The following is a 57,671-nucleotide window of genomic DNA, read 5'->3' as shown; positions in this document are numbered from 1 at the left end:
TGAAGAAGCCAGACAACTATTGTTAGCTGATGTAGAAAAACAAATTTCAAGGGAAACCGCATTACTTATTAAAAATAAGGAGTTGGAAGCAAAAGAAGAAGCTGATAAAAAGGCTATGGAAATCGTATCTTATGCTATACAAAGATGTGCGGCTGACCACGTTGCTGAAACTACGGTTTCTGTGGTAAACCTTCCTAATGATGAAATGAAGGGAAGGATTATCGGTAGGGAAGGCAGAAATATCAGGACTATTGAAACACTAACAGGTATTGATCTGATAATCGATGATACTCCGGAAGCTGTTATACTTTCCGGTTTTGACCCTGTTAGAAGAGAAATTGCAAGGATATCTCTTGAAAGACTTATTGTGGATGGAAGAATTCATCCTGCAAGAATTGAAGAAACGATCAAAAAAGCAGAAAAAGAAATTGACACTAAAATTAGAGAGATGGGTGAACAAGCATTATTCGATACGAATGTAATCAAGCTTCATCCTGATTTAACTAAGCTTATAGGTAGACTTCATTATCGTACAAGTTACGGACAGAATGTATTGAAACATTCAATAGAAGTTGCTAATTTAGCAGGTATTATGGCTGATGAGCTCGGTGCAAATGCAAAACTTGCCAGAAGAGCGGGAATGCTTCATGATATAGGAAAGGCTATCGACCACGAAGTGGAAGGAAGCCATGTAAGTATCGGTGTTGACATGCTTAAGAAGTATAAAGAAAATAAAGAAGTCATTCATGCGGTTGAAGCACACCACGGTGATGTTGAACCTCAAACCGTAGAAGCTGTTCTTGTTCAGGCAGCTGATGCAATTTCAGCAGCGAGACCGGGAGCAAGAAGAGAAACTTTACAAAGTTATACAAAACGTCTTGAAAAACTTGAACAAATTGCCAACTCATTTGAAGGAGTAGATAAGTCATTTGCTATTCAAGCGGGCAGAGAAATCAGAGTTATGGTTAAGCCTGAGCAAGTAGACGATTTACAAATGGTTCACGTAGCTAAAGAAATTGCTAATATGGTAGAAAATGACCTTGAATATCCTGGTCATATCAAAGTAAGCATGATCAGAGAAACAAGAGCTACGGAATATGCAAAATAGTTAAGAGGTATAAAATTGAAGATTTTAGTATTTGGTGATATTTTTGCCAAGTATGGAAGAAAGCTCATCGTTGATGAGCTTTCAAACATTAAGGCAGAATATAAAGCTGATTTTGTTATTGCAAACGGGGAAAACTCGGCAAACGGAAAAGGCATCACAAGAAAAGTTTACAATGAGCTTATAGGCTGTGGAATAGATGTGATAACCTCGGGAAATCATATTTGGGATAATAAGGATATATATAATTTTATTCAAGAAGAAGATAGGATCTTAAGACCTTCAAATTATCCTGCCCCTTGTCCCGGAAGAGGATATGAAATATATCGTGTGGGGAAAGTAAGGGTAGGGGTCGTCAATTTATCAGGTACGACATATCTAAATCCATTAGATAATCCTTTTGAAGAAGCCGAGAGGATTTATGAGGAAATAAAGAATATTACCGATATAATCATGCTCGATTTTCATGCGGAAGCTACAAGTGAGAAGATTGCAATGGGATATTTTGTTGATGGAAAGTTCTCAGGTGTTTACGGAACACATACACATGTTCAAACAGCCGATAATATGGTCCTTAGCGGAGGAACCGGATATCTTACCGATGTCGGTATGTGCGGCAGTGTAGACGGCGTTATAGGCGTTGACAGGGATTTTATAGTAAAGAAGTTTAAAGTACAGCGTCCTGCGGGTAAATATGCTTTAGCCGAAGGCAGAAGACAGATAAACGGTGCGGTGTTTACATTTGATGATAGTACTTTTAAATGTGTTGATGTAGAGAGAATTTATAAAATATATGATTAAGACAGTGAATAGCTGTATTTTTTTATTGAATATGTAAGAGGGCGCGGAATCTGACGAAGTCAGGCGTAGTACCCTCCTTATTAATATAAATTAATTTTGTAAGACATTTCCATTTTAATTTTAATTAAATTTCGTAATTTCTTTATAACCAATGAAATTTTTTAATACCATTAAATTATATTATAAAGATTATTTTATTTAAAATAAAAAACAGCCGAGAATTACCTTCGGCTGTTTTTTTATATTATGGCTAAATAATATTTATTTACATTTTTTTAAAAGATTTTCCCATCTTTTATCTACTTCTTTTTGGAACTGAACAATTAAATCTTCATTTCCTTTTTTAAACAGATGTTTAAATCTTCCCTGTGGTCTTAAGAAATCTTCGATAGGAAGTTTTCTTTTAGGTTCGTAGTTTAATATCCATTCTCCGTTGATTACTTCGAATAAAGGCCAGTAGCATGTTTCAACCGCAAGGTTGCATATTTCGATGATGTCAGGAGTATCATATCTCCAGCCTCTCGGACAAGGCGACATAACATTTAAAAACGAAGCTCCTTTAGTGTAAATTGCTTTTTCGGCTTTTATATGTAAATCTTTAAAGTTTTGTACAAACGTAGTCTGTGCAACATAAGGTGCATTGTGTGCTACCATTATTTCTGTAAGATCTTTTCTGTTTTGAAGCTTCCCATTGCTTTTCTTGCCTACGGGAGTAGTTGTAGTATCCGCATACATAGGAGTCGCAGACGAACGCTGAATTCCTGTATTCATATATGCTCCGTTATCGTAACATACATATGTAAAATCGTGATTACGTTCCATGGCTCCGGATAATGACTGAAATCCTATATCGTATGTACCGCCGTCACCTCCGAATGCAATAAATTTAAAGTCGGTATCATCTTTTAGTTTACCTTTTCTTTTAAGAGCATTGTATGCTCCTTCAACACCGCTTATTGTTGAGCCTGCATTTTCAAATGCATTATGTATATAACTGTCTTCCCATGAAGTATAAGGATACATATATGTTGAAACTTCCATACAGCTGGTGGCATTTACGATAACTGCTTTATCTTCCGCTTTAAGTCCTCTTAAAACGTTTCTTGCAGCTATTGTTCCTCCGCATCCCGCACACATTCTGTGTCCCGGTGCCAAACGTTCGGGTCTACTCATTATTTCTTTAAAATTATAACTCATATCGCACCTCTACTCTCTTACACCCATGAATCTATAAGTTTCGAAGTCTTCATCGGATTTATCTATTTCTTCAAGTGTTTCGAATACTTTTCTCATATCATCTACCGTTACATCTCTTCCGCCAAGACCATATACATAATTTATCGCTTTTGAAGTGCTTTTAGCTTTATATAAACTTGACATTACTTCTGCACCTAAAGGTCCGCCTTGAGAATTAAAACTTTCTGCTCTGTCCATAATAGCTACGGCTTTTACGTTTTTAAGTGCTTTTGCGATTTCTTCTCCGGGGAAAGGTCTGAAGACTCTTATTTTTAACAGCCCTGCTTTTTTCCCTTCTTTTCTCATTTCATCGATTGTATCTTTCGTAGTTCCTGCTGCAGAACCTATTATAACTACCGCGTAATCCGCATCTTCAAGTTTATATTCTTCAAATAAGCCATATTTTCTGCCTGATAATTTTTCAAATTTCTTAGCAACATCTAAAATTGCTTGTTTTGCACTCTTCATGGCATGAGCCTGAGCTACTTTTGCTTCCATATAATAGTCTGTAACCGAATAAGGACCTACCGCCAAAGGTTTTTTAGCATTAAGAAGATAATTTTCAGGTTCATATTCGCCCACAAATTTTTTAACTTTTTCATCTTCGAGCAACTCTATATTTTCAACTGCATGAGATGTGATAAATCCGTCCTGACATACCATTATAGGCAGTAATACATTTTTATTTTCGGCAATAGGATAAGCTTGTATCATATTATCGTATGCTTCTTGATTATTTTCAGAATATATCTGGATCCATCCGGAGTCTCTTGCACCCATACTGTCTGAATGGTCGCAGTTGATATTGATAGGACCGGATAAGGCTCTGTTTACAAGGGCAAGTAAAATGGGAAGCCTGTCAGACGCCGCAACGTATAACTCTTCCCACATGAAGGCAAGCCCGCATGAAGATGTTGCTGTAACACTTCTTGCTCCTGCTGCTTCTGCACCTATTGCCGCGCTCATGGAAGAGTGTTCGCTTTCTACAGGGATAAACTCACTGTTTACTTTACCGTCGGCTACAAAAGAAGCAAAATACTGCGGTATTTCTGTTGATGGTGTAATAGGAAAAGCGGGAAAAACATCGGGATCGATTTGTCTGAGTGCATATGCCGCCGCTTCATTTCCTGATAATCTATCTTTTTTTGCCATTATTTTACTCCTTTCATTTTTATTGCGCCGAAGGGGCAAATTTTTACACAGATACCGCACCCTTTACAATGGTTGGTATCTACTTTTACTCTTTCATTTTTTGTTACCGGAATTGCACTGTCGGGACAAGCCTGTGAACAGAGAAGACACTGTCTGCACTCCTCTTCTATTACTGTAGGTTTTTCACTTGACCATTCGCCGGTGTTAAAAAGCTTTGAAGTTCCGCCTTTATTGATTGTCATACCGGTAGTAAGTTCATGCCAGGCCGGCTTTCCGCTGAGTTTCTTTATATCTGACATATTACCTTACCTCCTTCAAAGCCATTTTTAATGCTTTCATATTTCCGTTGACCACTTCAGGTTTATTGGAAAATTTGTGTTCAAATGATGATTTCATTTCACTTAAGAATAATTTTTCGTCCATAATATTAGATACTTTTACGATAGCAGCTAACATAGGTGAGTTGGGAAAGTATTTTCCAAGGCACGCTATTGAAACTTTTTTAGCATCTATCGTGTAAATATCTCCTTTATATTCATTTAAAAGATGTTTTATATCTTCTTTTTCTTTTGTAGTATTTATAACAATCGCACCGTCTTCTCTAAGTCCTTTTGTTACATCAACGCTGGATAGCAAGCTTTCGTCTACCACTACCACGAACTGCGGTGTATAGATATTCGAATGTACTCTTACCGGTTTGTCACTGATACGATTATAAGCAGTTATAGGTGCACCCATACGTTCCGGTCCGTATTCAGGAAAACCCTGCACATATTTCCCTGTTTGAAAAGCAACATCAGCAAGTAACAACGCTGCTGTTTTGGCACCCTGACCGCCTCTTCCGTGCCATCTGATTTCTACACAGTCGTTCATTAATTTATCTCCTTTTTATATATCCAATTTTAAGTATACCAAAGCATTATATCAGAATTTTCTGAATATTGCAAACTATTATGTCAGAAATAGATAAATAATTTAGAAAATTGTTGAAATTTTATATTTTATTATATATTTTAATATTATTTATTCGACAAATTATACGAAAATTCTAAATTTCATTATGCTATCATATTTTTAGATTTTCAAAGTAAACTAAATAATAGAAAGTCATTTATGGATAAAATTAAATTAATTAAGTACATATTTATTGAATTAATACATATTAATTAATGACAGACTTATAAAAGGTCGCCCAGTTATCCATAACATACAAACCAGGAGGAAAACATTATGGAAGTATTAAAAGTATCATCAGGTTCAAACCCCAATTCAGTTGCTGGGGCATTAGCAGGTGTGATTAGAGAAAGTGATCAGGCAGAAGTTCAGGCAATAGGTGCTGGAGCATTAAATCAGGCTATAAAAGCTATAGCTATCGCTAGAGGATATGTTGCACCGGGAGGTCATGACCTTGTTTGTATTCCGGCTTTTACGGAAGTTGAAATAAACGGAAGTGACAGGACAGGAATTAAATTAATAGTTAAAAGCAGATAATTGCACCGCTTATGCGGTGCTTTTTTATTACTTACTATTCGTCAGAATAGATAAGTTTTGCTTTATTAAAGCTTATATAATCGTCAGATTGCTGAGTAATATGAGTGAATTTTAAAGGAAAGTTATTAATAGATTTAATTATTTATGATTCTAATTAATATTTAAATTATCAATTATGGTTTCAATAAACTAAAAATTTTCTTACATCATTTTTTCTATTTATAATAAGCTATTGTCTTGTTATAGTTATGAAGATAATTCTTTTTTTCGTTTAGCTTATTTGGGGCAACATTCCTTTCTTTACAATATTCCGCGACCTTTTACCTTTTGTTCATAATGCATAATATAATTCTTTCTTTTTGTTATTTCTATAAATTCTTTCTTTTGCTAATAATATATAATACCTTGATATAGTTATTAATGATTGGAGGATAGGATAATGAAAATAAAAAATTTAAAATATACTGGTAGTGAATATAACAATAATAGATTGCGTTTATTAGAAAATTTATTAGTATTCTAAGCCTTTAAAGATGAAAAAACGAATTGAATTTTGGAACTCTGAACTTATGTTGACATTACCTAAGCAAGTTACAGCGGCTACAGGATTGGATAAGAGGACATATGTAATAGAAAGCTATACATGTATTAGAAAAAATAAATTTAGCGGTATGTATTTAATCAAAGTAATTAAACTCATATCAAAGCTTTTGATTAAATATATAAAAAATTAAAAAAATATTGCTTTAAAAAAGTTCTCTCATCATACTTTTTAGAACGAAGTTTTAAGAACGTAAGGCTTGGGATAGTGTATTTATTGGTAGCGCATAAGTGCATTATCTCACACAAAGGTAAATGCACTTATGCTTATGTATAAAATTAAATATAACTTGAAGAATAATTCAGAAAAATTGAAGAATGCTATTGATCTTAACATTAACTTTAGAGAGCTTGACGTAATTAAATAAAATCTTAATGTATTTGCCAAATCAGCTTATAATGATGGAGGTATTTTGGATAATTCTATAAAAGCAAGTACAGATGACTTATATGTTTATATAATATAAAAAAGAAAAAAAGATAATGAAAATATCAAATGGAGTTGACGTGTAACTTGTGGAATCTACCGAAGTATGTGTATATCAAATGTTCACAAGGGATGTAGGATGCTGTGCGAAAGAAGGAATAGTACTTGTCAGGTTTAAGGAGAAAGCAAGAAGACTTGAAGTGAAATTATATGAAAATAAAATTAAATAGCTTTTTATGTCTATGGTTACAAGATACACAGCGGGAGTATTAGAATGTGAAGATTTCTTTATGGTAGATTATAATACTTTATTTAAGATTTTATAAAAGAACAGATAAATGAGGTTTGAGTGGATCTAGTATTATATAGAAGATTTGGTATATGATAAGAAACCGGTAAAAGTGTTAAAAGGAAAATATCTTCATTTGTATGTAGGTTTAAATATTATTGCTCCAAAAGTAGTAATGATGTGCAGCTAAATTACGATCAGAGGCATAGTGGGAAAATTCACCAAAATGGGATGGCATCATTAGAATTTCTCCTTAGGAAGCTTTCGAATATATCGCTTTATTATTTTCCCCATATTAAAAAGAAAGTTTTTTTAAGAAGTATATTTATTTTTACTTTAGGATGAAAAGCTGGAAAAACAATAAACCAATTTATAGCTGATACGATAAAGAATATTTCTTTTGAGTTTATCTAGTATAGTATTTAGCGATTCAGATTTTAAATTGGCTTTGTATTACGTCTTATATGTAATATTCTTTAATGCAGAACAGTTATATGCAACAGGTGCGAAGCTACTACTCTTTGAAGAAGATATTTACGATGAATTTATAAAAGAACTAAAGAAAAGAGAAGAAAATATAAAAGTCGAAAACGGAATCGAATGAGATACCGACATGGGATTTTTAGTCATTAAACAGCGTATGAATTAGGTATTGGGTTATATGAATATAGGTAAGGAAGATGGAACTTTGATATATATATTTGAAAACAGCGAACATAAAGTCTGATATTATATGGCTACTATAATATTTACAGATACAACATAAAATATGTGTTTAGTGTAAGAAGAATTAGTATTAATCGTTTAGAAGAAAAAAATGAAATAATAAAGATTGTAAATAACAGTGCCACGGGCTTGCCTTAGGAATATTTAAAATGATGGTTCAAAGGATATTAGGGTAAAAATAAGAGTATGTATAACATGAATAAATACCCATCATTCAGTTTATCTAAAGATTCTTGGGAAGCTTATAAAATTAGAGAGATAAAAAGAGATCTCGGTGAATTTAGTTGAAGGATACACCAAAGTAAAACAAATAAATATAAATCTTGTTTCCTCATGGAGTTTATTAAGTTTATTCAAATAATATAATAAAAAAAGAACATTGTTAAAATTTAAATGCTCTTTTTTATTATATTTAAAAATACAATGTATGTTTAGCCTCTAAGATCATCAAGAAGTTCAGTCTTTTCTTCTGTCTTATCGTCTTTGTTTTTTACGATTTTTGCTGGAGCTCCTGCAACTACAACACCTTCCGGTACGTTTTCGGTTACAACGCTTCCCGCGGCAACAACGCTGCCGTTACCTATCTCTACACCTTCAAGAACTACTACGTTTCCGCCTATCATACAGTCATCCCCTACGATAACTGGAGTCGCTGAAGGAGGTTCAAGAACACCTGCCAAAACAGAACCGGCACCGATATGACTTCTCTTACCTACGGTAGCTCTGGCACCTAAAACAGCGTTCATATCTATCATAGACTCTTCGCCTATGACCGCACCGATATTGATCGTTGCACCCATCATAATTACAGCATTCTTACCGATTTGAACTCCTTCTCTGATGTTTGCACCCGGTTCTATCCTTGCGTCAACATCATTCGTATCCATCATAGGTATTGCGGAATTCCTTCTGTCGTATTCCATTCTGTAGCTTTCGATCCTGTCTTTGTTGCATTCAACAAAATCAAATACTTCTTCTTTTTCTCCGAATACTATATATGAACCGTTGTTCCCGTAGTATTCAAGCCCCAGAAGTAAATTTTCTACCAAATCACCTTTAACATATAATTTTATAGGTGTGCTTTTTTCCGCCGCTTTGATATATTTTGCGATTTCATATGGGTTTGTTAAATCGAATTGTTCTTTTAGTTTACTGTTATCCATTCTTTTCTCCTTATACTATATCATTCATTTCAAAGTATCCATAGCCTTTATCGTAAATGTATCTGCCTGCCTTTACGGCACCCACAGCAAAGACCTTTCTCGATAAAGCAGTATGTTTTACTTCTATTATTTCATCTTCCCCGGCAAAAATAACTTCGTGTTCCCCTACTATAGTACCGCCTCTTACAGCATGAATGGTAAGGTCTTTCTTTTCTCTTTTCACATCTTTGCCGTATCTTGAAAATTTATATTCAAGTTCTTTATCAGCATTTTCTTTAATCACGTCAGCGAGCATATATGCTGTCCCGCTTGGGGCGTCAACTTTTCTGTTATGATGTTTTTCAATTATTTCCGTATCAAAATCTTCGCATAACATCTTCGCACCAAGTTCAAGCATTTTGCTAACTACGCTTATGCCGTAAGAAAAATTCCCTGTTTTGAATATAGGGATAGTCTTGCTGGCTTCTTCAAGATGTGCATTTGTACTGTCTTCAAGCCCTGTAGTAGCACATACAAGTGCGGTATTTGTTTTTACACAAAAATCTATCAAATCATCGACAAGGCTAAAATGTGAAAAATCTATCACCACATCTATCTCTTCTTTTATATCATCAAATGAAGAATAAATAGGATATCCTTCGTTTTCCTTTGATTGCTTATCAAATCCGCAGACTATCTTCATATCCTCATAGCCTTCGACGATATTCTTAACGTTTTGTCCCATGGCTCCGTTAAAGCCGCTAATCATTACTTTTATCATTTAATTTATCCTCTTTAAATCAAAGAATATTCTTTTAAAGTCTTTTCCAATAATTCCCTCTTTGCACCTGTCAGCTCAACCAAAGGAAGTCTCATATCTCCTGTTTTAAGCCCCATTATTTTCATAGCTGTTTTAACGGGGATAGGATTACATTCACAGAACAGTGCATCGCACATAGGTAAAATATCAAGCTGTTTTTGAATTGCAGTCTTGATGTCTCCGCTGAAAAATGCGTCTGTAAGCTCAACACAAGTTTTAGGTATTATATTTGAACAAGTTGAAATAACTCCGTCTCCGCCTAAAGAAAGTACAGGCATGATTTGGTCATCATTCCCTGAGTAAAGTTCAACATCTTCTGGAAGGTCTTTCATGATCCTTGCCACCTGAGATAAATCTCCGCTTGCTTCTTTGAAAGCTTTTACATTTTTTATCTTAGTAAGTTCTATTGCAAGAGAAGCGGAAATATTTTTCCCTGTCCTTGAAGGTACATTATATACAATGATAGGTACATCTACTCTGTCGCTTATATATTCATAGCTATTATAAATACCTTCGTCGCTGGATTTATTGTAGTACGGATTATTTATCAAAACAGAGTCCGCACCTCTTTTTGCGGCGATTTCCGTAAGTTCCAACACATGCTGAGTATTGTTTGTTCCCGTACCTGCAATGAAAGGAACTCTTCCCGCTATGACTTCGTTACTGACTCTGAATATTTCATCTTTTTCTTTATCCGTAACCGTTGGAGATTCTCCCGTGGTACCGCATATAACGAGACCGTTAATACCGCTTTCTATCTGGTCGTTTATAAGTGTTTCGAGAACATTTAAATCGACTCTATTATTTTCATCAAACGGCGTAACTAACGCCGTAGCAACACCTTTAAAAATTGACATATTAATTTTCCTTTCCGAAGAAGTTTTCTTTTATCAAGTACTCGGCAATCTGTACTGTGTTTGAAGCCGCACCTTTTCTGATATTATCTCCAACGCACCATAGGTTCATTCCGCTTTTAACAGAGAAATCTCTTCTTATCCTGCCTACATATACTTCGTCATTTCCCGCAGCATCCAAAACAGTAGGATATTCCGGAACGGATATATCATCTTTCACGATAACTCCCGGTGCATTTTTAAGAAGTTCTCTCGCTTCATCTACGTCAAACGGTTTTTCAAATTCAAGATTTATACTTTCGCTGTGACCTACGAATACAGGGACTCTTACTGTGGTAGCGGTAACTTTGATATCATAATCTCCGAGTATCTTATGAGTTTCATTTACCATTTTCAGTTCTTCTTTCGTATATCCGTTTTCGGTAAAATCATCAATATGAGGAAGACAGTTGTAGGCTATCTGCACAGGATAAAATTCATTTTTACCGCCTTTTACGCCTTCTTCCAAATCTTTTATACCTTTTATACCTGAACCGGCAACAGCCTGATATGTAGAATATATTACTCTTTTAATTTTATATGCATCATGAAGGGGTTTTAAAACAACCATCGCCTGAATAGTAGAACAATTAGGATTTGCTATGATACCTTTAGTTTTAAGCGCATCTTTCGGATTAACTTCGGGAACCACCAAAGGCACTTCATCATCCATTCTCCACTGAGATGAGTTATCGATAACGACAACATTGTTTTTTGCGGCTATAGGAGCAAACTTTTTACTTGTTCCTCCTCCCGCAGAAAATAATGCAAAATCTATATCTTTATCAAAAGAATGTTCATTCAATTCTTCAACGGTATATTCCTTACCTCTGAATGTGACTTTTTTACCTGCCGAACGGCTTGACGCCATAGGATAGAAATTATCTACGGCTATATTGCTCTCCTCTAAAACTTCAATCATTTTTTGTCCTACAACACCGGTTGCACCCGCAATCGCTACATTGTATTTTCCCATATTATTCCTCCTAAGTGTATTTTTTATAGTGTTATAAAAAATAAAAGCCGACAAAGCGACTCATAATACACAAAAAAATTAGTATTTGTGAATAGCACTCCATCTAAGCGATGACAGTCTCAATGCTCTTAACATTAAGCCCGGAAATCTAAACGGTAAAATATAAACTTCCTCGGCAGATTTTCCTTTCGACCATTCTTACCTGCATTTACCTGCATCAAATAATTTACTGATAAAATCCGCGCCTCTATCTTAACACTACTTATTAATTTTTAATCTTTCTTTATTATAGAGGGAAAAGGCTATTTATGCAAGTACTTTATAATACTTTTAATAACTTGATTAAAGCTAGGGGGATCAAAAGCAAAGAGCATGCTTTCCTTAATAAATCAAAAATTCCTTATGAATAAAGACTTTTTAGGTTAAAAGTTTTAAGAAATTGTCAAAAAAGGTATACATTGAGTAACAATAAAAAAGATTTAATTATTAGATAAATTAATACATATTATTATTTTTTTTGATATATTTCTAGTTTTTTTCATGAATATATCGCATTAATTTTAATATACCACATTTGTTACAAAAATTATACTTTGAGTAACTTGATTAAAGCTAGGGGAATCAAAAGCAATGAAAGAAAAATTATTAAGAAGAAAAGGTGTTATTTTCGTACTGATAGCATTTATTTTTATGGTTCCGAGTATCATAAACGCGGCAACTTTAAAAAACGAACCTTATGTTCAGTACAACTTCAATAACAATGTGACAGACCGAAAAGGGCACAGCGAACTTACTGTATTGAGTGCTGAAGGGGATGATAAGAACAGGAATAATTCTTCCACATCATACGGCTCCGACAGTTACGGCCCTTATTTTCAGTGGGAATCTTCAATGATCAATGGCGGCGGATTTTATATCGATATAGATAAAAATATCGGAGAAGAGTATACTATAGGTCTAAAATTTTCATTTAAAGAAACGGGACCCAGTTGGAGAAAAATCATAGATTATGGAGATGGGCTTTCAGATGTAGGGTTTTATTTTTACAGTAACGGTCATTTGAATTTTTTTAATTACGGAACTAACGGGAAAAGCATAACTCAAGCAAATGAAGTTATAGATATGATAGTCAGAAGAAATAAATCCGGGTCTTTTGAAGCTTATATCGTAAACGGCGGAACCAAAACATTAGATTTACAGATAACCGACAAAAATAAATGGGGTGTTCCGATCATAATCGACGGAAAAACTAGAATTGGATTCTTCTTTGATGATACAGATACACTTGATAGTAGTGATGCATACGACAAACCGGAAGCTGCAACCGGAGGAAAAGTATACGATATAAAAATATGGGATAAATATGTAGATCCTGACGAAGTAATCGAAGAACTGAAGCCTAAAGGATTTGTAAACGTACATTATGTAAATGAGGATGGAAATAAGATAAAAGACGATAAACAGATCGAAGGGGAAAAGGGAGAAAATTACAGCGTATCACCGGATGCTATAGAAGGATACAGATATGTAAAGACCGAAGGTAACGCTTCGGGTACATTCCCCGAGGGAAATACAAATGTTACTTTTGTGTATAAAAAGATAATAAAAGGTACCGTTACAGCCAAATTTGTGGATATTAACGGGAATAAAATAAAAGATGATAAAATATATGAGGGTGAAAAAGACGAGCCTTATAATATAAGTAAAGAAAATATATACGGATACGAATATGTAAGGACAGAGGGGAATTCTTCGGGAGTATTTCCTGAAGGGAATACAGATGTTACATTCGTATATAAAGTATCCATGCCTTGTACGGTGACTGCAATATATGTAGACGAAGACGGGAATAAGTTATGCGATAATATAGTATATAAGGGGTTTGAAAATAATGCTTATAAAACCAGCAAGCTTGAGATAAAGGGATATGAGTTTTTAAGAGTTGAAGGCAATGAGACGGGTAAATTCATGTATACTCCGCAAATAGTTACTTATGTCTATAAAAAGGAATCTCCTCCGCAACCTGTTAAAAAAGGCAGTGTGACCGCAAAATATGTAGACGAAGCGGGCAATGAGATACATATGGATTTGATATATAAAGGAAAAGTCGGGGATGACTACAAGACCTCACAGCTTGTTATCCCCGGATATGAATTCAAAGAAGTCATCGGAGATAGAAACGGTAAATTTACAGAGGGCAGTAAGGAAGTAAGATATATCTATACCAAAAAGAGTCCCGATAGTGTCACAGACGACAATAAGGGAGGAAGCGTCGTAATAAGGTATGAAGATAAAGATGGGAATGTCATAAAAGAAGATGTCGTTCATAACGGAAGCGTTGGCGACAATTATGAAGTCCCTAAGCCTAATATACCCGGATATGAAGTAGATAAAGTAGTAGGCGAAGAAAAGGGTAAGATCGAAGAAGATGTGAAAGTCGTAACGGTAGTTTACAGTCCTTTAAGCGTCGGCGATACCGCAAGCAGTGTCGTTGCCAGGTATGTTGATATAAACGGGAACACCATTCATCCGGATAATGTTTATGACGGTCAGATAGGTGATGATTATAAGACGAAAAAAGAGAATATCAAAGGCTTTGAGCTTGTAAAAGTGGAAGGCAGTGAAAGCGGGAAATTTGCCGAAGATGTAAAAGTCGTTACATATGTTTATAAAGAAGTCGGTAAGGTAACGGTAAAATTCGTTGATGAAAAGGGAAATATCATAAAGAAAGATATCGTATATACCGGAGGGTTGGAAGAAAGATATGATATAAAATATCCGAACATAAAAGGTTATGAATACGTAAAGACAGTTGGAGGTCAAAGCGGAGTATATTCGAGAGACGATCAGGAAATCATTTTTGTTTATAAAAAAGCGAAAAACGTAGATAGTATAAATAAGAACAATAATAATACAAATTCTTCGGGAACCGGCAGCGGAAGAGATGTATCAAATAGAAATACTCCTCCTTCAGGCTCGGTAAAAACATCCGATGAAAACAACCTTTATCTATACTTGTTCTTTGCGGTCATTTCCGCAGGCGGAGTTATGTATACGATAAAAAAATCAAAAGAAGCATAAAAAAGAAGGCAGGTAAAACCTGTCTTTTTTTATGGATTTATATAAATCTTTGATATAGGGGATATTGAATTTGTTATTCTTTTTTTATATTTTTGATTACCAGCTTCAAAGGATAAAAATTTGATTTATAAAATAAGTATTTGTATCTTATAAAAACAAATATTTTTTTATGGAATGTTTTGATTGTATTTGGTAAGTTGGTGATTTTGTATCATATATGTAAGGATAATACATAATACTCTCTTTTTATGTGTTATAACATAATAATAAAGGTAATGTATTCATATTAAATATTGAAAAACCAGCTTTTTTGGTATATAATTTTACTATCAATAGGGTATAACGATTTACTCACTGCGAAAGGGGAAAATAAAAATGAAATGTCCACACTGCGGTTATATAGAAAGTAAAGTAATAGATTCCAGACCTACCGATGATAATACTGCCATAAGAAGGAGAAGAGAGTGCTTATCCTGTGCACAGAGGTTCACCACATATGAAAAAGTGGAGACTATCCCGTTGATAGTGGTAAAGAAGAACGGTACAAGAGAGTCCTTCGACAGAAACAAACTGATGAACGGTATAATAAAATCATGTGAAAAGAGACCGGTCTCCATTGAGCAGATAGAGCATATGGTAAATGATATAGAAAGCGAGATACAAAAAATCGCTAAGAAGGAAGTTTCTTCGACTGTTATAGGGGAAGAGATAATGAAGAGACTGAAAGACGTCGATGAAGTTGCTTACGTAAGATTTGCTTCGGTTTACAGACAGTTCAAAGATGTGAACAGTTTTATGGATGAACTCAAGACTATGTTAAGTGACAGAGGAAATAAATAATGGAGATAGAAGAGAAGATAGTAAAAAAGGAAACTTTGTTCAAAGGAAATATATTTGATGTAAGGTGTGATACTGTCATACTTCCAAACGGCAGGAAAGCAACGAGAGATAATCTTGAACACTGTGGTTCATGTGCTGTTTTTGCAGTAACGAATGATAATAAGCTTGTACTCGTAAAGCAGTACAGAAGTGCGATATTTGATGTTACGACTGAACTTCCAGCCGGTAAGCTGGACAAAGGAAATGAAGGCAGGATGGAAGCCGCAGTGAGAGAGCTTGAGGAAGAGACGGGATATAAAGCGGGGAAAATGGTACATTATTTCGATATGCTCTCAGCCGTAGGGTACTGTGATGAAGTGATCTCGGTTTATCTTGCCACTAACTTAAAAAGGACAAAGCAGAATTTGGATGATGATGAGTTTTTGAATGTAGTGGAAATAGACATCAAAGAATTTAAAGAAAGTGTATTAAAAGGCGAGATACGCGATGCAAAGACGGTTGCGGGTGTAATGAGATACTGTTTGGAAAATAATATATAAAATTAATCATAAATCAGAGAATGGGACATACCCTTTAGTATCAGGGCATGTCTTTTTTATTGTTCTTATTAAATCAAAAGGTTGAATTTATGATTAGAGAATTTATTAATTATCATTTTAAAGAAAACAAAAATAAATATTTATTTTTCCTGTTCGTATTCATACTAGGTATTGCGATAGGGGGAGTTACGATATATTTTCTAAGCAGCGAACAGATAGAAGAACTGGTAAACTATATCAATTCTTTCTTTTCTCTTCTTACCAAAGATACTTCCACCATAAACAGCAAGGAAATATTCACATCGACGCTATTAAGAGATGCGAAGATATATGTGTTTCTATGGATACTGGGGCTTAGTGTTTTAAGTCTTATCTATTCAATAAGCATAGTGTTTTACAACGGATTTTTGCTGGGGTTTACGAATACGTTTTTCATATATAAATTCGGTCTTAAGGGGATACTTTTTGCACTGGCTGTTCTTATAGTTCAAAACCTTATAAAGACCGCCGCCCTATTATTTGCTTCCGTCACGGCTTCTTCCTTTAAATACATAATCCAGAAGAACAATAAGAGCCGTTACAAGCAGGTGAACAATTCCGCTTTTTATATAAGGTATACGATTTATATAGTTATGGCATTTTTGCTTAATGTCCTCGGTATATATATAGAAAGCTATGTCGTGCCGATGTTTATTGTAATATTTTCGTCTGCATTTTTATAAAAGAAATAATATTTTTTGATTTACATAATAATTATTTATTAGGAGGATAGATATGTTGAAAAAAATAGTTAGTTTAATTCTTTCATTTTCACTCATTTTCACATCTTCGTCTTTTGTATTCGCAAAGGAAGAGAGTAAGAATGAAGTTGATATGGATATTCAGAGTAAATCGGTCGTACTAATGGATGTGGGAACGGGGAAAGTTTTATATGAGAAGAACAAAGACGAAAAACTTCCTCTTGCCAGTGTCACCAAGGTAATGACGATACTTCTCATTTTGGAAGCGGTAAATAACAAGACCATAAATATGAGCGATATGGTGACGATTTCCGATTATGCGAGTAAAATGGGGGGAAGTCAGTTATTTATGGAAGAGGGGGAGATGAGAAGTGTGGATGAGCTTTTGAATGCCATAATCATCGAGAGCGCAAACGACGCATGTGCGGCTATGGGTGAATTCGTGGGAGGAAGCATAGAAAAATTCGTACTTATGATGAACGACAGAGCAAAGGAACTGGGGATGAAGAATTCTCACTTCGTAAATTCCAACGGACTGCCGGCAGATGACCATTACTCATCCGCTTATGACATTGCTCTTATGACCAAGGAAGTATGCAAGTATCCCGATATATTCAAGATAAGCTCCACTTGGCAGAAGACCATAAAAATAGGCAAGAAGAACGACAAGGAAAGGACCTTGAGTAATACAAATAAGCTCCTTAGGATGAACGACAAGGTAGACGGACTTAAAACAGGGTATACCGCAGATGCGGGGCACTGCATATCCGCAACGGGAAAAGAAGGGGACTTGAGGCTTATTGCCGTGATACTTCACGCTCCCGATTCAAAGACCAGATTTGCCGAAGCAAATAAGCTTTTAAATTACGGTTTCAGCACATATAAGGCGGAGAACGTAGTCGAAAAGGATAAGGCGGTGGCAGATGTAGAGGTCAACAAGGGAAATAAAGATAAAGTAAGTGCTGTAGCAAAAGATAACATATCTACCCTGATGAATAAGAACGAAAACAAAGAGTATAAATCCGATGTAAAGCTTGATAACAAGAAGATAAACGCTCCCGTCAAAAAAGGGGATAAGCTCGGGAGTGTTATCGTAAGCGACGGAGATAAGGTCATAGGCACTTCGGATTTGATAGCCAACGAAGATGTTGAAAGGGTAGGGGCGTTTGACTTTATCAGGAATACTTTCAGGCAGTTTGTTATGATGAAATAGGATACCAATAGGTATCCTTTTTTTTAGCATGTAATACTACTTCATCTTGTATAATCTTACTTTTGGGTATATAATGAATATATAGACAATTAGGATTTAAAGGGAATAGAAAATAAAGAAAAAAGGAATTTTGTTGTTATTCATCATTTTTTCGATATTATCGATAAGTACCTTCGCTTTTGCAGCGGAAAGTACAGAAGATGTAAGCAGTCCAGAGGACTTTACATATGTTGAAAATAGTGACGGGACCGTTGGGATAACCGAGTATCACGGGACATCCTTGAATGTCGTTATACCGGACACTTATAACGGAAAAAATGTAACTGTAGTTGCACAGGATACATTTTCGAATAAGAAAGATATCGAAAGCGTGGTATGGTCGAATAATGTTGACTGTGTCGACGGTTTTATGTTTGAAAATTGCATAAATTTGAAAAAGGTCGTACTTACACCGAGTGTCAATAATATATATACAGGGGCATTCAAAAATTGTACGAGCCTTGCGGATATAACTATCCCCGAAGGGCTTGTAAGTATTTATCCTCAGGCATTCTTTAAATGCACTACTTTAGAAAATATAAAGTTTCCTAATACTTTGTCGGAAATAAAAGATAATGCTTTTGCGGGGTGTTGGAAGCTAAAAGCACCGGATTTCGGAGAAAACTTATCATATATAGGTAAAGAAGCATTTGCATCGTGTTACGAATTTATAGATGTTAAACTACCTGATACGGTAATGGAGATAAGTGACAGTGCTTTTTTATCTTGTAATCAATTAAAAAGTATAAATATACCAATCGAATTAGAAATATTAGGGAAAGGAGTCTTTTTTAATACACGAATTGATAATATAATCATTCCTGAAAGTTGTAAATACTTTACACTTAAAGATAATATATTATTCAGTAAAGATATGAAAAATTTGGAGTTGGCACCTAGAAATATTTCTGGAGACTATGAAATTCCCCAAAGTGTAAGCGTTATAAAAGAAAGTTCTTTTGATGCCTGCTATAACTTAACAGGAATAAAGATACCAAGTAATGTATATAAAATAGAAAGTAACGCTTTTCACGCATGTAGTGGTTTAAAAACTTTGGATTTTTCAGGAGCTTCCGTAGATTTAGATTATGGCTGTTTTTACGGTTGTAATACATTAAATAATATTCTGGGCAGTGAAAATATTAAAACTTTGGGTGGATGTGCTTTTATGAACTGTATGAAAGTAACTGATTTTAATTTCGGAGATGCTTTAACTAAAATTGGTTATGAAGCTTTTAGGAATTGTTATGGTATAAAAGAGTTTGTGATTCCTAAAAATGTTACATCAATTGCAATTAACAGTTTTGAAGGATTGAAAGAGGGCAGTAAGATATATAATAAATCCTCAGCGGTTTTAAAATCAAGTGACACATTAACTACATACTCCATGCTATCCATTTCATTAAATGACGAAAAAAGAGGAAGTGCGGATATCGATAGAAGTGTGGCTGAGGGAATAATCGTAAAGTATAATTCCGAGGAATATATAAAGTGCGGAAGTGATATACCGCTTTTATTAAAATCAAATGATGGATACATAATTAGCGGTGTTGCGTACAGCATTAATAATGTTCCTAAGCCTTATATATTAAAAATGCCGTACAAATCTATTGATTTAAAAGTAGTTTTTTCCGAATGTACAAATCATGAATATTATGATTTGGAAATCATAAATGCTGCGACGTGTACCGAAGATGGTGAAAAAAAAGTCTCTTGTACGATTTGTAACGGGAAATATAACATGTCTATACCTAAACTGGGACATGATTATTCTACTGAATTCACAATAGATAAAGAACCTACATGTACTGTTCCGGGTGAGAAATCAAGACATTGTACGAGATGTGATGTCAAGACAGAAATCACAACGGTAGAGCCTTTAGGTCATGATTATTCAGCTGACTTTAAAGTAGATAAAGAACCGACATGTACTGTAGAGGGGGAAAAATCAAAATACTGCACAAGATGTAATGAAAGAGGTGAAGTGACGTCGATCCCTGCACTTGGTCACGATTATCCTACTGACTTCAAAGTAGATAAAGAACCGACATGTACTGTAAAGGGCGAAAAATCTAAACACTGTACAAGATGCGATGAAAGAAGTGAAATAACTTCCGTATCCGCATTGGGTCATAATTACTCCAAGGATTATACAATAGATAAAGAGGCTACATGTGTTGAAGAAGGGATTAAATCAAGGCACTGTACAAGATGTGATGCATATACGGATCAAATCAAAATAACCGCCACCGGGAACCATAAATATAACAGCGGGGTCATCACTACACCTTCGACATGTTCGAAAAAAGGAGTCAAAACTTATACATGTTCGGTATGTAAAAGAACAAAGACCGAAGAAATAGATACGACACCTCATGATTATGCCAAATACGAAGTCATAAATCCGACTTGTACAAGCAAGGGATATACTAAGTATAAGTGTAGAAACTGCGATAATATCAAGTATGATAATTATACCGATATGATTCCTCACAAATATGTTTTTAATCAAATTTTGTATTATCCTACTTGTACCGAAGACGGGGAAAGGTTATTTAACTGTTCAGAGTGTGGGACTGCAGGTTATCAAGATATCCCTGCATATGGACATGATTATGTGCTCTTTACAACCATAAAGCCTACGATATATCAGGAGGGGTTCGGTACTTATATTTGTAAACATGATGCAAGACATAGATTTGATTATGTCATACCTAAATTAAAAGCAGTTTCTCTTGTAAGATTAAATGCAGGAAGTAAGACTCTTGCTATGTGTGGAAGCTATTATCTTAAAGCAAGCGTTTATCCCGGCAATGCCGCTAATAAAAGCGTGAGCTGGAAGAGTTCCAATACGAAAGTCGCAACGGTAAATACTTCCGGAAAAGTGTACTTCAAGTCTCCTGGAAAAGCTTACATTTATGCGACCGCAAAAGATGGGAGCGGAAAGTCTGCAAAAGCGACCGTAAAGGTACTTCCTAAGAAAGTTGTAAAAATAAAACTATCTTCAAGTAAGAAGAAAGTTACGGTATCCATTGCAAAGGCAGGCGGAGCAAAGCACTATGAAATCTACCGTTCAACGAAGAAGAACAAAGGGTTTAAGAAGATAAAGAAAACTGCTTCGAGAAAGTATGTCAATAAGAAGCTTAAATCAAAGAAAACATATTATTATAAAGTCAGGGCAGTATATGGAAGTTATGCGGGAAGTTTCAGCAAAGTTTATAAAGTCAAAGTAAAATAGAATAATAAAAAAAACACCCTAAAGGGTGTTTTTTGTTTGTTTGATTTTGATTTGATTTAAATGTTACAGGGATAGGAGGTTTCGGGGCGCGGAATCTCGCGAAGCGAGGCGTAGTGCCCCGAAGCGGGGATATTTAAGATTACAAATTTCTTGAATATTTATATATCCCTTCTATTGCCTGCATATTATTATCCGTTTGGACACAGCCAAGCTTGTTTTTAGGTTTAAAGCTGCCGTGGAAGTCGCTTCCGCATGTATAAAACAGTCCGTTATCAATGGCATATTTCCTGTACATTTCGCTTTGTTTTTTCGTGTGTGAAGTGTAGTAGGCTTCTACACCTTTTATGCCATACACCTTCAGTTCATCAAGGATATGTGTTTCTTCTTTTATATCCACTCCCGGATGAGCTATGACGGGAACTCCTCCCGCATTTATTATCACTTTTATCAGATGTTCGCTTGAAGGCATATACGTCGGAGCATATAATTCTTTTCCCACTCCGAAGGCTTCTCTTGAAAGGGTGATTATGCTGTCGATATCATTTGTAAGACCGTGTACCAGTCTATGATCCCTGTTTTCTTCTTCGATTAGTATCGCATGGATATAAGCCGAAAGGAGAGGTATATCTCCCGTAGCGTAGTCGAATACTTCTTTTTCTTCTATTTTAAGCCCTTTGCTTCTTATTAAATCTATTTGTTTTTTTACTCCTTCTTTTCTGCCTTTCCATATCTTTGCTATTTCTTCATTAAGAGCAGCGTCTTTTATATCTATCCCATATCCAAGCATATGAAGGAGTTTTCCCTTATGGGAAACGAATATTTCCGCTGCGGGAATGACCGCTATATCCTTGTCTTTTGCATAATCGAGAGCATTCTGTACGTTATCTATGCTTTCATGGTCTGCAATGGCTATGTATTTAAGGTCTTCTTTTATTGACATATCTATTATGTCGCTGACGCTTACTTCTCCGTCCGAGCTGGCATTTGAATGAATGTGCAAATCTACTTTCATATTATCTCACCCCTTAAATGTGTTTGTGTCTTATCTGTTATTTTAACGTTCACTATCTGGTTAAATATATCTTTATCGCTTTTTACTTCAACGTATATGTAGTTTTCGCTGTAGCCTTCGTATATATTGTCTTCAAGTTTCTTTTCGATAAGGACTTTTTCTTTTTTCCCTATCATGTTATTGAGAAAGTCTTCTCTTTTATTTTCCATTACATCTTTAAGTTCTTTTGCCCTTTTTGTTTTTACTTCTTTTGGGATTTGATTTTCCATTTCGCTCGCGGGAGTCCCGTGCTTTGGAGAATAAGGGAAAATATGGACGTACGAAAAGCCGACTTTATCCGTAAAGTCTTTTGTTACTTCAAAATCTTCGTCTGTTTCATTTGGGAAGCCTACTATTATATCCGTGGTTATTCCCGGATTATCAAAGTATGTTCTTACCCTCTTTACTATTTCCATATATTCCTTTGTTGTATATTTTCTGTTCATTTCCTTTAAAGTCTTATCGCAGCCGCTTTGGAGAGATATATGAAAATGAGGACAGAAAGATTTAAGTTCACTGAGTCTTTTTAGGAATGTATCCGTAAGCAGTTTAGGCTCAAGGGAGCCTAGCCTTATCCTGTCTATTTTATTTTCCTTATCAATAAGTTCCAGCAGGTCTATTAAATTCTCTCCCGTATCCGCTTTATACGAGGCTACGTGGATACCCGTTATCACGACTTCTCTGTATCCCTTTTTGCTTAAAGCGTCGATTTGCGAGAGTACCTTTTCCACACTCGCATTCTTAAGTATACCTCTGGCATAAGGGATTATGCAGTAGGTACAAAACATATTACAGCCGTCCTGCACCTTTATGAATGCTCTGCTTTTTCCGTCGTATGTGGTGATACCGGCTTTATCGAATTCCCTGCTGTCTTCTTCCAGATTATATACTTTATTTTGTTTTGCTTTGAATTCGTTTATGTAGTCGATTATTTTTTCTCTTTTATGTGTACCGCAGACTATATCCGCACTGTCCACTTTCTTTGCTTCTTCGAAATTACTTTCCGCAAAGCAGCCGGTAAGGACCGTTACCGCATTTTCATTCTGCTTTTTGAGTCTCCTTACTATCTGTTTGCTTTTTCTCTCGCTTTCGTTTGTTACCGCACAGGTATTTATAACATAAACATCGGCCTTTTCGGCTGGGTCAACTATTTCGTATCCGTTAGTTTTAAATAATTCGATCATCGTCTGGGTGTCGTAGCTGTTTACTCTGCACCCCAGTGTATAAAACGCTGCTTTCAATTATTTTCTCCTTTTTTGCTTTTCTGTTTTACATTATAACATAAAATATTTTTAAACTTTAATTTGTGTTTTAAATAATATGTTTTTTATAGGAATTATTTGATTATTTTTAAATTTCGTTATAATATTTAGATAAAGGATAGAATGATTGGGGAGATGTTATAATGCAAATATTAAAAAAAGTTAAAGTTATTTTAATTATGATGCTAATATCTTTTATGATATTTGGATTCGATTCATTGGTTACAGTCAATGCAAGTGAAAATATTTCGAAAGATTATAGTGTAGCATCTAATAATGAAAAATCTGATATGCAAAATCAAGTTCCGGAAGAAAGCTTTACAGGGCTTGAAAAACAAAGCGATGGTTCATGGATTTATATTCAAAATGGTGTGTTTAAAGAGAATTTTAGCGGTCTTGTAAAACATACCGACGGCAAATATTATTATGTAAAAAACGGTAAGGTGGATTTTGGAAAAACTGGTATTGTAAAGCATACCAACGGAAACTGGCATTATGTAAAAAAAGGAATAATGCAGCCGAAATATAGCGGTCTTTCAAAACATACCAATAAGAAATATTATTATGTAAAAAACGGAAAAGTACAGTTTTATAAGTCTGGCTTGGTTAAACATACCAATAAAAAATATTATTACATTGAGGCCGGAGTAAAAAAGTCAAATTATAACGGAATTGCTAAACTTGGAACAAAATATTATAAAGTAAAAAAAGGTAAAAAAGTCGGACGCGGAAAATCAGCCGGTAAATTAACAAAAAAAGAATTGAAACTGGCGGCAACTACTACTGCAAGAGGAATTGCCGCTTGTGCAAAAAGATACAGTCCGAATAAATGGAAACAAGTAGAATATGCTAGCCAAAAAGTATATAAATATTGTAAAAAAAGTAAATACACATCAAAGGGAAGTGCCTATAGGGAAGCTTATGGACCTTTTGTAAAAAAACAATATACTTGTGCGGGTTCGACCCGAGCATTAGGGCTTGTTCTTGATTATTTAAAAGTACCATGGTCTCATGCTAATGAAAATAAATGGACACATCAATGGTGCAAGATAAAGATTGGCGGTAAAAAAGGATGGGCTGACGGTATGATAGGATTATCCGGTAAAGGTAAACACGCTTTTATATAGAATAAATGCAATTTGAAATAATAGAGCGCCTTTTGCTCTATTATTTTTATTTATTATATCATAAAATGACCTTGATTGTAATATATATTAATCACTTGTGTGTTACAAATGTAATATGTAATAGAAAAATATGATTACAAAAGTGTAGAAATATGTTGATTATTTGGATATTAGTGATATAATGAAATTAATCAATAAACGAATATGAAGGAGAAAAAAATGAGCAAAATGAAAAGAGCGGTTTTATACGACCCTGAAGACCTAAGAATCGAAGAAGCGGAAATCCCCGTACCGGGACCGGGCGATGTTGTAATCAAGAACGAAATATCTCTTACATGCGGGACTGACGTTAAGAGTTACAAGAGAGGTTATCCTCTTATGACACCTCCTTTCCCACTCGGTCACGAAGCAAGCGGTAAAGTTTATGCGGTAGGAGAAGGCGTAACAAAGTTTAAAGTAGGGGACAGAGTGGTATCTCATAACTCAGCACCATGCCATGAATGTTACTACTGTAAAAAAGGTCTTCACTCAATGTGTGAAGATTTGATAATCAACAACAGTAAAAACGGTGCTTTCGCACAGTATCAGCTTATACCTGCAAGGATAGTAAAACAAAATATGTTCCATATCCCCGATGATATGAGCTATAAACAAGCGGCACTCCTTGAACCATTCTCATGTGCAGTATACGGTACTGCAAATGTTCCTGTGGAACAAGGGGATTATGTAGTGGTAAACGGCTGCGGTCCTATAGGACTTATGTTCATAAGACTTCTTTATTTAAAGGGAGCGAGAGTTATCGCCTCCGATATGAGTGAAACCAGACTTGAAACGGCTAAGAAGCTTGGTGCATTCGATATAGTGGATATCAGCAAAGTGGACGACCAAATCGAGGCTGTAAAGGCTCTTACACCTGAAGGAAGAGGAGTTGACGTTGCTGTTGAAGCTACGGGTCTTGCAAAAGTTTGGGAACTTACGATACAAATGGCTAGACCGGGCGGATTTGTCCTTTGCTTCGGCGGAACAAAAGCCGGTGATACCGTTACTGTAGATACAAAATTACTTCACTACAGTCAAATCACGATAAAAGGTGTTTTCCATACTACACCTCTATATGTAAACCAAGCATTTGAACTATTAAAAATGCATGCCATAGATGAAAAAGACTTCGTTCAAAACGAATATAAACTTGATGATGTTGAAAAGGCTCTTATCGAGCATTCAAAAGGCGGAGTTATCAAAAACTTCATTACATATAATTAAAGCCTATTTGTTTCTTTTAAAAGACCTCGGGAATAACCGAGGTCTTTTTCTTATATTTGTTTTTTATATGAGAACATTCTTTCCAGTTCCTTGAGGGATTTTTTATGATGAGTATAAACTGTCTGGTAAGTCATGGACAAGTCTTCCGAAATTTTTGTCCATGATTCATAACTCAGGTAATGTTTTTTCATTATCAGCTTATCAAGTTCGTTTTCAAGGCTGTCTATCAAATCGCAAACGTCCAATTTGTGCTTATATAAAGTGTTGACTTCGTTTATCAGTCTTTCTCGATATATAAACAGGTTTATGATCTGGTCCTTATTCGTAAATTCTTTTTGGTTTTTATTTGTATTTTCGCAAAATAAAAATGGGGAAAGCCTATCAATATACATCTCGCATTCTTCGAGCTGATTTCTGGTGAAACTGATTTTTTCATTCATTAGATAAGGTTTTGATAGTTCTTTCTTTATATTCATGGTTTTCCTCCTTAATTTTGTATGGGTACGTATAACTAAAATTCAAATAAAAAGAACTTAGATTAAATCCTATTTAAACTTAAGTAAGTCCCGAAAAATTTAGTAAAATTTTCTAGAATATGGTAGCATATTTATAACCTAAAAATATATAAAGTTTAGAAAAAAAATGAATTTTGTCAATTTTTGTTTAAACTTTTATTAAAAAAATATTTGTTATTGTGAAATTATTTTTAAATAATATATTCATTTTGAAGTAAAGATTTTGTTTATGTGGATTGCGGTTTGAATAAGGCGGTGAGGATTATTATTTTTTAAAGTATCCAATCATATTTTTAAAAAGGATTTGGACAGTTAAGTATTAAGCGGGTTATTAAAGTGCGCAGTTTAAAGACAGATTGACTTGGCAGATGATGATAAGTATTATAAAGGAGTAGATAAGCTTGGAAATACTTGGCATTTAAAAAAAATTAGAAGACGGAAGTCAGATGTGGAGTGAGAGCATAAGCGGAAAACTAAATGATGGTGGAATTAATAAGTCTCCTCGAAATTGGGATCCTGAAACAGGTTATAAAAAAAATCTACCATTAAGAAGAAATAGAAAAAGAGGTAAGTAAAAATGAATACTTTTGAAATATATACTCAGATGTTTTATGCATTAAACGATGAATGGCATAATAATCATAATGAAGCGTTGGAAAATTATTTGGGTTTGCTAAATCCGTTTGCAAGAGATGAAGTGGATTCTTCCGACCCGTCATTATATTTTACCTTTAAAATGGCATATAGGGATTACGGAAACGATAAGGATTATGGATATTACTTTGTTAAGGAATTTTTAAAAAGATTTGGGAAACCATTTTTAATAAATGCGTTTAATAATATGGAAAAGGAAAATTGGATAGGATTTTTCGAAGATTATTTGAATGAAGAACATAAAGGGAGTGATATACCCGAGCATAGCATAAACAATATGCTGAAAAAAGAAAGCGAGATGAACAGTTTTGAAATGTTTGTTTTGATGTATTATTTTGTGGATTATATGACGATGGGCAGATACGACGATATTATTCTTGATTATTTGGGCGATTGTAATCCATATTTATTTTTGGATAACGGTTCTGCGGATCCCGCTGTATATAGTGATTTTAAAAAAGCATATGAAGGTTGTAAAGATAAGGGGCGGTTTGGATATAATGTGGTAATGTCATATGCTAATGATATAGAAGAATATTATCAAAATGACATAAAGCCTGTAATAAAGAGTATAAAAGAAGAAGACTGGATATACTGGGCTATAGATTATCTTTCTTTTCCGCATAAGGGAATGGAACTTACTTTAAATGATTTTAAAGAGGAAATCAATGAATAGCTTATGTAAGTTATATTGTCAGGCAGATAATATGGGAAAATATATTAAATGAAAACGCGGATACATGGGTAAAACACATTAAAATCAATGAGGGTTGATATTAAATATCCAAAATATAGACATAAATAGGAAATGTTTTATAAAAAAAGACCCGCCGAAAGGCGGGTCTTTAGTTTTGTTTTATTTTAGATTAAAATACTTTCTTTCTTGCTTTATCTTCCTGTACGAGTCTTAAAACTTCGCCGAAACGCTGAAAATGAACTACTTCTCTTTCTCTTAAAAATCTTAGAGTATTTTTAAGGAGAGGATCGTCTGTCATTTTGATAAGATTTTCGTAAGTTATCCTTGCTTTTTGTTCTGCGTCCATATCTTCATACATATCCACTTCGGCGTCTCCCTTTGAGCCGATATATGCAGCTGTCCAAGGAACACCGTCTACATTCAAATAGAATGGATTGCAGCCGTGTTCGATATTATAACCCGCAAGACCGCTTTCGATAAGTTCGTCTTTTGTTGCACCTTCTACAAGCTTAGAGAATATCGTGCCTATCATTTCAAGATGTCCAAGTTCTTCGCTTCCTATATCGGTTAGTATAGCTGTACCTTCTTTTAAAGGCATGTTAAATCTTTGAGTAAGATATCTCAGTGATGCACCGAGTTCTCCGTCCGGTCCGCCGTATTGAGTTAGGACATTTTTAGCCATTTTTAAGTCTTTTCCCGATACTTCAACGGGATGTTGTAACATTTTTTTATAAACCCACATTATTTATCTTCCTCCCAATCCATATTTTGAGCGGCCCAAGGACCTTCTATATAGTGCCAAAATCCGGTTGATATACCTGTGTTATCGATAGGATTGTTAAATTTTTCATAAGCTTCGTTAGCTTCTTTGAGCTTCTTTGAATATTCGTTGTGTCTGTCTAAAACCACGGTATCGTTTGGATGAGTATCCAAGTATAATGCGGTATCCTGTGTTGCAAAAGTATACATTTTTATATCGTGATAAATTTCCTGCATGGTTCTGTTGTCTACTGCATTGTTGTTATCTTCGATGTTATCGTTGATATTGCCGTCAGTAGGACCCGAACATCCGCATCCCATATTTATTTGCATATTACGTCACTCCCTTTTACATTTCCTTCAAATGGTGAATATAAAGCTTCAAACATTGTTCCGTGTCTCATTAGTCCTTCATGTGCAGAGTACATATCCGTATTCATTTGAAACGGTACGTATGCATTTGCTACCTTTGGAACTAAAGGCATGTATGGAACTAATGGTTTATAATTATTTGCCAATTAAATAAGCCTCCCTTGTTAGATTCTTTTCACTAATAATATATTCAAAAATCTAAAAAGGGTTACTGTTGGGTAAAAAAGTATAAAGATGGAGAAAAGTAAAATATGAGGTAAAATGATGTTATTTTATGTAAGTAAAAAATAAAATCAAGCTATTTATAGCGTTATTAAAATATTTATATCGAAGGTAAGTTTTATTGATCATATTATGAATGTTTTGTTTGTTAGGTCTTTTAAAAGGCTTTGATAAGAGAAAAATCTTAAATATAAGAATAAAGGGGTCGGTAAAATAAAAGATAAAAACTTTTTCTCGGGGAAATCTTGTTTAAAAAAGTATTTTCTGCTTTTTGTTAAGGTCGGGAGAAGAAGGCTTCGGTAATATACCAAGTTTAAGTTAGCGGTTTTATAAATAGCAGATATAAAGTCGGAGGATAACATGCGAGAGGATTTTTGTTATAAAGGGTATCGGTAATTATGATTTTTTGTATTAATTTTATTCTCTGCGTTTAGTTTATTATATGAAACGGGAAATAAAATAAGCTTTGGGGTAATCATATACTTATGAAATCATCATAAATCATAAATGATTTAAAATAAATATATCCGATACATATCGTTTACTTTGGTAGGTAAAGGGGATATTAATACTTAGAAATCCCTTTGTATAGATATATACTTCTAACATGCAGCACCGGTCGGAGGCGGAGAAAAAAAAGAAAATCACATGGGTTTTAAATTTTTATTCAGCCTTTCTATAATCCATGATAACCTTTTTTCTTTTCCCATATCTGTTTTTGCATCGAGATATGCACGGGTGTATGTTTTCTTTACGGACTTTGACATGTTCATAAAATTTATATATGCGGTTTCGTGGTCTTTTAATAGAGAAGAAAGGAATTCTATCTCTTCCTCGGTAATAGACGGAGCTTTCTTAGCTTCCCACTGTCCGTTTTTCTTTGCTTCTTCTATTTTCTTTCTTCCATAGTCGGTCATCAGTCCTTGTTTTTCGAGTTTTTCCGTAAGCTTTTTATTCTTTTCCGACCACTTGCTTTTTTCTCTTCTGCGAGAAAAATATTTTTTATAGGTCTTTTTGTCTATGCTTTTCATCTGTGAGTCTATCCACCCCCAGCAAAGGGCTTCCTCCAGTGCCTCAAAGGCTTTTATGGTTTTGGGATCGCCCGATTTACCGAATAACAGCCAAACTCCCATATCCGACATATGGTTGATGCTCAGCCATTTCCTGAATTCTTCTCTGTTTGAAAATTTAAGTATCTCACTCATTGTTTTTTCCTTGTACTATCCTTTCTGCTTCAAAGGCTTTTATGGTTTTGTGCTATCCTGACTTGTTAAATAACAGCCAACCGTTGTCACCAAAAAACAGTTTACGCTCTGCTATTTTTCGAATTTCTTACCGTTTGTAAGTTTAAGTATCTCACTCATTGTTTTCCCTTTCTTTCATGATTTTTTTAATCAAGGGGTAGCATGTATTTTATTCAATTTTAATATCCCTGTAAGGAAATGTCAAAAGTATTTGGTTTTTATATTTTAAAGGAAATCTGATATATAAAAGCTTTGGTTTTGTTTATTATAAAAATATCTTTTGTATTTTTTACTTGCATCTAAATATACGTATCCTTCTTATCAAATATCTAAAGACGGTATTATTTATATATTTGATTTAAAAGATGTAAATAAAAAAAGTAAACAAATAAAAATAAAATATTAACATGGCAGATAGAGTCAAAAAAGGTAATATATGGATATAGATAATGTTTGCAATAAATGTATAATAGTTATATAATTATATATATAATGTCGTTTTAATATAAAATTGTAACCATATACCAGCGGGGGAGGTATTTTTATGAAAGGTGTAAAAAAATCATTATCTTTATTTTTGTGTTTTTTCCTGATGATAGGCTATACGACGCCTATTTTTGCTGAGGAAAATATCGGCGGGAACATAAATGACTTGAAAAATAATACCGAGGTATCACAACAAGAAAATGTGACTTCGGAAAATGAAGGCTCAAAAGAAGAAGAGAAAGCCGATATGAAATCGGAAGAGGCAGATAAGAATGTCACGGAAGAGAAGAGCGGTGAAGAAAAGAGCGTTAAAAAACAAAAAAATATAAAAAGTACGGCGGATGTTTCTCAGAGTGCAAAAGTCGTTTTAAAATATTGGTACGACGAGGATAAAAGCAGTGCTTCTTCTTTGACCATGGCAGGTGGAAGTGGATATTTCGATAAAGGCAAGATTACTTTGGATACTTCAAAGAAAATAATAAACTTTGAAATAGAAAAGTATGCGGGGCTTAATTACAGTAATGAGCTATGCGAAGTGACCGATTTCTCGAATATTGAAATAAGCTTTCAAAATGCTATGGGAGTATTCGTTGTGGAACATACGTCCAATACGTTTTCCATACCTGTTGAATATCTAAATCAAAACAGGGATTCCTATGACAACATAAGGCTGGTGGATTCTAAGAGTTTTACCGGGTTTATCATGTCTGCTGCCATAGATGTGGGAGAAGAAAGTTCGAAGAGCGTTGATTATACTAAATATGCGGGTACATATAAAGATGACAAAGGCAACAAAATAGTGATAAATAATGACGGAAGGGCAGTCATTGACGGTACTCAGGCGGATAACAATCATATAGACCTTGAATTTTTGATAAAAGAAAACAAGCTTAGCCTTACAAGCTTAAAGATATATACATATACGGACAATATATCATTCGATTATGACGATACGAACAAGACCTTAAGCTACGACAGAATAACAAGCAACGGCGGAGCGGGGAAAAATGTACCTCAGTTTGTATACGACAGTAAAAATGCTCCGCTTAAAAAAGCTCAGGGAATAAAGGTATCTTCTCAAAACGGGGATTTTTATACCATATCCGAAGCGGTAAATGCGGCGAACAGAGGGGATACAATATCAATACCCGAAGAAACCTACGCAGAAACCATAACCTTAGATAAAAACATCACGCTTAAGGGAAGCGGAGAAGTGAACGCAAAAGTTAAGGGAAGAGCATTTATAAGCGAGAGCGTCACCATAGATGGTGTGGATTTTGAATACGAAAGCAGCAATGAAGAGGACAGAGGAGTCATAATCATTTCGGATAATGACGGTATAACTGTTGATATAAAAAATTCCGCTTTGACACAAAAGCGGGAGATAAAGGCATAGATACGGTCTTTATTGGTAATCTCAAAGATATCACTCTTAATATGGAAAATTGTGAGATTAGGAGTATCGGGGACGGTTCTCATGGGATAACTTTTGAAGCCGACCATTCCGCTTTGAATTTGAATAAGTGCAGTATAAGTGCCGACGATACTTTTTCATGTGCGGTGGCGGTGATGAAAGGCTACAATGACGTAAACATAAAAAATTGTGATATATCATCAAAAAAATACCATGCGGTAAGCCTTTTTGATACCAACAATACTCTTACCTTGGATAAATCGAATATCAAAGGCTATGGGGCAGTCGTTCTGTCTGCTTCAGACGGTTCGGGAAAAATCGCAGCCAAGAATACGGTGATAAACGTTAAAAACGGCAGCGTCCTTACGGGGATAAAAAATGCCGACGGGAAAGATTTCGGAGTAATATGTTCTAAGTTCGATAAAGACGGGGGAGATACGGCTGCCGCCGATAATGTCAAGATAACCGTAAGCGATAGCACCGTAAAAGCGGTGGACGCAAATGCTCCGGACGCGGGAAAAGAACATCTTATAATGCTAAACGGAAAGAACAACGAAATATATATCTTAAATTCTTCATTGCTTACAGGGGAGGGGGATTATATAAAAGCGGGTAGTATAAAAGACCCCGACAGTATTAAATTGAGCGATAATTACTGGGGAAGCGGAAATCCTGATTTTGCGGGCAAGATAGAAATAGCGAACCTGCAAAATCCCGATGTAGGCGGATATTACGTAGATGAAAATTTGAATATAAAATCTACGGATATAAATTCTATAAAGCTAAATAAAAATAAACTCACCCTAAAAGAGGGGGGAAGTGAAAAGCTTGAATACACTGTAGACGCAAATCAAGGGGCAGATTACAGTGTATCATTCGAAAGTTCTGATGAAAATATCGTAGGTGTGGACAGCGACGGCAATGTACTAGGGCTAAAAGAAGGGACCGCGAAGGTGACTGTCTGTGCTCTCAGCAATATAGATAACGATAGTAAATAAGCTTCATGCGAAGTGAGCGTCGTAAAAGACGACGGGAAATCGGTTCCGGAAATTTCGGGAAGCAGTTTGTATGCCAACGGCAACGATATAACTATAAGGCAGAAAGCCGGTTCCGACACCGGAGTAAGCATATACTACAATGACGGAAACGACAGCATAACATATGATAGAAACAATCTTACCGTTTACGGAGACGATAAAAATCACAGCGTGAAAAAAGCGTCGGTTTGTATGTACAGCGGTACGGTAAGCAAGATAGTAGGGCTTAATTCCACGGGAAACGATGCGGATGTAGATATAAACATATTGGGCGGAACGGTTTCTTCCGAGCTTAGAGGCGCATGGATACAGTATGCGGATAAAGATAAAGGACCCCTTAGTGTGGGCAACATTAATATAAAAGTAAGCGGAGGACAGATAGGCTCGGTTTATGCAATTCAGGGACAGGGAGAAAACAGAGAAATAACCGCAAAGAGCGTTAATGTCGACGTTAGGTATGCGGGGGTACTTACAAACGGTCAGTACGGGATATATAACGGAGGCATCGTTAAAGGCGACCTTACGCTGAATTTCTTAGGCTGTGCAATGAAGCCTACCAATTATCCTAAGATATACGGGATTTACAATCAAACCAATTCAAATAATAAATCTCAGTATGTGGGAGGAAATCTATCCGTAAACGTAAATAACTGTACGGGAATGGAAAATGCGGAGATTTACGGAGCAAGCGATCATGCTGATATAAACAATATGAGCGTTAATGTTACCAATACGGACGTAGCTAAGATATACGGAGGAATGAAGTACGTAAATGTAATCAATAATTCCGCAGTAAACGTAGTAAATACAAAATCTTCTATGATGAACGTCAGCGGAGAATGTATACTTGCAAACGGCGAATACAACTTCTTTAAAAAGGGAAGTTTGAACCTAAGGGGTAATATAACCTTCGGCGGATATGTTTACGGCGGCGGACAAGGGGGAACCGTCGACTATTACAGCGGGATGAAAGAAGAGAAGGGAAAAGTATATTTTATCTCCTCATCGGGGGCAAAAGACGAGATTTCCAAGATAGGTAATTTCGATAATATAGATATAAATATAGACGGACCGACCTTTGAAAACTTGGTGGTATTCGGAAGCGGAGGATACACAAGCGTAGGAAATATTAAAGGAGAAGTCAAAAATGCAAACTTTAACACCGGAGTCAATATAGGTTCTCAAAACGGATATACGAAGAAAATCGATGTGGATTTTTCGGATAATGTTTACTGCAGTGAAGAAGTCGCTTTCCTATGGAGAGGATTTTATGACGACGTTGATTTTGATATGTCAAAGACCTGCAATGTAAAAACATTGTACGTAGGTTCCGACTATCCTCCTAACGGTGACGCGGTCATAAGGAATAATATAAATGTGAATATCGAAAAGGGAGCTAAGGTTTACGACCCTGTTTTCGGACCTTATATAGACAAGGCGAAAAATGTAAATATCAATGCTTCGGGAACGGTATTCTCATTGAAAGACATACCTTTAAACAGCAGTGAAAATAAGAAATCTTACAATGTAAATAAAGACAGCATCTGGAAGTTATATGCGGGAATGAAGATAGACGAGGGGGTAAGCCTTAATGCAGAGGGAAAAGTCTATATAAATGAGAGACTGGATCTGGACGGGACTTTGACCGCTTCTAAAGATGTGGTAAATATCGAAGAAAGCGATAATGATTTAAAGACCATATTCGATATATCTTCCGATGGGATAGTTATGATAAAAAAGGCTGACTTAACGGGAATAAATAAAGAGGGACTTAGCCTTAACGATATGGGTAAGCTCCCTGTTATGAGTATTTCTACGGATACATATAACGGAAGCGTTTTCGGTCTTGATGAAGGTGAACTTCCGAATGGATACAGCGTTATATATTCGAATAAGGCGAGCACCGATCCGAAGGATTACTCATTGGATATAATGAAATTCAGAGATGTGGGTAAACATAACGTTTATTATATGCTCATGAACAAAAACGGCATAAGGGCGTTTAAAGTTTCGAGAGTGGACATCTTATCTGATATCGAAGAAGTATCTTTAAGCGGAGGAAAAGTTACTTATCTTTATGACATATATAGCGGTGATGTGACGGTAAAAGGAATAAAGGGAAGCTTTACTTCAAAGGGGGATCTGCCGATGAACGTGAATGTGGAATCTGTGGGAAGCAGGAGGATAACGAAGATAGGCAGAGAGGCATTTTATAAATGTTCGAGTTTGAGCGGTGTGGTACTTCCGTCTTCCGTAAGAGAAATCGAAGATTATGCATTCTTCGACTGCACCAAACTAAACGGTATATATATCCCTTCAAGCGTAAAAGTCATTGGGGAAAATGTCTTCGGAAATAAATCCTCAAGCTTTACCATCTATTCCTCGTCGGGTTCGTACGCCGAAAGCTATGCAAAAGAAAACGGATATAAGTTTGTGATATGTACGAAGCCTGTAATCACGGTAAATGCAGTATCAAGCACTTATTACAAAAATCAGTCTGCCAAGGCTTTGAGCGTAAAAGCCACAGGCGGGGATTTGAAATATCAGTGGTACAGCAATACCAAGAATTCACTTAGCGGTGCAAAAGCAATAAAAGGGGCTGTTTCTGCTTCTTATAAACCTTCCACGAATAAAGAAGGTACGACATATTACTTTGTAAAAGTACAAAATTACCTGGGAAATATTACCGGTAAAATAGCAAAAATCAGCGTAAAGCCGAATATAGCGTCGGCTAAGATAAGCGGTATCAAAACGAAAGTGTATACCGGAAAGAAGATAGGTCAAAAGCCTGTGATAAAGATAGGTAAAAAGACACTTAAGCTGAATAAGGACTATAAATTGAGCTATCGTGACAATCTAAAAGCGGGAAAGGCTTATGTTACGATTACCGGGATAAATACTTATGCGGGAAGCGTTAAAAAAGGATTTATAATAAAGCCTAAGAAAGGGACTATTTCAAAGGCTTCGACCAAGTCGAAATCCGTGACGCTTACGATAAAATCTCAAAAGAGTTCCGGAGTTTTAAAATATCATGTGGCTTATAAAGTAAAGGACAGCAACACCTATTACAAATATGTGACGACCGAGGATTTGAAATATACCATTAAGAAGCTTAAAAAGAATAAGATCTATTCATTCAGAGTAAGGGGAAGGATAGATGTGGGAAGCAAGGTATATTACGGAGATTGGAGCAAGATAAAAAATGTCAAGGTAAAATAAAAGGACGCTTAATGCGTCCTTTTTATTTATAGATTTACTGCCGTCCCGCTAGTTTCATCAGTCATCAGACGATGGTCTGTTATCGTCCATCTGCCTTCTTTAAAACTGTACTTCATCTTTGCACTTTCTTTGGTTTTGAAAGTGTCGTATACCAGTTTCTTTCCTCCAACACTTACGTAATCGGTAAACTCTCGTTCAAAGTAACAGTTTGCACCGATAAAGCTGTGAATTACTTTTATATCCGACAATTTGAATTCTCTGTTGATATCTTTCCCTTTGTTCTTTTCCTTATTTTCTGCCGTTAACATATTTGAAGGGGGAGTTTCTGTAGTCAGGGATATATCGTAAGAGTTTGTTTTGCCTTTATTTTCGTATGAAGAATATATAATGTCGGTAAGGGCAAGAGACGGTATCATAGAGAAAAGAAAGTAAACAGCTATCAGCATACAAACCGCACCTATGATTATATTGTTCCTTTTCATTTTTCTGTCTCCTTATATATACTTCCTTTCTTACTATCATTATATTTTTTTACATTTTTTATACAATATACTTTGGTTAGTCTTTACTAAAGTTTTACATCTATTTTACAAATGAAGGTATAATAGTTTCGCCCTAAAGGGCGACCCATTTTTGTCCGAAGCCACAAAAATGGGGAAAAAAGGCTTCCGCTCAATCGCCGCGGAATCTTTTAACGCGGTCGGATTTTCTAAAAATCTCTTCCCGAGATTTTTGAAACGACCGCTACCCCGACCCAATAAATAAAGATTTTATATTTTATTACCTTTAATAGAGTGTAAAAGTTTTATTTATAGAGGAAAAGCCGAAGGTTTTTAGATATATTTAATTGGGGGATTAAAAGATAAGTAATGACATCAATTTTTATATTTCCACTAAAGCAGTGGTCGTTTAGAGAAATTGCGGGAAGAAATTAAAAGTATCTTGTAAATATTATAAAAAATACGCTTGAATTTGCTATAAGTCTAAGGAACGGACGTATTTTATAAATAAAAATATTTGTTTCTTCGAGATATTAATCAGTAAAAGCCTTATTAGGGATTATTGAAAAGACTGTTATACTGCCGCAAAATATAAAAATGTGTGGGATAGCTTCTCTTCTAAGGAACGCGGGCGATATTAATCGATAATCCACAAATATCTATAAAGCGAAATTGTTCATGTTGTTTATTCCTCTATTGACCGAACATATTTTATAGATAAAAATATGTTTGTTTTTTTGAAGTATAAATCAGTTGAAATCTTATTCGAATTTTGAAATGACCGCTATCCCAACCTTTCACATAAAAGGTTTATCGTTTGTTAAAGTTAATGACTCTTTTGGGTAATATGCGGGTGAATAACTTAGGTAAGTTTAATATCACTCCCACGAGGGCTTAGGCACTACGAAGTGAAAGGATTTGACTTTTTTCCCATTTGAAAAACGGGACGGATTTTTAATCCGGATATACTTTGGAATATTAAACTACAGGATTTTTTAGTTTGTTGTGCAGGGGATTTGCATCAGCAAGATTTGCGAGTTTTATTAAGTTGTTTTTTTTCTTCATAAAAAAAACTTCACAGGGGCCATAGGGAACTGAGTCCCTTAACTGTATTGACAAAGAGGGTTTTTAGGTTCATAATTTATTTTATGATTACAAATATAAATTAGGTTTTAGGAGGAGAAATGAAAACTGATATTACAAGAGACGAAGCATTTGAGCTATTTAAGAAATATAACAAAGAGGCTTTTCATATAAGACATGCAATAACGTTGGAAAAGGTTTTGATGTGGTATGCAAATAAGCTGGGGTATGAGGGTGAGAGAGAGTACTGGGGAATAGTCGGTCTCCTTCACGATATAGACTTTGAGCTTTATCCCGATGAACACTGTAAAAAGGCAGTAGATCTGCTGAAAGAGGGCGGAGTGAACGAAAGCGTCATACGTTCGGTATGCTCTCACGGTTATGGGATATGTTCAGATATAAAGCCCGAGCATGAAATGGAGAAGGTGCTTTTTGCAGTCGATGAACTTACGGGACTTATAAATGCGGCGGCATTGATGAGACCGTCGAAGAGCACGAAAGATATGGAGCTTAAGAGCCTTAAAAAGAAATTCAAAAGCAAAGGGTTTGCGGCTGGGTGCGACAGGGACATAATCAAAAGGGGAGCGGAAATGCTTGGAATGGAACTTAATGATTTACTTAAAGATACTTTGGAAGCAATGAAAGACTGTGAAGATGAAATTGATGAAATGATGATAGGGTATGAGGGGTAGGGATATTTATTTGATTGGATATATATGCGGGGTATAAAATAAATATATCATTTTAATTATACTTTTGATGTATTTGATTTTTAGCGGTATGTATTTTAAGATAGATTTAAGAAGTTATTACTTGATAAGTGATGATTTTAACGGTATATAAAATCAAAAAGGAACTAAAAAACAGTAAATTTAAATGGGAATAATGTTTTTTTATCGGATACGGTCAAGGTGTTTTTATTTGATTTTGGGAGTTTATATGATAGGCTGTATATCAAAAAGGAAAAAATATGATATAATAAAAACAGTTTGATTGAAAGGAAGAGATAATATGAAAATAGTATCAACAAAAAAAGCACCTCAGGCAATAGGGCCTTATTCACAGGGAATAATCATAAAGGGTATGTTATATGCGTCGGGACAGATACCGATAATCCCCGAAAGCGGAGAAATAATCGAAGGTGATATAAAAGTACAGGCAAAGAGAGTATGCCAAAATATAGAACAGATATTAAAAGAAGCGGGAAGCGGTTTTGATAAAGTAATAAAGACTACATGCTTTTTAAGCGATATTGAAGATTTTGCGGATTTTAACGGAGTTTATGAAAAATACTTCGTTTCCAAACCTGCAAGGTCGTGTGTTGAAGTATCAAGACTTCCAAAAGACGTCCTCGTTGAAGTCGAAGTCATTGCCGCAGTTGAATGATCAGGATCGAAGCACCCAATAGGGTGCTTTTTATAATTATTATAAATTTGATTGTTTCAAATCTTTCTCAAGTTATGAACCATAGGCGTCTCTAATATTCCCCATTTGACAAAACCCATAAGCTCTGATATTATGAGCTTAGAAAAAAGGAGACGGTCATGAACTTTTACAAAACAGACAAAATCGTTAGAAAACTCGGCTCTGTGCAAATGAAACGATGAACGTTGTGCAGAGCATAAAATATTCATCGGGAATGTAAATAAAGTTTTAAAATAAACCTTTAAAGGTATTTATTTTCTTACTTTCTTCCCGATAAAAATTTAGGCTATGGACAGCGTTACGGTCCGTAGCCTTCTATTTTTCAAGAAGGCAGATACCGCCTTCTTTTTTATTTGATTGTTTTATTCATTGAAGAAGGTGAGATTAAATAAATATAAATCAGCGAGGAAAACAAAATGAGTTTATTATATATTAAAAATCTTTTTCATTCATATTCGGATACGGTCTTATTCAAGGATGCGGATATGACGCTAAATAAGGGCGAACATATTGGGATAGTAGGTCAGAACGGTGCGGGGAAAAGCACCTTTATAAAAATATGTACGGGACTTACCGTTCCCGACGAAGGAAGGGTAGTATGGGACAAAAAGATAAAAGTCGGATATCTTGATCAGTACGCCAAAATAGACGATGAAATCACCATAGAAGACTTCCTGAAATCTTCATTCATGGAATTATACACCACCGAAGAGAAAATGAACGAACTTTACATCAAATCCGCAGAGGGTGACTTAACGGCACTTGACAAGGCAGGTAAATATCAGGAAAGGCTGGAAATGGAAGGTTTTTACGAAATAGATACGAAAATCAAACAGATTTCCACCGGGCTTGGGCTTGATGCAATAGGTCTTGACAGAAAAGTAGTCCGTTTGAGCGGAGGTCAAAGGGCTAAAGTCATCCTTTCAAAACTACTTCTTCAAAAGCCGGACGTCCTCATTTTGGACGAACCCACCAACTTTCTTGACAAAGAGCACGTAGCATGGCTTAGCGAATACCTTAAAAATTCAGACAACGCATTTATGGTAGTCTCTCACGACCATACCTTTTTGGAAAACATATCCAACAGGATATGCGATATAGATAACGGTAAAATCAATAAATACTACGGGACTTACAGTGAGTTCCTCAAAAAGAAAGAAATGCTCAGAGAGGACTACATCAGAAAATACAACGCTCAGCAAAGAGAAATCAAAAAGACAGAGGAATTCATAAGAAGGAACATTGCGGGAAGAAAGACAAGGATGGCTAAGGGCAGACGTAAACAGCTGGAGAGGATGGATAAAATGGAAGCCTTGGATACAAGAGAAATAAAGCCCGTCTTCGACTTTAAGAGCCTTGTACTGAATAACACGGAACAGCTTAAAGTAAACCGCCTTAAAGTGGGATATGACTACCCTGTCTTAAGGGATATCATCTTATCCATTAAGGGAGGAGAAAAAGTCGTTATAACAGGATTTAACGGCATAGGTAAATCCACCTTATTAAAGACCCTTACGGGAAATATGGAAAAACTCGGCGGCTCATTTGAATTTTCTCCTCAGGTCATAATAGGATACTACGAACAGGACCTAATTTGGGAAGACGGTAAAATGACCCCGATCGAAATAGTTTCCGATAGCTTCACAAAGCTTTCGGAAAAAGAAGTCAGACGTCACCTTTCAAGGTGCGGAGTGAATTTCAAACATTCAAATCAGAAAATATCTTCCCTTAGCGGCGGAGAACAGGCAAAAATAAAAATGTGTCTTCTTACACTTAGCCCCTGCAATTTCCTTATAATGGACGAACCGACCAATCATCTCGACAAAAACGCAAAAGAAGCACTCAAAAAAGCACTGCGCCTCTTCAGAGGAAGCGTGATATTGGTCTCTCACGAAGAGGAGTTTTATAAAGATTTCTGTGACAGAGTGATTCACTTATAAGGGGTTTATTCATTAAATCCTGATATTTTTAAGGCAGAACGTTAATGAATACCGGGATTTATTTGTTCGGTTCGTAAATCTTGATAAAGCAAATTGGCTTATATTATTAAAAATTTCTAAAGAATATATGATCGTGCGAATCGCAGAAGCCAATATGAGCAGATTTGCTTACATGATATTTGTTATTTATAAACGACTTAAAATTTATAAGTATTTTTTACTTAAACCTGCTTGTTCTGGTTTTCTGTCTAAAATCTGTTAACATTTTATTTATAAAAATATTTATTATAAGAAATATTAATTAAATAAAATTTGTTCAATTTACATGAAGCTTTCTTTTAGTCATACATTTATAAATTTTAATAAAATAAGAGTCTTGATTTTTAGTCAAGACTCTTAAGATTGATCCATAGAAAAAATCTTCTATTTTTTTGTATATCTCTTTCTTTTCCTAACAAAAGTAGACGGATCCATATTTAAGCTTGCCGCTGCATCTCTTACGTTCTTATATTTTTTATATGCTTCATTTATATATTTAAGCTCTATACTTTCAACCAATTTTTTTAAATCATTGGTTTCCTTAAGTTCAATGTCTCCATAAGGGTTATTTTTAGGGTTGATGTTTAAAGGTAAATCTTTTGAATTTACTCTTTCGGTATTACTTATAATAAGACCTCTTTCCACAATATTTCTAAGTTCTCTGATATTTCCCGGCCAATCATAATTTTTTAATTTACTTAATGCACTTTCGCTGAACTTTTTATTAAATCCGTACTTATCATTAAAATTATTTATAAATAAGTTTGTTAGAGGGATTATGTCTTCTTTTCTTTCTCTTAGAGAAGGTATATAGATAGGAAATACCATAAGCCTGTAATAAAGATCTTTTCTAAATAATTTATTTTCGACCATATCTTCCATATCTGCATTTGTTGCAGCAATGATCCTCACATCTATTTTTATTGGTTTTGTTCCTCCTATCCTTTCAATTTCCTGTTCCTGTAAAACTCTTAATAATTTTACTTGCATATCAAGAGGAAGTTCACCGATTTCATCTAAAAATATAGTCCCTTTATCCGCAACTTCGAATAATCCGGCTTTCCCGTTTTTATTTGCTCCCGTAAAAGAACCTTTTTCGTAGCCGAAAAGTTCACTTTCAACAAGATTTGGAGATATTGCTCCGCAGTTTATTTTTATGAAGGGCTTATCTTTTCTGTTGCTGTTTTTATATATATGGTTTGCAAACAGTTCTTTTCCTACTCCCGTTTCTCCAAGTAACATTACCGTTGTATCAAGTCCTGCCACTTTATCCGCAATATTTAGTGCTTCTATGGATTTTTTATCGACACAGATTATATCATCTACAATAGTCGGATTATTATTTATCGGACTTAATTTATGTTCTTTATTCGTATCTATTATTTGTTTTCTTCCTATTTCTTCTTTTAAATTATATATTTCAGTCAAGTCTCTTACATTTGTTACTACCATGATAATATTTCCATTGTCATCTATGACCGGAGAGCTTGTTATCAAGGCTTTTTTCCCTGTTTTAAATTCCTGCTGAAGCGTAATAGGTTTCTTTTTTTGCATAGCAAGTAATGATCCTGATACGGAAATAACATTATTTTTTACTAAATCCAGCATATTTTTGCCGATGACTTCTTCTTTTTTAAGTCCTGTTATCATTTCATAAGATTTATTCGCTTTTATTGTATTTGCGTTTCCGTCAGTTATATATATACCGTCAAATGAATTTTCTATAATAGCATCTAATCTATCGTTTGCTTCCTGTAAATTGTTAAAAATACCAAAGTTATTTGTATCGTTCTTTTTCATTTTTTTACCTCTGTTTCATTTTACCTCTGTTGTTGCAATAATGCAACTATATTTTTGTTATAATATTGGTAATAAAAGTCATAATGATGTTTTTATATTTTTCACTTGATATTATTTCAATATGACTATATAATGTGGTTATATTATCACGGAGGCAGTATGATGATAGAAAAAATAGAAAAAGTACTTAATGAAAAAGTCAGACCTTCTCTGAACAGTCACGGGGGAGATGTAGTAATAAAGAGTTATGAGGATAATATACTTAGAATTAAATTAATAGGGAAGTGTTCGGGGTGTCCCGCTGCAAGAACTACCAATGAAGATTTAATTAAAATCAGTGTTATGGAAGAAATCCCCGAAGTAAAAGATGTTATCTTAATTGAAGAAGTAAGTGAAGAACTGTTGGATTTTGCTAAAAAGATTTTAAAACATTAAGGTTATTTATGAAAGTATTTATAAAATATTGCGGCGGATGTAATCCTAGGTATGACAGAGTAAAAGAAGTAGATAATTTTAAAAGTAAATATAAAGATATTGAGTTTACATATGATTATGATAATGATGTTGAAATTTGTTTAATCATATGCGGTTGCAATTCTGCTTGTGCGGATATAAGTTTTATAGATAAGAATAAAAAAACTTATATTATTAAAAGTAAATATGAATTAGAGAATATTAAATTATAATATAAAGCTGAGAGTATCGGCTTTTTTATTTTATTGTGATATAATATGTTTAGTTTGTTATTGGGGGATAAAAAATGGATAAATATATGCTTATAAAACTTATTTCTTTATGTGTATTCTTAATCATTTTAGTATATGCACCGGTATGGCTTACTTGGGTGTTTATAATATATTTACTTTTAAGGTTAATGGTTTTTATTATGCCTACGAAAAGTAAGGATACTTCTTTAATCGGAAAACAAAGTGCCTTACTTGTTTTGGATTTACAAAAGTGTAATTCTCAAAATAAAAATGATTTAATAAAGAAAGTCAATAAGGAAATCAGGCTGGCAAAGGACTTGGATTATAATATCGTTTATATTAAAAATGTATTTGAATATTATGACATACTGTTTTCTTTGTTTACAATGGGCGGTGGATTTCTCAAAGGGCAGGTGGGTTCAGAATTTACTGATAATTTAAATATAAAGAGCAATAATATATTTATCAAACATAATCAAGATGCATTTTCAAATAAGGAGTTATCTTCTTTTCTTCATGATAATGATATAGGCGATATTTATATCGTCGGTCAAGATGCAAGGGCTTGTGTATTAAAAACAGCTATCGGAGCAAAGAATAGAGGATATAATGTGAAAATTGTAAAAAATGCTATCGATCCCAATTATGATAATATTATAAATAAAATAAAAAGTAAGAATATCGAAGTAATAAATTCTTTAAAAGGTGATGGGTAAGTATATGAGTGAACTTAGAAAAATACCGGGTGTTGGAGTTGAAACGGAAAAAGATTTAATATCACTTGGTTATACCACGATAAGCTCATTAAAAGGTGCGGACCCGGAAGAAATATATTTAAGAGACTGTGAACGACAAGGTGTTGATATCGACAGATGTCAGCTATACGTATACAGATGTGCCGTTTATTATGCGAACGGCGGGGAAGACAGAGAAAATAAAAAGTGGTGGGATTTTAAAGATAAATAGCCATTAATCTTATTTGACTTTTATTTTATTAAATGTTAGAGTATCAGAGTAATTAAATAAACAAGCTAGGGGAGCCGTAAGGCTGAGAAAACAATTTGTTCACCCTTACTACTTGATCCGGATCATACCGGCGTAAGGAAGCTGAAGATTTCGTTAAACCCCTCCTGTTTATATAAAATAAGGAGGATTTTTTATGTCATTTTTCATAATGTCTACAGATAATGGATATGTTCTTAAGACTGCCGGATACATAGCGTTGACGGTTTTATTCATAGCTGTTTTATCTTCAGCGGTATTTTTATCAAATAAAAGAGAAAAGAAATCAGCAAATACTAAGCAACTTGTATTTTGTGCAATGATAGTGGCTTTGGGAACAGTAGCTTCATTCTTAAAAGTATACGAGTTTCCTTTCGGCGGGACTATTACTTTGTGCAGTATGTTATTTGTTTGCCTTGCGGGATATTTTTACGGACCTTCTACCGGTATTATCACAGGATGTGCGTACGGTATTTTACAGCTCATAACTCAGCCTTTTATAGTATATCCTCTTCAGGTAATTGTAGATTATATATTTGCTTTTTCTGCTCTCGGATTGTCTGGATTATTTTATAAAGCAAAAAATGGATTACTCAAGGGTTATCTACTCGGTGTATTCGGACGATATGTGTTTGCGGTAATTTCGGGATGGATTTTCTTTTCTGAATATGCTTGGCAAGGGTGGGCGGCTCTTCCTTATTCATTGGTATATAATGGTATTTATATTGCTGCGGAAGCCTTGTTGACGGTTATTATCATATCCGTTCCCTCCGTTAAAAAGGGACTTGAACGTATTAAAATCAATTCTTAGAAATAAATTTTTATACCATATCAGCTTAATTTAAATTGTATTTTGTTTTTATTCTTGTATAAAGCACCTGTAAGTTGCATTTAGAAACGTCAAGTTGGTTCAAATAAATTGTAAGAATGTTATAATTGAATAATAACGGAGGTGTTAAAATGAAAACAGGAGAAAAAATAGCAAAAGCCAGGAAAAATATTAGTTTGACACAAGATCAGCTGGCGGAGGTACTTGATGTTTCAAGGCAGACCATTTCCAAATGGGAATCGGATATTGCTTATCCAGAAGCAGGTAAACTTAAGCTTTTAGCCGATACTTTAAATGTCAGTATAGATTATTTATTAAAAGATGAGGTAGAGGAAACGAAAATACCTGAAATGAAGCAGACATCCAATGGATATGAAGTAGACTGGTCAAAGCTTTATCCTATTTTAAATAAATATGATAAAGAGATAGATATGGATTATTATTTTGATATCTTTGGTAATTTGATTAAAGAAGCGATGAAAAAGTATAATTATTCTTTGGAAGATGCAATGCTTGTTTTAAAAGATGTTTACTATAAAGTTTATCTTAAATTAAAGGAAGAAGAAAATGAATAAAAAAGAACCCATATGGGTTCTTTTTTATTCATAATCACTAATAGGTGTAATCATAGGTTGTCCTGATTTATTAAGTAATGGTGTTAATCCTCCTGCATTTCCGCTACAATGAAACATATAATTGACACCTGTTACTTTATCTACAAATATTTGAGTTACGTTTAGTGTACCTTCACTGTAAACTTTTATAAATCTTTCTTTTCCCATATTATTTATTTGATCTCCTCCAAATATTCATATTTTCAGCATCTTTTATAAGCTCATCTCTAAAGTTAGGATGTGCAATACTTATAAGTGCTTCCGCTTTTTGCCATGTAGAAAGTCCTTTTAAGTTGACTTTACCGTACTCTGTTACTACATAGTGAGTATTTGCTCTGGTATCCGTAACTACCGAACCCGGATGCAGTGTAGGAAGAATACGAGATTTTAGTTCGCCTTGTTTATTTTTAAATGTTGAAGATAAACAGATAAAGCTCTTTCCGCCTTTTGACAGATAAGCACCGAGAACGAAGTCAAGCTGTCCGCCCGCACCGCTTATTTGTTTTGTTCCTGATGTTTCTGAGCTAACCTGTCCGAATAAATCGATATCTACAGCGTTATTTATAGATATGAAATTATCATGTGCGGAGATAATTCTTACATCGTTCGTATAATCAACAGGCGCAGACATACATTCAGGGTTGTTGTCTAAGTAATCATATAATTTTTTAGTTCCCGCACCGAAAGCATATGTTTGACGGAATCTGTTTAAATTTTTCTTAGAGCCGTTGATTTTACCTGCATTGGCTATGTCAACAAAACCGTCTACAAACATTTCCGTATGAACACCTAAATCTTTTAAATCAGATTCAGCAATCAAAGAACCTACCGCATTCGGCATACCGCCAATACCAAGCTGTAAACAAGCTCCGTTTGGTATTTCTTCAACGATCAGTTCAGCAACTGTTTTATCAACTTCCGTTGCAGCTCCGCCGCCGCCCATTTCTGCCATTGGGGGATTATCTCCTTCAATTATCATGTCGACTTTTGAAATATGAATTGCTTCTTCATAACCGCCGAGACATCTAGGTACGTTTTCATTCACTTCAACAATAACTTTTTTTGCATTTTCACATGCTGCCATTAAATGTGAAGCACTTGGACCGAAACTGAAATATCCATGATTATCCATCGGTGCAACTTGCATAACCGCAATATCTGCTCCCGGTGTGTTTCCGTCTCTGTAATATCTTGGAAGTTCTGAGTAACGGATAGGTGCATAAAATGCAAATCCTTTGGCTATAGCTTTTCTTTCTATGCCTCCCATGTGCCATGAGTTCCAAGTAAAGTGGTCTTTTGCGTTTTCTAATTTAAAAATTTCAGGTTCCCACATTAAAATACCGCCCCTAATGTTTAAGTCTTTTAGGTTTGGCATGATTTTTGCAAGTTCCTTATCAAATGCTACGGGAGTGGTAGTTGTCCATCCGTAGTCAATCCAATCTCCAGATTTTACTGCTTTTACCGCCTCTGCTGCGGTAACTGATTTTTGTCCGTATTCTTGTTTAAAATCCATACTAACATCCTTTCAATTATTAAAATGTAAATATATTTTATCATTTATAAGCATTTTCGGTCAATAGTTTAATGGTGGAAAATCAGTAAAATTTTACTGATTTTTTATCATTTTGATAGTAACTCTTAAATCCGGACCAAAAAATTTCAATAAATTAAAATTACTGATTATTCTTGAATATATTCTTGATTTATATTTTTCTCTTATTTCATTTAAAGTTAAATTGGTTGTGATTATCATTTTTTTATTGTAAGTCATTTTATAATCGACTAATTTAAGTATTTCGTTATTTACATAATCACTTTGCGTTTCGATTCCAAGGTCATCTAAAATAAGAAGATCCACATCCAATATTTCTTTTTTCTTTTTTTCCAAATCGGGATCGTTAAAGCTTTTAATTATATCTTCGAATTCCTTTGCGGTAAGGCAAATTACACTATAACCTTTATTTAACAGTATTTTTCCCGTAGCTGCTGCCAAAAAGGTTTTTCCGCTGCCTGCTTTACCCGACATCAATAATCCTAGAGTGTTTTCTTCATCTTTGAATGTATTAATAAATTTAAGAGATTGTTCCTTGTTTTTTATTATATTTTCTCTTGGTGTAATTTTATATTTGCTTTTGTCATTGTCAAATAAGTTTTCATCAAAATTATCGAAATTTCCGTCTCTGAATAAAATGCTGTTTTTATTTTTTCTTTTTTTGAGATATCCTTTTAAGCATGTACACATTTCATTATTTACATAACCGCTGTCTTTACATTTATCGCAGTCGTATTTAATGCTTAAATAATCTTCATTAAATCCTAATGTTTTAAGTTCCCTTTTTAGTTTATTATTTAACTTTTTATTTTTTTCTTTCAAAAATCTCACTTGATACATTATTCATACATGCATAAATTCCATAAGTGTTTATTTCATCAATAATATCTTTTATCGACGGATAATCTTTACACATTTTATCTATTTTATTACTTAATTCTTTTTCTTTTGATTTTCTTTTTTTATTAAAATTACTTAAACTGGTTTCTTTATCTTCCATGATCATTCTCCGCTCATCATTCTTTCAATATCTTCTTCGCTGTAATATTCATAATCAAGGTCACTTTGAATAGTTTCTTTTTTAGTATTATTTTGTATTTTTGTGTATTTATCTTGTTTAGGTTTTGTATCTTTATCGGTATTTATGTACATATTATAGATTATTTTATCCACATATTTAAAGCTTGGACGATTTGTGGAGATCGTTTCGTCGCAGGCTTTTAAAATTTGTTCCATACTTAATTTGTACTCGTCCAACCATTTGTCCACCAAAGCTTCTTCCGGCTTTGTAATAAAAGAACCTCTTGTATTAAGACCCAGATATTTGAATATTTGCTGATATTCCTGATACCTTTTATCACTTTTGTTAAATTCCATTGCAGCTTCATCAAATGTTTTTATTCCCTTTGAATGAAAATCCATAGCGATTGCGTTCCAGTACTTTCTTTGCTTTATTTTTCTTTTGACAAGACATGTATTTACTATTAATTTAACAGTTTCCGCACTGAAAGAATATTCTTCCATCCAATCGGAAAACATCTCCATCTCCTGATGAGAAATGGGTCTTCCAAGCCCTCCTTCGTCCATCGGAGCTTCAAATTCCTGACTTAAGTCTTCGAATAGATTTTGCTTTTTAGCATTATATTCTATGGTTTCGGAGTATGAACCATTCTTTTTGAATTTTTCGGGAGTAAATATCATTGTGGAAATATTTTTGTATTGTATTACATAATTTCTCTTATCCGTATGCATAAATGTAATCACTTGTTTTTCGTGCCAGTATCTAAATGCTTTTACCACATCGGCTTCACTCATTCCCAAAGTATTGGCTATTTTTCTGTTTGAAGGCATATCTTCGATAGAGTTTTGAGTACATTTAAGTCCGTAAAGGTATACTTTAACATAATCACCTCTTGCCATTGGCATGAAGTGATTGATAAACATATTCTCTACTATTGTTACTCCGATATCATCGTTGTTATTTACAAGTTCAAATCTATTCATTAAAATTTCTCCAAAATAAAGTAAAACAATTATAGCATATTTTGTAACTTTAGTGTAGAATATATATTGTTATTGTATTTTATTTTTATGAGGTAGAAAATGATTAATGAACTTAAAGTTTCCGATAAAGTCTTAGATAATTTCCTATTAAAAAGTGTGACGCTTAGGAAGACAAGAACGGGAAAAGATTATTTGGATATAATACTTAAAGATAAAAGCGGAGAAATCCCGGCAAAATTATGGAATGTGGATACTACTATGAAAGATGCTTTTTCAGCAGGCGATACGGTGAAAGTTGGCGGGGAAGTAGACAGTTTCGGTTCAAATCCTCAGGTAAAGATAGAGAGTATAGAAAAAGTAAATCTCAATGATGAAGATATGTCTAAACTTGTTGAAACAGCTCCTTTGAATTCAGATAAAATGTACGATGATATTATCGATACGATAGAAAATATTAAAAACGAAGATATAAAGATAATCACTAAAACATTGGTGGAAAAGTACAAAGATAAATTCAAAAACTATCCTGCCGCAAAATCTTTTCATCATGCAATGAAAAGCGGACTTATGTATCATACATATACAATGCTTACAAATGCAAAGAAGCTGACGGATACATATAAGTTTTTAAATAAGGACTTGGTATTTGCGGGGGTGATATTACACGATATATGCAAAACTGAAGAGATGCAGTGTAATGATATAGGCGTTGTTGAATCATATAGTACTGACGGACAGTTACTTGGACATATAATTCAGTGTGTATGCGAAATAGACAATGTAAGCAGAACTCTTGGTATAAATAGTGAAGTTCCTTCACTTCTAAAGCACATGATACTGTCACATCACTATCATCCGGAATTCGGTTCTCCCAAATATCCTATGATACCCGAAGCTGAAATACTTCATTACTTGGATATTTTGGATTCGAGAATGAATCAAATGGAGACTGCGTTTAACAATACAAATGAAAATGAATTTTCAAACAGAGTAAGAATGCTCGATAATAGAAATATTTATCACTATACACTTGATAATAAGGAGGAAGATTAATAATGACTGTACAAATGACCGCACTTTTGATAGTATTCATGATTGGATATTTCGGAATGCTTGCGATTAAACTCGGAGGGTTTGTTAAAAATAATAAAAAACTCGGAGAAATGATTTATGCGGCACCGAAAGGACTTCAAAATACCGATTTCGCATGGCAATTATTATATTTGGGTTTGATAATTGCTGGTATATTGATTTTGGATTTTATGCATTTTTTAAATGAAACAATATTTTTCTATTTAATAGGTTTGATTGGAGTATATTTTGGTTTTGCTACATATTCGCTGTTCATGTGTGTCTTAGGCGGAAGAGGAATGTACGAATGGGGAGTTCGTACGATGACCGGTGCTTTAACATATGATAAAATGGAATCTTATGAAATAGAACAAAGAAAAAAACAAAAGGGTCTTAGTGTAAAATATAAACCTAAATCTGGATTTTTAAATGCAACTCAGATTATGTTTATAGATTATGAAGATAATGATGAAATAAACAGGATATCAAGACTCAATGTAGGAAAAGAAAAAGGTAAATCCGCATATGCGTATGCACCAAAGCCTAACAAGAAAAAAAGAGGAAAACGTAAAAAATAAAGACTGCTAGGCAGTCTTTTTTATTTGTTTAACGGGTATTATACCTTTTGTAAGGAGATTTCACATAAAATAAACAATTTTATACTTTAAAGAACTTTGGATTAAATTAAAGTTTTTTATATACTACATTAAGCTTTACTTTATTTTTTATATGCTCAATTTAATAATAATATAATATGTCTTTATTCTTCTTATTTATATAAAAGTACATTATAAAAATAAGTAATAATTTTTATAAGAAATTTAGGGCGCGGAATCTGCGAAGTAGGCGTAGTGCCCTAAAAATATATATAGAATAGTTATATTCAAAATATTGTATAGGCATATCAAACTTTTATAAATATTGACAATCATTTTCTTTAAATAGAATATAGCAATTTAATATTCATTATGATATAATTTAAAAGTTAATCGGGAAATATTTATAAATTTCAGGAAATATTTGTTTTAGGAGTAAAAAATGTTTAAAGAAGATACAATCGCTGCAATAGCAACACCATCGGGGTATGGTGGTATTTCTATTATTAGGATCAGCGGAAGTGAAGCATTTGAAGTATGTGATAGAGTCTTTAAGATGAAAAAAGGTTCTATTTTTGATGTTCCTAAAAATACCATAAACTACGGTCATATTGTAAATAAAGATACAAATGAGATAATAGATGAAGTTCTTGTTTCCAAGATGTGCGAACCACATTCTTTTACTGCTGAAGATGTCATTGAAATCAACTGCCATGGAGGTATGAGTGTCACAAAGGATGTACTTACATTGGTGCTTAAAAACGGAGCGAGACTTGCCGAAGCGGGAGAATTTACAAAAAGAGCTTTTTTAAACGGCAGGATAGACTTGGTTCAGGCTGAGGCTATCAGCGATATCATCACAGCAAAAACATCCAATTTTGCAAAGAGTGCTATGAGTTCTCTAAAAGGCGATTTGTCAAGTAAGATAGATGAAATAAAAGCTGATATTACCAACATGCTCGCAAGGCTTGAAGTTACTATTCAGTATCCGGAATATGATGAAGAAGATTTAACAAATAATGAAATAGTGGAATTAATAAATTCCATGAAATATAAGCTTAATAAAATTATTTCTACCTTTGAAAAAGGAGAGATTTTAAAAGACGGGATAAAAGTTGCCATTATAGGTAAGCCCAATGTTGGGAAGTCCCAGCTTTTAAATGCACTTATAAATGAAAATAAGGCTATCGTAACAGAAGAAGCCGGTACTACGAGAGACATTGTAGACGAAGTGGTGAACATAAAAGGTGTTCCTGTCAAATTTATAGACACTGCGGGAATTAGAAATGCAGACAGTAAAGTCGAAAAGATAGGTATAGATAAATCAATTGAAATGCTTGAAGAAAGTAATATCATATTATTTTGTATAGATACATCAAGAGCTCTTGACACTGAGGATATGGATATAATAAAAATGCTTCCGGATAATAAAGAAGTGTTGGTTGTACTTAATAAGATGGATCTAAATACAAATGTAGATACAGTAAAAGCATTCGATAATTATAAAACAGTTGAAATTTCCGCTCTTAAAAAAGAGGGTATAGAGAAAATAGAAAATAAGATATATGAGCTTGCCGGGTTAAGTGAAGATGATGGCGTAGGAAATACTTTGGTAAGTAATATAAGACATAAAAATCTTTTAATTGGTGCAAGAGATGATTTTGATAATGCAATAAAAATGATAAATGAAGGACTTGAGGTAGATCTTGTTGAAATAGATATAAATGCCGCTTTATATAAACTTGGAGGCATAACGGGAGAAACTACAAGCGAAGATATAATAGATGAAATATTTAAGAATTTCTGTTTAGGAAAGTAGAGGAAATAATGAGTTTTTTAGCAGGTGAATACGATGTTATAGTAATAGGTGCGGGACATGCGGGCTGTGAAGCTGCGCTTGCAAGTGCGAGAAAAGGAAGCAGTACTCTCCTTTTAACTCTTAATTTAGATGCTCTTGCAATGATGCCTTGTAATCCTTCAATAGGAGGAACGGGAAAGGGGCACCTTGTAAGAGAAATAGATGCACTTGGCGGAGAAATGGGTAAAAACATAGATAAGACATTCATTCAAACCAAGACTTTGAATACCGCAAAGGGGGTTGCCGTTCAGTCTCTTAGAGCACAGGCGGATAAGAAAAAGTATCAGGAAGAGATGAAGTTTGTTATCGAAAATACCGATAATCTCGATTTGAAACAGCAAGAAGCTGTGGAGATACTTACCGAAGACGGAAAAGTTAGCGGTGTAATCACTCATACCGGAGCAATGTATAAAACTAAGGCTATAGTTATCTGCTCGGGAACATATCTAAAAGGAAGGATAATCATAGGTGATGTAAGCTATTCAGGCGGTCCCAACGGGATTTTCCCGGCAAATAAGCTAAGTGACAGCCTAAAAAAACTTGGATTTAAGCTTCTAAGATTAAAGACCGGAACTCCTGCAAGGGTAAATAAAAGAAGTATTGATTTTTCAAAAATGGAAATTCAGTTCGGAGATAAAGAAATAACTCCTTTTTCTTTTGAAAATGAGGATAAGGATTTGGAATATGATGAACAGCCTTGTTATCTTGCTTATACAAATGAAAAAACTCATGAGGTAATAAACGATAATCTTCATCGTTCTCCTTTATACAGCGGTAATATAACGGGTATAGGTCCGAGATATTGTCCGAGTATAGAAGATAAAATAGTCAGATTTGCCGATAAAGAAAGACATCAGCTATTCGTTGAACCTGAAGGCCTGAATACGAATGAGATGTACCTTCAGGGGATGAGTTCTTCTCTTCCCGAAGATGTTCAGGTCAAATTTTTAAGGACTATTAAGGGACTTGAAAATGTAGAAATAATGAGAGTAGCTTATGCTATTGAATATGATGCAGTTGAACCGACTCAAATAGAGTTATCTTTGGAAAGTAAAATAGTTAAAGGATTATTTACTGCCGGACAGATAAACGGCACCAGCGGATATGAGGAAGCTGCCGCACAGGGATTGATTGCAGGAATTAATGCCGCAAATTACGTTCAAAACAGAGAGCCTTTGATACTGGACAGGTCAAGCAGTTATATAGGTGTCCTTATTGACGATATTACTACAAAAGGCACGAAAGAGCCTTACAGGATGTTCACTTCCAGAGTTGAATACAGACTTCTTTTAAGACAGGACAATGCGGATTTAAGGCTTACTCCTTACGGTTTTGAGCAGGGGCTTATAAGTAAAGAAAGATATGAACGTCTTCTTGGATATGAAGAAACTGTTAATAAAGAAAAGGCGAGACTTAAAGAGATAAAAATCACTCCAAGCAATGAAAATAATATCAAGCTGGAAAGCATAGGGACAACACCTCTTAAAAATACAATAACGGTATATGACCTCATAAAAAGACCAAAAATCAGTTATGATGATACAAAAATATTTGATGAAAACAGGCCTGAACTTTCAAGGAGAGTCAAGCAGCAAGTGGAAATTCAAATAAAATATCATGATTATATTATAAAGCAGCAGGCGAGTATAGATAAATTTAAGTCCATGGAGAAGAAAGTACTTCCCGAGGATATAAATTATAATGAAATAAAGAATTTGAGATTGGAAGCAAGACAAAAACTTGAAGATATAAGACCAAAAAATTTAGGACAGGCTTCAAGGATATCCGGGGTCTCTCCGTCGGATATTAATGTACTATTAATAGAACTTGCAAAGAATAAACAGTAGGGGGATAGAAGTGGCAAACGTAAAAAAAGTTAAAGAACTGGATATATCACTGATTTCAGCAAACAAAGATCAACCAAGGAAATATTTTGATGAAGAAAGCATTAAAGAACTTTCCGAATCGATAAGAAGTCTTGGTATAATTCAGCCCATCACGGTTAGACAAAAAGGATATAATTCTTATGAAGTAGTCAGCGGTGAAAGAAGATTAAGAGCAAGTAAGCTTGCCGGTTTAGATAAAATCCCTTGTATTATCGTTTCTATCAACAGTGAAGAAAATGATTTGATAGCTCTGATAGAAAATATTCAAAGGGAAAATTTGAATTTTTATGAAGAAGCTTTAAGTTATAAGAAAATAATGAGCGAATATGGTATGAGTCAGGAAGAACTTGCAAGCAGGATAGGTAAAAAACAATCTACCATTTCTAATTTGGTTAGGCTTTTAAATCTTGATGAAGAAGTTTTACATATAATCATAGAAAACAATCTTACTCAGCGTCATGCAAGGTGTCTTCTCTCTCTGCCGGACAGTAATATGAGATTAAAAGCCGCAAAGGAAATTGCGAAGAAAGATTTAAATGTAAAAAATTCCGAGCTTTTGGTTGAACGATTAAAGCAGGAAATCGTCATAAATTCTTCTAAAACCAATGTTAAAAATATTTTTAATTATAAAATTTATACGAATACCATAAAACAGGCATATAAGAGTATTTTTAACACGGGACTTGAGTGTGACTATAAGGAAAAAGACTTTGATGACAGGATAGAAGTCGTAATAACAATACCTAAAAAATAAAATAACAAGTTATAAAAAGCGTATAGAATTAGTCTGTATGCTTTTTTTGTAACTTAATAAAAACTTAATATTTGATTTACTTTATCTTCATTGCTAAGTTTGTCGAAATTTGTTATAATCTCATCATTACATGGATATATAAGAGGCTTAGTAAATGAAAATAGATTTAAAAAATTTAGATATAAAGAAAATAGATAAAAGAGTTTTTATAGCTTTTGGGATAGCTATCGTATGCTTGATTTTTTTACTTAAAATAATAATTTCACCGATAGTATTTGCAAATTCTTCGATAGATTTGGAAATAAATAATAAATTGAATTCTAAGGATAATATAAAGTATACATTCTTCGGCTCCAAAGATGCTGTAGTTATTGATGACAGTAAGGTAAATATAAATAAGCTCGGTACATATACTATTATTTATAAATATCATGGCAAGGAATACCCCATTAAAGTAAATGTAAAAGACACGACACCTCCTTCATTCGATACAGTGCCTGTGACTATTGAAGCTGGAATAAAGATCAAACCCGATAAGCTGGTTAAAAACATTAAAGACGCTACAAATACTACCGTACGATTTAAGGAAGATTATGATTTCCGCGATAAGGGAGAATATGACGTTGGGGTCATAGTTGCCGATGCAGGTGGGAATGAGACAGAAAAAAATGTCGTTGTTAAGGTAGTTAAAGACGAAGTACCTCCAAAAATTTCAAACTTGCAGCCTTTGGATATTGTAGAGGGCGGTAAACTTAGTTTAAAAAAGGGAGTTTTGGTTGAAGACGATCACGACCCTTCTCCAAAATTATCGGTAAATTCATCAAACGTGGATGTTAATAAACCGGGAAGTTATAAGGTTTCATATACAGCTACGGATAGATCCGGCAATACCGTAACATTGCAGAGGACTGTAAATATAGTAAAACCTATTGGTACAACTAAGGAAAATAAAAAGAAAATTGTATATTTGACATTTGATGACGGACCTTCGGCAAATACAAAAAAAATACTTGATATCCTAGATAAATATAATGTTAAAGCGACATTTTTTGTTACGGGTAACGGGAAAAAATATAATCATTTAATCAAAGTCGCACATGATAAAGGACATACCATTGCCCTTCATACATATACTCATGATTATGAAAAAGTTTATAAATCCGAAAAAGCTTATTTTGAAGATTTAAACAAGCTTGAAAATATGGTAAAGGGTATAATCGGATATTCTCCTAAATATATCAGATTTCCCGGCGGATCTTCAAATACCGTAAGCAGAGCCTATAAAAAGGGTTTGATGACAAAACTTACAAAGGAAGTTTTAAACAGGGGGTACCAGTATTA

General features: G+C 34.4%; 55 protein-coding genes and 2 riboswitches (2 of these 57 running past the window's edge). Of the genes, 33 read left to right on the top strand and 22 right to left on the bottom strand.

What is annotated here, in order from left to right; genetic code table 11:
* On the top strand, positions 1-1,108 hold the 3' portion of the coding sequence (gene rny, locus ANASTE_RS04620; RefSeq protein ID WP_007049805.1) for a ribonuclease Y. Its footprint begins 440 nt before the window's first position; 1,108 of the gene's 1,548 nt are visible here — the last part of the coding sequence; its start codon lies off the left edge, out of view; the stop codon is at positions 1,106-1,108.
* A gap of 15 nt (positions 1,109-1,123) precedes the next feature.
* The gene (locus tag ANASTE_RS04615; protein WP_007049804.1) at positions 1,124-1,906 is read left to right on the top strand and encodes a TIGR00282 family metallophosphoesterase; all 783 of its coding nucleotides are present in this window, start codon (positions 1,124-1,126) and stop codon (positions 1,904-1,906) included.
* 261 nt (positions 1,907-2,167) lie between these two features.
* Here the strand turns inward: ANASTE_RS04615 and ANASTE_RS04610 are convergent, their stop codons facing one another.
* The 4 genes from ANASTE_RS04610 to ANASTE_RS04595 are packed head-to-tail and all read right to left on the bottom strand — an operon-like array spanning position 2,168 to position 5,167.
* Positions 2,168-3,103 carry a thiamine pyrophosphate-dependent enzyme gene (locus tag ANASTE_RS04610; RefSeq protein ID WP_007049803.1) on the bottom strand — a complete coding sequence of 312 codons (936 nt, stop codon included), beginning with the start codon at positions 3,101-3,103 and terminating at the stop codon, positions 2,168-2,170.
* A gap of 9 nt (positions 3,104-3,112) precedes the next feature.
* Positions 3,113-4,294 carry a 2-ketoisovalerate ferredoxin oxidoreductase subunit alpha gene (porA, locus tag ANASTE_RS04605; RefSeq protein WP_007049802.1) on the bottom strand — a complete coding sequence of 394 codons (1,182 nt, stop codon included), beginning with the start codon at positions 4,292-4,294 and terminating at the stop codon, positions 3,113-3,115.
* Entirely contained in the window at positions 4,294-4,593 is a 300-nt protein-coding gene (locus ANASTE_RS04600) for a 4Fe-4S binding protein (RefSeq protein ID WP_007049801.1), read from the bottom strand. The genes porA and ANASTE_RS04600 overlap by 1 nt, the downstream gene beginning before the upstream one ends.
* 1 nt (position 4,594) lies before the next feature.
* Positions 4,595-5,167, bottom strand: a complete 573-nt coding sequence (locus tag ANASTE_RS04595; RefSeq protein ID WP_007049800.1) for a 2-oxoacid:acceptor oxidoreductase family protein — start codon at positions 5,165-5,167, stop codon at positions 4,595-4,597.
* A gap of 357 nt (positions 5,168-5,524) precedes the next feature.
* On the opposite strand from ANASTE_RS04595, the gene ANASTE_RS04590 reads away from it, so the two are divergent.
* From ANASTE_RS04590 to ANASTE_RS04585, 4 genes are all read left to right on the top strand, one after another.
* Positions 5,525-5,785: a stage V sporulation protein S gene (locus tag ANASTE_RS04590; RefSeq protein ID WP_007049799.1), complete on the top strand. Its 261-nt coding sequence runs from the start codon at positions 5,525-5,527 to the stop codon at positions 5,783-5,785.
* Positions 5,786-6,318: 533 nt separating this feature from the next.
* Entirely contained in the window at positions 6,319-6,519 is a 201-nt protein-coding gene (locus tag ANASTE_RS11700) for an iron-containing alcohol dehydrogenase (RefSeq protein ID WP_007049798.1), read from the top strand.
* 382 nt (positions 6,520-6,901) lie between these two features.
* The gene (locus ANASTE_RS11930; protein ID WP_007049797.1) at positions 6,902-7,042 is read left to right on the top strand and encodes a hypothetical protein; all 141 of its coding nucleotides are present in this window, start codon (positions 6,902-6,904) and stop codon (positions 7,040-7,042) included.
* A 459-nt stretch (positions 7,043-7,501) separates the two neighbouring features.
* The gene (locus ANASTE_RS04585) at positions 7,502-7,705 is read left to right on the top strand and encodes an aldehyde dehydrogenase family protein (RefSeq protein WP_007049796.1); all 204 of its coding nucleotides are present in this window, start codon (positions 7,502-7,504) and stop codon (positions 7,703-7,705) included.
* A 553-nt stretch (positions 7,706-8,258) separates the two neighbouring features.
* Here ANASTE_RS04585 and dapD read toward each other — a convergent pair.
* The 4 genes from dapD to ANASTE_RS04565 are packed head-to-tail and all read right to left on the bottom strand — an operon-like array spanning position 8,259 to position 11,658.
* Complete coding sequence (gene dapD / locus ANASTE_RS04580; protein ID WP_007049795.1) at positions 8,259-8,990, bottom strand: 2,3,4,5-tetrahydropyridine-2,6-dicarboxylate N-acetyltransferase; 732 nt, start codon at positions 8,988-8,990, stop codon at positions 8,259-8,261.
* A gap of 10 nt (positions 8,991-9,000) precedes the next feature.
* Positions 9,001-9,750 carry a 4-hydroxy-tetrahydrodipicolinate reductase gene (gene dapB, locus ANASTE_RS04575; RefSeq protein ID WP_007049794.1) on the bottom strand — a complete coding sequence of 250 codons (750 nt, stop codon included), beginning with the start codon at positions 9,748-9,750 and terminating at the stop codon, positions 9,001-9,003.
* Between the two features lie 14 nt (positions 9,751-9,764).
* Complete coding sequence (gene dapA, locus ANASTE_RS04570) at positions 9,765-10,646, bottom strand: 4-hydroxy-tetrahydrodipicolinate synthase (protein WP_007049793.1); 882 nt, start codon at positions 10,644-10,646, stop codon at positions 9,765-9,767.
* Position 10,647: 1 nt separating this feature from the next.
* A complete protein-coding gene (locus ANASTE_RS04565; RefSeq protein WP_007049792.1) occupies positions 10,648-11,658 on the bottom strand; it encodes an aspartate-semialdehyde dehydrogenase in 1,011 nt (336 codons plus the stop codon).
* A gap of 84 nt (positions 11,659-11,742) precedes the next feature.
* A riboswitch (Lysine riboswitch) is annotated at positions 11,743-11,916 on the bottom strand.
* 372 nt (positions 11,917-12,288) lie between these two features.
* Here ANASTE_RS04565 and ANASTE_RS04560 point away from each other — a divergent pair.
* The 6 genes from ANASTE_RS04560 (at position 12,289) to ANASTE_RS11330 (ending at position 21,348) form a co-directional block, all read left to right on the top strand.
* Positions 12,289-14,739, top strand: coding sequence for a MucBP domain-containing protein (locus ANASTE_RS04560; RefSeq protein ID WP_007049791.1), 2,451 nt, complete (start codon positions 12,289-12,291; stop codon positions 14,737-14,739).
* Between the two features lie 375 nt (positions 14,740-15,114).
* A complete protein-coding gene (gene nrdR, locus ANASTE_RS04555) occupies positions 15,115-15,579 on the top strand; it encodes a transcriptional regulator NrdR (protein WP_007049790.1) in 465 nt (154 codons plus the stop codon).
* Positions 15,579-16,118, top strand: coding sequence for an NUDIX hydrolase (locus tag ANASTE_RS04550; RefSeq protein WP_007049789.1), 540 nt, complete (start codon positions 15,579-15,581; stop codon positions 16,116-16,118). Before nrdR ends, ANASTE_RS04550 begins: the two co-directional genes overlap by 1 nt.
* 89 nt (positions 16,119-16,207) lie before the next feature.
* Positions 16,208-16,840 carry a stage II sporulation protein M gene (gene spoIIM / locus ANASTE_RS04545; RefSeq protein WP_039945052.1) on the top strand — a complete coding sequence of 211 codons (633 nt, stop codon included), beginning with the start codon at positions 16,208-16,210 and terminating at the stop codon, positions 16,838-16,840.
* Between the two features lie 52 nt (positions 16,841-16,892).
* On the top strand, positions 16,893-18,071 hold the full coding sequence (locus ANASTE_RS04540; protein ID WP_007049787.1) for a D-alanyl-D-alanine carboxypeptidase family protein: 1,179 nt from the start codon (positions 16,893-16,895) through the stop codon (positions 18,069-18,071).
* Between the two features lie 133 nt (positions 18,072-18,204).
* Entirely contained in the window at positions 18,205-21,348 is a 3,144-nt protein-coding gene (locus ANASTE_RS11330) for a leucine-rich repeat protein (protein WP_007049786.1), read from the top strand.
* Positions 21,349-21,487: 139 nt separating this feature from the next.
* Here ANASTE_RS11330 and ANASTE_RS04530 read toward each other — a convergent pair whose 3' ends face one another.
* Complete coding sequence (locus ANASTE_RS04530; RefSeq protein WP_007049785.1) at positions 21,488-22,360, bottom strand: PHP domain-containing protein; 873 nt, start codon at positions 22,358-22,360, stop codon at positions 21,488-21,490.
* Positions 22,357-23,640, bottom strand: coding sequence for a tRNA (N(6)-L-threonylcarbamoyladenosine(37)-C(2))-methylthiotransferase MtaB (mtaB, locus tag ANASTE_RS04525; protein ID WP_039945050.1), 1,284 nt, complete (start codon positions 23,638-23,640; stop codon positions 22,357-22,359). The genes ANASTE_RS04530 and mtaB overlap by 4 nt, the downstream gene beginning before the upstream one ends.
* A gap of 164 nt (positions 23,641-23,804) precedes the next feature.
* On the opposite strand from mtaB, the gene ANASTE_RS11325 reads away from it, so the two are divergent.
* Both ANASTE_RS11325 and ANASTE_RS04515 read left to right on the top strand, forming a co-directional pair.
* Entirely contained in the window at positions 23,805-24,788 is a 984-nt protein-coding gene (locus ANASTE_RS11325; protein WP_007049783.1) for a hypothetical protein, read from the top strand.
* A gap of 228 nt (positions 24,789-25,016) precedes the next feature.
* Positions 25,017-26,051: an alcohol dehydrogenase catalytic domain-containing protein gene (locus ANASTE_RS04515; RefSeq protein WP_039945097.1), complete on the top strand. Its 1,035-nt coding sequence runs from the start codon at positions 25,017-25,019 to the stop codon at positions 26,049-26,051.
* A 50-nt stretch (positions 26,052-26,101) separates the two neighbouring features.
* Here ANASTE_RS04515 and ANASTE_RS04510 read toward each other — a convergent pair whose 3' ends face one another.
* Positions 26,102-26,527 (bottom strand): hypothetical protein, encoded by a 426-nt coding sequence (locus tag ANASTE_RS04510; RefSeq protein ID WP_007049781.1) that lies wholly within the window; start codon positions 26,525-26,527, stop codon positions 26,102-26,104.
* A 616-nt stretch (positions 26,528-27,143) separates the two neighbouring features.
* Between ANASTE_RS04510 and ANASTE_RS04505 the strand changes: the two genes are divergently transcribed.
* A complete protein-coding gene (locus ANASTE_RS04505; protein WP_007049779.1) occupies positions 27,144-27,896 on the top strand; it encodes a hypothetical protein in 753 nt (250 codons plus the stop codon).
* A gap of 190 nt (positions 27,897-28,086) precedes the next feature.
* On the opposite strand, the gene ANASTE_RS04500 is transcribed toward ANASTE_RS04505, so the two are convergent.
* From ANASTE_RS04500 to ANASTE_RS04485, 4 genes are all read right to left on the bottom strand, one after another.
* Positions 28,087-28,659 (bottom strand): manganese catalase family protein, encoded by a 573-nt coding sequence (locus tag ANASTE_RS04500; RefSeq protein ID WP_007049778.1) that lies wholly within the window; start codon positions 28,657-28,659, stop codon positions 28,087-28,089.
* Positions 28,659-29,009, bottom strand: coding sequence for a spore coat protein CotJB (locus ANASTE_RS04495; RefSeq protein ID WP_007049777.1), 351 nt, complete (start codon positions 29,007-29,009; stop codon positions 28,659-28,661). The genes ANASTE_RS04500 and ANASTE_RS04495 overlap by 1 nt, the downstream gene beginning before the upstream one ends.
* A complete protein-coding gene (locus tag ANASTE_RS04490; RefSeq protein WP_007049776.1) occupies positions 29,000-29,161 on the bottom strand; it encodes a spore coat associated protein CotJA in 162 nt (53 codons plus the stop codon). Before ANASTE_RS04490 ends, ANASTE_RS04495 begins: the two co-directional genes overlap by 10 nt.
* A 753-nt stretch (positions 29,162-29,914) precedes the next feature.
* On the bottom strand, positions 29,915-30,475 hold the full coding sequence (locus ANASTE_RS04485; protein WP_007049774.1) for a YdeI/OmpD-associated family protein: 561 nt from the start codon (positions 30,473-30,475) through the stop codon (positions 29,915-29,917).
* A 583-nt stretch (positions 30,476-31,058) separates the two neighbouring features.
* Here ANASTE_RS04485 and ANASTE_RS04480 point away from each other — a divergent pair.
* Genes ANASTE_RS04480 through ANASTE_RS04470 form a run of 3 tightly spaced genes read left to right on the top strand, consistent with a single transcriptional unit; the run spans position 31,059 to position 36,670 of the window.
* Positions 31,059-32,396, top strand: a complete 1,338-nt coding sequence (locus ANASTE_RS04480) for a hypothetical protein (RefSeq protein WP_007049772.1) — start codon at positions 31,059-31,061, stop codon at positions 32,394-32,396.
* 41 nt (positions 32,397-32,437) lie between these two features.
* Entirely contained in the window at positions 32,438-33,412 is a 975-nt protein-coding gene (locus tag ANASTE_RS04475) for an Ig-like domain-containing protein (RefSeq protein ID WP_007049771.1), read from the top strand.
* A 12-nt stretch (positions 33,413-33,424) separates the two neighbouring features.
* Complete coding sequence (locus ANASTE_RS04470) at positions 33,425-36,670, top strand: fibronectin type III domain-containing protein (RefSeq protein WP_007049770.1); 3,246 nt, start codon at positions 33,425-33,427, stop codon at positions 36,668-36,670.
* 26 nt (positions 36,671-36,696) lie between these two features.
* Here the strand turns inward: ANASTE_RS04470 and ANASTE_RS04465 are convergent, their stop codons facing one another.
* Positions 36,697-37,152, bottom strand: coding sequence for a hypothetical protein (locus ANASTE_RS04465; RefSeq protein WP_007049769.1), 456 nt, complete (start codon positions 37,150-37,152; stop codon positions 36,697-36,699).
* Positions 37,153-38,354: 1,202 nt separating this feature from the next.
* On the opposite strand from ANASTE_RS04465, the gene ANASTE_RS04460 reads away from it, so the two are divergent.
* The 3 genes from ANASTE_RS04460 to ANASTE_RS04450 all read left to right on the top strand — a co-directional run bounded on the left by ANASTE_RS04460 (position 38,355) and on the right by ANASTE_RS04450 (position 41,618).
* Positions 38,355-38,945 (top strand): hypothetical protein, encoded by a 591-nt coding sequence (locus ANASTE_RS04460; RefSeq protein ID WP_007049767.1) that lies wholly within the window; start codon positions 38,355-38,357, stop codon positions 38,943-38,945.
* Between the two features lie 319 nt (positions 38,946-39,264).
* Positions 39,265-39,639: a RidA family protein gene (locus ANASTE_RS04455; RefSeq protein ID WP_007049766.1), complete on the top strand. Its 375-nt coding sequence runs from the start codon at positions 39,265-39,267 to the stop codon at positions 39,637-39,639.
* A gap of 524 nt (positions 39,640-40,163) precedes the next feature.
* Positions 40,164-41,618 (top strand): ABC-F family ATP-binding cassette domain-containing protein, encoded by a 1,455-nt coding sequence (locus ANASTE_RS04450; protein WP_341271224.1) that lies wholly within the window; start codon positions 40,164-40,166, stop codon positions 41,616-41,618.
* 423 nt (positions 41,619-42,041) lie between these two features.
* On the opposite strand, the gene ANASTE_RS04445 is transcribed toward ANASTE_RS04450, so the two are convergent.
* Positions 42,042-43,457: a sigma-54 interaction domain-containing protein gene (locus tag ANASTE_RS04445; RefSeq protein ID WP_007049764.1), complete on the bottom strand. Its 1,416-nt coding sequence runs from the start codon at positions 43,455-43,457 to the stop codon at positions 42,042-42,044.
* 159 nt (positions 43,458-43,616) lie between these two features.
* Between ANASTE_RS04445 and ANASTE_RS04440 the strand changes: the two genes are divergently transcribed.
* The 6 genes from ANASTE_RS04440 (at position 43,617) to ANASTE_RS04415 (ending at position 46,570) form a co-directional block, all read left to right on the top strand.
* Positions 43,617-43,892: a NifU family protein gene (locus ANASTE_RS04440; protein ID WP_242648102.1), complete on the top strand. Its 276-nt coding sequence runs from the start codon at positions 43,617-43,619 to the stop codon at positions 43,890-43,892.
* A gap of 8 nt (positions 43,893-43,900) precedes the next feature.
* Entirely contained in the window at positions 43,901-44,143 is a 243-nt protein-coding gene (locus tag ANASTE_RS04435; protein ID WP_007049762.1) for a hypothetical protein, read from the top strand.
* Positions 44,144-44,217: 74 nt separating this feature from the next.
* Positions 44,218-44,880, top strand: coding sequence for a cysteine hydrolase family protein (locus ANASTE_RS04430; RefSeq protein WP_007049761.1), 663 nt, complete (start codon positions 44,218-44,220; stop codon positions 44,878-44,880).
* Positions 44,873-45,130 (top strand): helix-hairpin-helix domain-containing protein, encoded by a 258-nt coding sequence (locus ANASTE_RS04425; RefSeq protein ID WP_007049760.1) that lies wholly within the window; start codon positions 44,873-44,875, stop codon positions 45,128-45,130. The genes ANASTE_RS04430 and ANASTE_RS04425 overlap by 8 nt, the downstream gene beginning before the upstream one ends.
* A 57-nt stretch (positions 45,131-45,187) precedes the next feature.
* Positions 45,188-45,286, top strand: a riboswitch (TPP riboswitch).
* 37 nt (positions 45,287-45,323) lie between these two features.
* Positions 45,324-45,977: an energy-coupled thiamine transporter ThiT gene (gene thiT / locus ANASTE_RS04420; RefSeq protein WP_039945035.1), complete on the top strand. Its 654-nt coding sequence runs from the start codon at positions 45,324-45,326 to the stop codon at positions 45,975-45,977.
* A 149-nt stretch (positions 45,978-46,126) separates the two neighbouring features.
* Complete coding sequence (locus tag ANASTE_RS04415) at positions 46,127-46,570, top strand: helix-turn-helix domain-containing protein (protein ID WP_039945032.1); 444 nt, start codon at positions 46,127-46,129, stop codon at positions 46,568-46,570.
* A gap of 24 nt (positions 46,571-46,594) precedes the next feature.
* Here the strand turns inward: ANASTE_RS04415 and ANASTE_RS04410 are convergent, their stop codons facing one another.
* The 5 genes from ANASTE_RS04410 to ANASTE_RS04390 all read right to left on the bottom strand — a co-directional run bounded on the left by ANASTE_RS04410 (position 46,595) and on the right by ANASTE_RS04390 (position 50,165).
* Positions 46,595-46,777 carry a DUF6440 family protein gene (locus tag ANASTE_RS04410; protein WP_007049757.1) on the bottom strand — a complete coding sequence of 61 codons (183 nt, stop codon included), beginning with the start codon at positions 46,775-46,777 and terminating at the stop codon, positions 46,595-46,597.
* Position 46,778: 1 nt separating this feature from the next.
* Positions 46,779-48,122 (bottom strand): butyryl-CoA:acetate CoA-transferase, encoded by a 1,344-nt coding sequence (locus ANASTE_RS04405; protein WP_007049756.1) that lies wholly within the window; start codon positions 48,120-48,122, stop codon positions 46,779-46,781.
* A 93-nt stretch (positions 48,123-48,215) separates the two neighbouring features.
* Positions 48,216-48,983, bottom strand: a complete 768-nt coding sequence (locus tag ANASTE_RS04400; protein ID WP_052294592.1) for an ATP-binding protein — start codon at positions 48,981-48,983, stop codon at positions 48,216-48,218.
* Positions 48,967-49,161 (bottom strand): hypothetical protein, encoded by a 195-nt coding sequence (locus ANASTE_RS04395; protein WP_039945029.1) that lies wholly within the window; start codon positions 49,159-49,161, stop codon positions 48,967-48,969. The genes ANASTE_RS04400 and ANASTE_RS04395 overlap by 17 nt, the downstream gene beginning before the upstream one ends.
* Before the next feature lie 2 nt (positions 49,162-49,163).
* Positions 49,164-50,165, bottom strand: a complete 1,002-nt coding sequence (locus tag ANASTE_RS04390; RefSeq protein WP_007049753.1) for a DnaD domain-containing protein — start codon at positions 50,163-50,165, stop codon at positions 49,164-49,166.
* Positions 50,166-50,264: 99 nt separating this feature from the next.
* Between ANASTE_RS04390 and ANASTE_RS04385 the strand changes: the two genes are divergently transcribed.
* From ANASTE_RS04385 to ANASTE_RS04360, 6 genes are all read left to right on the top strand, one after another.
* Complete coding sequence (locus ANASTE_RS04385) at positions 50,265-51,218, top strand: 3'-5' exoribonuclease YhaM family protein (RefSeq protein ID WP_007049752.1); 954 nt, start codon at positions 50,265-50,267, stop codon at positions 51,216-51,218.
* Positions 51,219-51,220: 2 nt separating this feature from the next.
* Positions 51,221-51,814: a hypothetical protein gene (locus tag ANASTE_RS04380; RefSeq protein WP_007049751.1), complete on the top strand. Its 594-nt coding sequence runs from the start codon at positions 51,221-51,223 to the stop codon at positions 51,812-51,814.
* Between the two features lie 460 nt (positions 51,815-52,274).
* Positions 52,275-53,651, top strand: coding sequence for a tRNA uridine-5-carboxymethylaminomethyl(34) synthesis GTPase MnmE (mnmE, locus tag ANASTE_RS04375; protein WP_007049750.1), 1,377 nt, complete (start codon positions 52,275-52,277; stop codon positions 53,649-53,651).
* 5 nt (positions 53,652-53,656) lie between these two features.
* Entirely contained in the window at positions 53,657-55,537 is a 1,881-nt protein-coding gene (mnmG, locus tag ANASTE_RS04370) for a tRNA uridine-5-carboxymethylaminomethyl(34) synthesis enzyme MnmG (RefSeq protein ID WP_459552724.1), read from the top strand.
* 10 nt (positions 55,538-55,547) lie between these two features.
* The gene (locus ANASTE_RS04365) at positions 55,548-56,330 is read left to right on the top strand and encodes a ParB/RepB/Spo0J family partition protein (protein ID WP_039945025.1); all 783 of its coding nucleotides are present in this window, start codon (positions 55,548-55,550) and stop codon (positions 56,328-56,330) included.
* 154 nt (positions 56,331-56,484) lie between these two features.
* Positions 56,485-57,671: the 5' portion of a polysaccharide deacetylase gene (locus tag ANASTE_RS04360; RefSeq protein WP_007049747.1), read on the top strand. 238 nt of this gene lie beyond the right edge of the window; the window shows 1,187 of its 1,425 coding nt (coding positions 1-1,187); it begins with the start codon at positions 56,485-56,487; its stop codon lies off the right edge, out of view.

This window comes from Anaerofustis stercorihominis DSM 17244, from assembly GCF_000154825.1.
In the GTDB taxonomy this organism is placed as follows: domain Bacteria; phylum Bacillota; class Clostridia; order Eubacteriales; family Anaerofustaceae; genus Anaerofustis; species Anaerofustis stercorihominis.
Note: the sequence above shows the minus strand (reverse complement) of the source record. Positions and strands in the feature narration are given on the sequence as shown.

What these genes read in the sequence shown, in the direction of transcription:
- ANASTE_RS04455 (WP_007049766.1), top strand. Translation starts at nt 39,265, where the DNA reads ATGAAAATAGTATCAACAAAAAAAGCACCTCAGGCAATAGGGCCTTAT.
- ANASTE_RS04405 (WP_007049756.1), bottom strand. Translation starts at nt 48,122, where the DNA reads ATGGATTTTAAACAAGAATACGGACAAAAATCAGTTACCGCAGCAGAG.
- ANASTE_RS04475 (WP_007049771.1), top strand. Translation starts at nt 32,438, where the DNA reads ATGGAAAATTGTGAGATTAGGAGTATCGGGGACGGTTCTCATGGGATA.
- ANASTE_RS04445 (WP_007049764.1), bottom strand. Translation starts at nt 43,457, where the DNA reads ATGAAAAAGAACGATACAAATAACTTTGGTATTTTTAACAATTTACAG.
- ANASTE_RS04410 (WP_007049757.1), bottom strand. Translation starts at nt 46,777, where the DNA reads ATGGGAAAAGAAAGATTTATAAAAGTTTACAGTGAAGGTACACTAAAC.
- ANASTE_RS04380 (WP_007049751.1), top strand. Translation starts at nt 51,221, where the DNA reads ATGACTGTACAAATGACCGCACTTTTGATAGTATTCATGATTGGATAT.
- ANASTE_RS04560 (WP_007049791.1), top strand. Translation starts at nt 12,289, where the DNA reads ATGAAAGAAAAATTATTAAGAAGAAAAGGTGTTATTTTCGTACTGATA.
- ANASTE_RS04435 (WP_007049762.1), top strand. Translation starts at nt 43,901, where the DNA reads ATGAAAGTATTTATAAAATATTGCGGCGGATGTAATCCTAGGTATGAC.
- ANASTE_RS04540 (WP_007049787.1), top strand. Translation starts at nt 16,893, where the DNA reads ATGTTGAAAAAAATAGTTAGTTTAATTCTTTCATTTTCACTCATTTTC.
- ANASTE_RS04490 (WP_007049776.1), bottom strand. Translation starts at nt 29,161, where the DNA reads ATGCCTTTAGTTCCAAAGGTAGCAAATGCATACGTACCGTTTCAAATG.
- ANASTE_RS04460 (WP_007049767.1), top strand. Translation starts at nt 38,355, where the DNA reads ATGAAAACTGATATTACAAGAGACGAAGCATTTGAGCTATTTAAGAAA.
- ANASTE_RS11325 (WP_007049783.1), top strand. Translation starts at nt 23,805, where the DNA reads ATGCAAATATTAAAAAAAGTTAAAGTTATTTTAATTATGATGCTAATA.
- dapA (WP_007049793.1), bottom strand. Translation starts at nt 10,646, where the DNA reads ATGTCAATTTTTAAAGGTGTTGCTACGGCGTTAGTTACGCCGTTTGAT.
- dapB (WP_007049794.1), bottom strand. Translation starts at nt 9,750, where the DNA reads ATGATAAAAGTAATGATTAGCGGCTTTAACGGAGCCATGGGACAAAAC.
- mnmE (WP_007049750.1), top strand. Translation starts at nt 52,275, where the DNA reads ATGTTTAAAGAAGATACAATCGCTGCAATAGCAACACCATCGGGGTAT.
- porA (WP_007049802.1), bottom strand. Translation starts at nt 4,294, where the DNA reads ATGGCAAAAAAAGATAGATTATCAGGAAATGAAGCGGCGGCATATGCA.
- ANASTE_RS04595 (WP_007049800.1), bottom strand. Translation starts at nt 5,167, where the DNA reads ATGAACGACTGTGTAGAAATCAGATGGCACGGAAGAGGCGGTCAGGGT.
- spoIIM (WP_039945052.1), top strand. Translation starts at nt 16,208, where the DNA reads ATGATTAGAGAATTTATTAATTATCATTTTAAAGAAAACAAAAATAAA.
- ANASTE_RS04600 (WP_007049801.1), bottom strand. Translation starts at nt 4,593, where the DNA reads ATGTCAGATATAAAGAAACTCAGCGGAAAGCCGGCCTGGCATGAACTT.
- ANASTE_RS04415 (WP_039945032.1), top strand. Translation starts at nt 46,127, where the DNA reads ATGAAAACAGGAGAAAAAATAGCAAAAGCCAGGAAAAATATTAGTTTG.
- ANASTE_RS04510 (WP_007049781.1), bottom strand. Translation starts at nt 26,527, where the DNA reads ATGAATATAAAGAAAGAACTATCAAAACCTTATCTAATGAATGAAAAA.
- ANASTE_RS04565 (WP_007049792.1), bottom strand. Translation starts at nt 11,658, where the DNA reads ATGGGAAAATACAATGTAGCGATTGCGGGTGCAACCGGTGTTGTAGGA.
- ANASTE_RS04500 (WP_007049778.1), bottom strand. Translation starts at nt 28,659, where the DNA reads ATGTGGGTTTATAAAAAAATGTTACAACATCCCGTTGAAGTATCGGGA.
- ANASTE_RS04465 (WP_007049769.1), bottom strand. Translation starts at nt 37,152, where the DNA reads ATGAAAAGGAACAATATAATCATAGGTGCGGTTTGTATGCTGATAGCT.
- ANASTE_RS04395 (WP_039945029.1), bottom strand. Translation starts at nt 49,161, where the DNA reads ATGGAAGATAAAGAAACCAGTTTAAGTAATTTTAATAAAAAAAGAAAA.
- nrdR (WP_007049790.1), top strand. Translation starts at nt 15,115, where the DNA reads ATGAAATGTCCACACTGCGGTTATATAGAAAGTAAAGTAATAGATTCC.
- ANASTE_RS04480 (WP_007049772.1), top strand. Translation starts at nt 31,059, where the DNA reads ATGAAAGGTGTAAAAAAATCATTATCTTTATTTTTGTGTTTTTTCCTG.
- ANASTE_RS04450 (WP_341271224.1), top strand. Translation starts at nt 40,164, where the DNA reads ATGACGCTAAATAAGGGCGAACATATTGGGATAGTAGGTCAGAACGGT.
- ANASTE_RS04485 (WP_007049774.1), bottom strand. Translation starts at nt 30,475, where the DNA reads ATGAGTGAGATACTTAAATTTTCAAACAGAGAAGAATTCAGGAAATGG.
- dapD (WP_007049795.1), bottom strand. Translation starts at nt 8,990, where the DNA reads ATGGATAACAGTAAACTAAAAGAACAATTCGATTTAACAAACCCATAT.
- ANASTE_RS04385 (WP_007049752.1), top strand. Translation starts at nt 50,265, where the DNA reads ATGATTAATGAACTTAAAGTTTCCGATAAAGTCTTAGATAATTTCCTA.
- ANASTE_RS04515 (WP_039945097.1), top strand. Translation starts at nt 25,017, where the DNA reads ATGAAAAGAGCGGTTTTATACGACCCTGAAGACCTAAGAATCGAAGAA.
- ANASTE_RS04550 (WP_007049789.1), top strand. Translation starts at nt 15,579, where the DNA reads ATGGAGATAGAAGAGAAGATAGTAAAAAAGGAAACTTTGTTCAAAGGA.
- ANASTE_RS04530 (WP_007049785.1), bottom strand. Translation starts at nt 22,360, where the DNA reads ATGAAAGTAGATTTGCACATTCATTCAAATGCCAGCTCGGACGGAGAA.
- ANASTE_RS04505 (WP_007049779.1), top strand. Translation starts at nt 27,144, where the DNA reads ATGAATACTTTTGAAATATATACTCAGATGTTTTATGCATTAAACGAT.
- ANASTE_RS04440 (WP_242648102.1), top strand. Translation starts at nt 43,617, where the DNA reads ATGATGATAGAAAAAATAGAAAAAGTACTTAATGAAAAAGTCAGACCT.
- ANASTE_RS04590 (WP_007049799.1), top strand. Translation starts at nt 5,525, where the DNA reads ATGGAAGTATTAAAAGTATCATCAGGTTCAAACCCCAATTCAGTTGCT.
- ANASTE_RS04610 (WP_007049803.1), bottom strand. Translation starts at nt 3,103, where the DNA reads ATGAGTTATAATTTTAAAGAAATAATGAGTAGACCCGAACGTTTGGCA.
- ANASTE_RS04425 (WP_007049760.1), top strand. Translation starts at nt 44,873, where the DNA reads ATGGGTAAGTATATGAGTGAACTTAGAAAAATACCGGGTGTTGGAGTT.
- ANASTE_RS04430 (WP_007049761.1), top strand. Translation starts at nt 44,218, where the DNA reads ATGGATAAATATATGCTTATAAAACTTATTTCTTTATGTGTATTCTTA.
- ANASTE_RS04495 (WP_007049777.1), bottom strand. Translation starts at nt 29,009, where the DNA reads ATGCAAATAAATATGGGATGCGGATGTTCGGGTCCTACTGACGGCAAT.
- thiT (WP_039945035.1), top strand. Translation starts at nt 45,324, where the DNA reads ATGTCATTTTTCATAATGTCTACAGATAATGGATATGTTCTTAAGACT.
- ANASTE_RS11700 (WP_007049798.1), top strand. Translation starts at nt 6,319, where the DNA reads ATGAAAAAACGAATTGAATTTTGGAACTCTGAACTTATGTTGACATTA.
- ANASTE_RS04390 (WP_007049753.1), bottom strand. Translation starts at nt 50,165, where the DNA reads ATGAATAGATTTGAACTTGTAAATAACAACGATGATATCGGAGTAACA.